At 64.6% G+C, this 55,759-nt stretch carries 56 protein-coding genes and 1 tRNA gene (2 of these 57 running past the window's edge); 21 read left to right on the forward strand and 36 right to left on the reverse strand.

The annotated features are described in order from the left end of the window. Together leuS and QMG83_RS09440 are read right to left on the reverse strand one after the other, a co-directional pair. Positions 1–1,736: the 5' portion of a leucine--tRNA ligase gene (gene leuS, locus QMG83_RS09435; RefSeq protein WP_283505112.1), read on the reverse strand. 856 nt of this gene lie to the left of the window's left edge; only the first 1,736 of its 2,592 coding nucleotides appear in the window; it begins with the start codon at positions 1,734–1,736; the stop codon falls past the left edge of the window. Between the two features lie 83 nt (positions 1,737–1,819). Continuing rightward, the gene (locus QMG83_RS09440) at positions 1,820–3,178 is read right to left on the reverse strand and encodes an anthranilate synthase component I family protein (RefSeq protein ID WP_283505113.1); all 1,359 of its coding nucleotides are present in this window, start codon (positions 3,176–3,178) and stop codon (positions 1,820–1,822) included. An 11-nt stretch (positions 3,179–3,189) separates the two neighbouring features. On the opposite strand from QMG83_RS09440, the gene QMG83_RS09445 reads away from it, so the two are divergent. After that, positions 3,190–3,945, forward strand: coding sequence for an aminotransferase class IV (locus QMG83_RS09445; RefSeq protein WP_283505114.1), 756 nt, complete (start codon positions 3,190–3,192; stop codon positions 3,943–3,945). 57 nt (positions 3,946–4,002) lie between these two features. After that, the gene (locus tag QMG83_RS09450; protein WP_283505550.1) at positions 4,003–4,677 is read left to right on the forward strand and encodes a DedA family protein; all 675 of its coding nucleotides are present in this window, start codon (positions 4,003–4,005) and stop codon (positions 4,675–4,677) included. Positions 4,678–4,743: 66 nt separating this feature from the next. On the opposite strand, the gene QMG83_RS09455 is transcribed toward QMG83_RS09450, so the two are convergent. From QMG83_RS09455 to QMG83_RS09475, 5 genes are all read right to left on the reverse strand, one after another. Continuing rightward, positions 4,744–5,664 (reverse strand): ABC transporter substrate-binding protein, encoded by a 921-nt coding sequence (locus QMG83_RS09455; RefSeq protein ID WP_283505115.1) that lies wholly within the window; start codon positions 5,662–5,664, stop codon positions 4,744–4,746. Between the two features lie 4 nt (positions 5,665–5,668). After that, positions 5,669–6,415, reverse strand: coding sequence for an ABC transporter permease (locus tag QMG83_RS09460; protein ID WP_283505116.1), 747 nt, complete (start codon positions 6,413–6,415; stop codon positions 5,669–5,671). After that, positions 6,412–7,098, reverse strand: a complete 687-nt coding sequence (locus QMG83_RS09465) for an ABC transporter permease (RefSeq protein ID WP_283505117.1) — start codon at positions 7,096–7,098, stop codon at positions 6,412–6,414. Before QMG83_RS09465 ends, QMG83_RS09460 begins: the two co-directional genes overlap by 4 nt. Then, positions 7,095–7,919, reverse strand: coding sequence for an ABC transporter ATP-binding protein (locus QMG83_RS09470; protein ID WP_283505118.1), 825 nt, complete (start codon positions 7,917–7,919; stop codon positions 7,095–7,097). Before QMG83_RS09470 ends, QMG83_RS09465 begins: the two co-directional genes overlap by 4 nt. Before the next feature lie 145 nt (positions 7,920–8,064). Next, positions 8,065–8,709 (reverse strand): TetR/AcrR family transcriptional regulator, encoded by a 645-nt coding sequence (locus tag QMG83_RS09475; protein ID WP_283505119.1) that lies wholly within the window; start codon positions 8,707–8,709, stop codon positions 8,065–8,067. Positions 8,710–8,832: 123 nt separating this feature from the next. Between QMG83_RS09475 and QMG83_RS09480 the strand changes: the two genes are divergently transcribed. Together QMG83_RS09480 and QMG83_RS09485 are read left to right on the forward strand one after the other, a co-directional pair. Further along, on the forward strand, positions 8,833–9,564 hold the full coding sequence (locus tag QMG83_RS09480) for an SOS response-associated peptidase (protein WP_283505120.1): 732 nt from the start codon (positions 8,833–8,835) through the stop codon (positions 9,562–9,564). 40 nt (positions 9,565–9,604) lie between these two features. Next, positions 9,605–10,669, forward strand: coding sequence for an App1 family protein phosphatidate phosphatase (locus QMG83_RS09485; RefSeq protein ID WP_283505121.1), 1,065 nt, complete (start codon positions 9,605–9,607; stop codon positions 10,667–10,669). Here the strand turns inward: QMG83_RS09485 and QMG83_RS09490 are convergent. Beyond that, positions 10,666–11,418 carry a dienelactone hydrolase family protein gene (locus QMG83_RS09490; RefSeq protein ID WP_283505122.1) on the reverse strand — a complete coding sequence of 251 codons (753 nt, stop codon included), beginning with the start codon at positions 11,416–11,418 and terminating at the stop codon, positions 10,666–10,668. The genes QMG83_RS09485 and QMG83_RS09490 overlap by 4 nt on opposite strands. 66 nt (positions 11,419–11,484) lie before the next feature. Between QMG83_RS09490 and QMG83_RS09495 the strand changes: the two genes are divergently transcribed. Together QMG83_RS09495 and QMG83_RS09500 are read left to right on the forward strand one after the other, a co-directional pair. Continuing rightward, positions 11,485–13,287: a glycoside hydrolase family 15 protein gene (locus QMG83_RS09495; RefSeq protein WP_283505123.1), complete on the forward strand. Its 1,803-nt coding sequence runs from the start codon at positions 11,485–11,487 to the stop codon at positions 13,285–13,287. 282 nt (positions 13,288–13,569) lie between these two features. Next, positions 13,570–14,520, forward strand: a complete 951-nt coding sequence (locus QMG83_RS09500; RefSeq protein WP_283505124.1) for an alpha/beta fold hydrolase — start codon at positions 13,570–13,572, stop codon at positions 14,518–14,520. Here QMG83_RS09500 and QMG83_RS09505 read toward each other — a convergent pair. Together QMG83_RS09505 and QMG83_RS09510 are read right to left on the reverse strand one after the other, a co-directional pair. Continuing rightward, positions 14,510–15,709, reverse strand: a complete 1,200-nt coding sequence (locus QMG83_RS09505; protein WP_283505125.1) for a glycoside hydrolase family 3 N-terminal domain-containing protein — start codon at positions 15,707–15,709, stop codon at positions 14,510–14,512. The genes QMG83_RS09500 and QMG83_RS09505 overlap by 11 nt on opposite strands. A 5-nt stretch (positions 15,710–15,714) precedes the next feature. Continuing rightward, positions 15,715–16,212 (reverse strand): hypothetical protein, encoded by a 498-nt coding sequence (locus QMG83_RS09510; RefSeq protein ID WP_283505126.1) that lies wholly within the window; start codon positions 16,210–16,212, stop codon positions 15,715–15,717. Between the two features lie 60 nt (positions 16,213–16,272). Between QMG83_RS09510 and QMG83_RS09515 the strand changes: the two genes are divergently transcribed. Further along, positions 16,273–17,103, forward strand: coding sequence for a UbiA family prenyltransferase (locus QMG83_RS09515; RefSeq protein ID WP_283505127.1), 831 nt, complete (start codon positions 16,273–16,275; stop codon positions 17,101–17,103). Here QMG83_RS09515 and QMG83_RS09520 read toward each other — a convergent pair. Then, positions 17,100–18,500, reverse strand: coding sequence for an MFS transporter (locus tag QMG83_RS09520; RefSeq protein WP_349357751.1), 1,401 nt, complete (start codon positions 18,498–18,500; stop codon positions 17,100–17,102). The genes QMG83_RS09515 and QMG83_RS09520 overlap by 4 nt on opposite strands. Before the next feature lie 88 nt (positions 18,501–18,588). On the opposite strand from QMG83_RS09520, the gene QMG83_RS09525 reads away from it, so the two are divergent. Beyond that, a complete protein-coding gene (locus QMG83_RS09525; protein WP_283505128.1) occupies positions 18,589–19,821 on the forward strand; it encodes an FAD-binding protein in 1,233 nt (410 codons plus the stop codon). Here the strand turns inward: QMG83_RS09525 and QMG83_RS09530 are convergent. After that, positions 19,818–22,361: a DEAD/DEAH box helicase gene (locus tag QMG83_RS09530; RefSeq protein ID WP_283505129.1), complete on the reverse strand. Its 2,544-nt coding sequence runs from the start codon at positions 22,359–22,361 to the stop codon at positions 19,818–19,820. The genes QMG83_RS09525 and QMG83_RS09530 overlap by 4 nt on opposite strands. 300 nt (positions 22,362–22,661) lie before the next feature. Beyond that, positions 22,662–23,594: a nucleoside hydrolase gene (locus tag QMG83_RS09535; protein WP_283505130.1), complete on the reverse strand. Its 933-nt coding sequence runs from the start codon at positions 23,592–23,594 to the stop codon at positions 22,662–22,664. Here QMG83_RS09535 and QMG83_RS09540 point away from each other — a divergent pair. Together QMG83_RS09540 and QMG83_RS09545 are read left to right on the forward strand one after the other, a co-directional pair. Further along, positions 23,593–25,128, forward strand: coding sequence for an SDR family NAD(P)-dependent oxidoreductase (locus QMG83_RS09540; protein WP_502949021.1), 1,536 nt, complete (start codon positions 23,593–23,595; stop codon positions 25,126–25,128). The genes QMG83_RS09535 and QMG83_RS09540 overlap by 2 nt on opposite strands. Then, positions 25,122–25,322, forward strand: coding sequence for a putative acetyltransferase (locus tag QMG83_RS09545; protein WP_283505132.1), 201 nt, complete (start codon positions 25,122–25,124; stop codon positions 25,320–25,322). The genes QMG83_RS09540 and QMG83_RS09545 overlap by 7 nt, the downstream gene beginning before the upstream one ends. Here QMG83_RS09545 and QMG83_RS09550 read toward each other — a convergent pair. Beyond that, the gene (locus QMG83_RS09550; RefSeq protein ID WP_283505133.1) at positions 25,319–26,095 is read right to left on the reverse strand and encodes a DUF1353 domain-containing protein; all 777 of its coding nucleotides are present in this window, start codon (positions 26,093–26,095) and stop codon (positions 25,319–25,321) included. The genes QMG83_RS09545 and QMG83_RS09550 overlap by 4 nt on opposite strands. A gap of 141 nt (positions 26,096–26,236) precedes the next feature. Here QMG83_RS09550 and QMG83_RS09555 point away from each other — a divergent pair, with 141 nt between their 5' ends. Next, positions 26,237–26,806, forward strand: coding sequence for a TetR/AcrR family transcriptional regulator (locus tag QMG83_RS09555; protein ID WP_283505134.1), 570 nt, complete (start codon positions 26,237–26,239; stop codon positions 26,804–26,806). 55 nt (positions 26,807–26,861) lie between these two features. On the opposite strand, the gene QMG83_RS09560 is transcribed toward QMG83_RS09555, so the two are convergent. The 3 genes from QMG83_RS09560 to QMG83_RS09570 are packed head-to-tail and all read right to left on the reverse strand — an operon-like array spanning position 26,862 to position 30,063. Continuing rightward, on the reverse strand, positions 26,862–28,550 hold the full coding sequence (locus tag QMG83_RS09560; protein ID WP_283505135.1) for an FAD-binding oxidoreductase: 1,689 nt from the start codon (positions 28,548–28,550) through the stop codon (positions 26,862–26,864). Further along, on the reverse strand, positions 28,547–29,230 hold the full coding sequence (locus tag QMG83_RS09565; RefSeq protein WP_283505136.1) for a lysophospholipid acyltransferase family protein: 684 nt from the start codon (positions 29,228–29,230) through the stop codon (positions 28,547–28,549). Before QMG83_RS09565 ends, QMG83_RS09560 begins: the two co-directional genes overlap by 4 nt. Positions 29,231–29,238: 8 nt before the next feature. Then, positions 29,239–30,063, reverse strand: a complete 825-nt coding sequence (locus QMG83_RS09570; RefSeq protein WP_283505137.1) for an SDR family NAD(P)-dependent oxidoreductase — start codon at positions 30,061–30,063, stop codon at positions 29,239–29,241. Between the two features lie 83 nt (positions 30,064–30,146). Here QMG83_RS09570 and QMG83_RS09575 point away from each other — a divergent pair, with 83 nt between their 5' ends. The 4 genes from QMG83_RS09575 (at position 30,147) to QMG83_RS09590 (ending at position 34,919) form a co-directional block, all read left to right on the forward strand. Next, positions 30,147–30,965 carry a hypothetical protein gene (locus QMG83_RS09575; protein WP_283505138.1) on the forward strand — a complete coding sequence of 273 codons (819 nt, stop codon included), beginning with the start codon at positions 30,147–30,149 and terminating at the stop codon, positions 30,963–30,965. 143 nt (positions 30,966–31,108) lie between these two features. Then, a complete protein-coding gene (locus QMG83_RS09580) occupies positions 31,109–33,421 on the forward strand; it encodes an SDR family oxidoreductase (protein ID WP_283505552.1) in 2,313 nt (770 codons plus the stop codon). An 18-nt stretch (positions 33,422–33,439) separates the two neighbouring features. Next, the gene (locus tag QMG83_RS09585; protein WP_283505139.1) at positions 33,440–34,240 is read left to right on the forward strand and encodes a ferritin-like domain-containing protein; all 801 of its coding nucleotides are present in this window, start codon (positions 33,440–33,442) and stop codon (positions 34,238–34,240) included. A gap of 115 nt (positions 34,241–34,355) precedes the next feature. Continuing rightward, positions 34,356–34,919 carry a sigma-70 family RNA polymerase sigma factor gene (locus QMG83_RS09590; protein ID WP_283505140.1) on the forward strand — a complete coding sequence of 188 codons (564 nt, stop codon included), beginning with the start codon at positions 34,356–34,358 and terminating at the stop codon, positions 34,917–34,919. Positions 34,920–34,921: 2 nt separating this feature from the next. Here QMG83_RS09590 and QMG83_RS09595 read toward each other — a convergent pair whose 3' ends face one another. Continuing rightward, the gene (locus tag QMG83_RS09595) at positions 34,922–36,244 is read right to left on the reverse strand and encodes a DUF2130 domain-containing protein (protein ID WP_283505141.1); all 1,323 of its coding nucleotides are present in this window, start codon (positions 36,242–36,244) and stop codon (positions 34,922–34,924) included. Between the two features lie 188 nt (positions 36,245–36,432). On the opposite strand from QMG83_RS09595, the gene QMG83_RS09600 reads away from it, so the two are divergent. Together QMG83_RS09600 and QMG83_RS09605 are read left to right on the forward strand one after the other, a co-directional pair. After that, positions 36,433–36,744 (forward strand): hypothetical protein, encoded by a 312-nt coding sequence (locus QMG83_RS09600; protein WP_283505142.1) that lies wholly within the window; start codon positions 36,433–36,435, stop codon positions 36,742–36,744. Positions 36,745–36,811: 67 nt separating this feature from the next. Beyond that, entirely contained in the window at positions 36,812–37,207 is a 396-nt protein-coding gene (locus QMG83_RS09605; RefSeq protein ID WP_283505143.1) for an HsmA family protein, read from the forward strand. Positions 37,208–37,383: 176 nt separating this feature from the next. Here the strand turns inward: QMG83_RS09605 and QMG83_RS09610 are convergent. From QMG83_RS09610 to QMG83_RS09675, 14 genes are all read right to left on the reverse strand, one after another. After that, a tRNA-Ala gene (locus QMG83_RS09610) sits at positions 37,384–37,460 on the reverse strand. Positions 37,461–37,574: 114 nt separating this feature from the next. Beyond that, on the reverse strand, positions 37,575–38,411 hold the full coding sequence (locus QMG83_RS09615) for a MetQ/NlpA family ABC transporter substrate-binding protein (protein ID WP_283505144.1): 837 nt from the start codon (positions 38,409–38,411) through the stop codon (positions 37,575–37,577). A 46-nt stretch (positions 38,412–38,457) separates the two neighbouring features. Then, positions 38,458–39,225, reverse strand: coding sequence for a methionine ABC transporter permease (locus QMG83_RS09620; protein ID WP_283505145.1), 768 nt, complete (start codon positions 39,223–39,225; stop codon positions 38,458–38,460). Then, complete coding sequence (locus QMG83_RS09625) at positions 39,222–40,205, reverse strand: methionine ABC transporter ATP-binding protein (RefSeq protein ID WP_283505146.1); 984 nt, start codon at positions 40,203–40,205, stop codon at positions 39,222–39,224. Before QMG83_RS09625 ends, QMG83_RS09620 begins: the two co-directional genes overlap by 4 nt. Positions 40,206–40,312: 107 nt before the next feature. Further along, positions 40,313–40,690, reverse strand: coding sequence for a ribosome silencing factor (gene rsfS, locus QMG83_RS09630; RefSeq protein ID WP_283505147.1), 378 nt, complete (start codon positions 40,688–40,690; stop codon positions 40,313–40,315). A 39-nt stretch (positions 40,691–40,729) separates the two neighbouring features. Beyond that, entirely contained in the window at positions 40,730–42,586 is a 1,857-nt protein-coding gene (locus QMG83_RS09635; RefSeq protein ID WP_283505148.1) for a hypothetical protein, read from the reverse strand. Next, a complete protein-coding gene (gene nadD, locus QMG83_RS09640) occupies positions 42,583–43,200 on the reverse strand; it encodes a nicotinate-nucleotide adenylyltransferase (protein WP_283505553.1) in 618 nt (205 codons plus the stop codon). The genes QMG83_RS09635 and nadD overlap by 4 nt, the downstream gene beginning before the upstream one ends. Positions 43,201–43,233: 33 nt before the next feature. After that, on the reverse strand, positions 43,234–43,437 hold the full coding sequence (locus QMG83_RS09645) for a hypothetical protein (RefSeq protein ID WP_283505149.1): 204 nt from the start codon (positions 43,435–43,437) through the stop codon (positions 43,234–43,236). A 29-nt stretch (positions 43,438–43,466) separates the two neighbouring features. Further along, on the reverse strand, positions 43,467–44,729 hold the full coding sequence (locus QMG83_RS09650; RefSeq protein WP_283505150.1) for a glutamate-5-semialdehyde dehydrogenase: 1,263 nt from the start codon (positions 44,727–44,729) through the stop codon (positions 43,467–43,469). A gap of 211 nt (positions 44,730–44,940) precedes the next feature. Then, on the reverse strand, positions 44,941–45,729 hold the full coding sequence (proB, locus tag QMG83_RS09655) for a glutamate 5-kinase (RefSeq protein ID WP_283505151.1): 789 nt from the start codon (positions 45,727–45,729) through the stop codon (positions 44,941–44,943). Beyond that, entirely contained in the window at positions 45,722–47,305 is a 1,584-nt protein-coding gene (gene obgE / locus QMG83_RS09660) for a GTPase ObgE (RefSeq protein WP_283505152.1), read from the reverse strand. The genes proB and obgE overlap by 8 nt, the downstream gene beginning before the upstream one ends. 121 nt (positions 47,306–47,426) lie before the next feature. Continuing rightward, positions 47,427–47,681 (reverse strand): 50S ribosomal protein L27, encoded by a 255-nt coding sequence (gene rpmA, locus QMG83_RS09665; RefSeq protein WP_283505153.1) that lies wholly within the window; start codon positions 47,679–47,681, stop codon positions 47,427–47,429. A gap of 11 nt (positions 47,682–47,692) precedes the next feature. Further along, complete coding sequence (rplU, locus tag QMG83_RS09670; protein ID WP_199280023.1) at positions 47,693–48,001, reverse strand: 50S ribosomal protein L21; 309 nt, start codon at positions 47,999–48,001, stop codon at positions 47,693–47,695. Positions 48,002–48,194: 193 nt separating this feature from the next. Further along, positions 48,195–48,755 carry a hypothetical protein gene (locus QMG83_RS09675; protein WP_283505154.1) on the reverse strand — a complete coding sequence of 187 codons (561 nt, stop codon included), beginning with the start codon at positions 48,753–48,755 and terminating at the stop codon, positions 48,195–48,197. A 29-nt stretch (positions 48,756–48,784) separates the two neighbouring features. Between QMG83_RS09675 and QMG83_RS09680 the strand changes: the two genes are divergently transcribed. Further along, the gene (locus QMG83_RS09680; RefSeq protein WP_283505155.1) at positions 48,785–49,048 is read left to right on the forward strand and encodes a DUF4031 domain-containing protein; all 264 of its coding nucleotides are present in this window, start codon (positions 48,785–48,787) and stop codon (positions 49,046–49,048) included. 3 nt (positions 49,049–49,051) lie between these two features. Here the strand turns inward: QMG83_RS09680 and QMG83_RS15465 are convergent, their stop codons facing one another. After that, entirely contained in the window at positions 49,052–49,225 is a 174-nt protein-coding gene (locus tag QMG83_RS15465; protein ID WP_502949022.1) for a DUF8730 family Cys-rich protein, read from the reverse strand. 60 nt (positions 49,226–49,285) lie between these two features. Between QMG83_RS15465 and QMG83_RS09685 the strand changes: the two genes are divergently transcribed. Beyond that, positions 49,286–50,938: an FAD-dependent oxidoreductase gene (locus QMG83_RS09685; RefSeq protein ID WP_283505157.1), complete on the forward strand. Its 1,653-nt coding sequence runs from the start codon at positions 49,286–49,288 to the stop codon at positions 50,936–50,938. Continuing rightward, positions 50,935–51,234, forward strand: coding sequence for a metal-sensitive transcriptional regulator (locus QMG83_RS09690; protein WP_283505158.1), 300 nt, complete (start codon positions 50,935–50,937; stop codon positions 51,232–51,234). The genes QMG83_RS09685 and QMG83_RS09690 overlap by 4 nt, the downstream gene beginning before the upstream one ends. A 62-nt stretch (positions 51,235–51,296) precedes the next feature. Here QMG83_RS09690 and QMG83_RS09695 read toward each other — a convergent pair whose 3' ends face one another. Next, positions 51,297–53,888 carry a ribonuclease E/G gene (locus QMG83_RS09695; RefSeq protein ID WP_283505159.1) on the reverse strand — a complete coding sequence of 864 codons (2,592 nt, stop codon included), beginning with the start codon at positions 53,886–53,888 and terminating at the stop codon, positions 51,297–51,299. A gap of 384 nt (positions 53,889–54,272) precedes the next feature. On the opposite strand from QMG83_RS09695, the gene QMG83_RS09700 reads away from it, so the two are divergent. After that, on the forward strand, positions 54,273–54,866 hold the full coding sequence (locus QMG83_RS09700; RefSeq protein ID WP_283505160.1) for a vitamin K epoxide reductase family protein: 594 nt from the start codon (positions 54,273–54,275) through the stop codon (positions 54,864–54,866). 70 nt (positions 54,867–54,936) lie between these two features. Here the strand turns inward: QMG83_RS09700 and ndk are convergent, their stop codons facing one another. Further along, complete coding sequence (ndk, locus tag QMG83_RS09705) at positions 54,937–55,350, reverse strand: nucleoside-diphosphate kinase (RefSeq protein WP_283505161.1); 414 nt, start codon at positions 55,348–55,350, stop codon at positions 54,937–54,939. Between the two features lie 33 nt (positions 55,351–55,383). Continuing rightward, a protein-coding gene (locus QMG83_RS09710) for a DUF4233 domain-containing protein (protein WP_283505162.1) crosses the window boundary here: on the reverse strand, positions 55,384–55,759 show its 3' portion. It continues 14 nt past the right edge of the window; only the last 376 of its 390 coding nucleotides appear in the window; the start codon falls outside the window, past its right edge — the gene reads right to left on this strand; it ends in the stop codon at positions 55,384–55,386.

Here is a 55,759-nt window from a genome sequence, read left to right on the forward strand (position 1 = left end):
ACGTACTGGTCGACCGGTGCCCATTTTTCGGCCTCCGCGATGTCGAAAGCCTTGTCCGGGTCGTTCGCAGACAGGAACCGCAGGAAGTACCACGAGCTGTCAACGAAGGTGTCCATCGTGTCGGCGTCGCGCAGTGCCGGGCGGCCGTCGCGCGGGTCTGGCACGGTGATCCAGTCTTCCGCTGCGGCGAGCGGTGACTGGCCCTTCGGCTTGAGGTCGAGCCCATCGGTCGGCGGCAGCACCACTGGCAGCTGGTCGAACGGCACGGCCATGAGCTCACCGTCGTCGCCGTGGATGATCGGGATGGGCGTGCCCCAGAAGCGCTGGCGTGAGATCAGCCAGTCGCGCAACCTGTAGGTCTTCGCGGCGCGGCCGGTGCCAGCCTTTTCGAGCTGCTCGATGATCTTCTTGATCGCGTTGCTCTTGCTCAGGCCGTCGAGGGGGCCGGAATTGATCATGCGCCCGTCGCCGACAAGCGCCTTCCCGGTGGCGGTGGGGTCGAGCGGCGGAAGGTCATCCGGCAGGATCGCCATGCCGTTCTCGTCGAGCTCGAGCACGGGGATCGCGCCGGTCATGGGAGCGTTGACGTCAAGCACGACCCGCACGGGCAGGTCGAACTTGATGGCGAAGTCGAGGTCGCGCTGGTCATGCGCCGGCACCGACATGACGGCGCCGTGGCCGTAGTCAGCCAACACGTAGTCAGCCGTCCAGATCGGGATGCGCTCGCCCGTGGCCGGGTTGATCGCGAAACGCTCGAGCGGGATGCCCGTCTTCTCGCGGGTCGCATCCTGACGCTCGATCTCGGTGTTCTTCTGCGCCTGCGCCAGGTAGGCCTTGAATGCTGCCTGCACCTCGGGGGTTGAGCCTGCGGCGAGTTCGGCCGCCAGATCGGAGTCGGGGGCGACGACCATGAACGTCACGCCGTGGAGGGTGTCGGGGCGGGTCGTGAAGACCGTGAGTTTGCCGTCCCTGCCCTCGATCTCGAAGTCGACGTCGGCGCCGATGGATCGTCCGATCCAATTGCGCTGCATCGACAGCACCTTTGAGGGCCACGAGCCCTCGAGCTGGTTCAGGTCATCGAGCAGCCGGTCGGCGTAGTCGGTGATCTTGAAGTACCACTGCGTCAGCTTCTTCTTGACGACGACGGCACCGGAGCGCTCTGACGTGCCATCCGGAAGCACCTGCTCGTTGGCGAGAACGGTCTGGTCTTTCGGGTCCCAGTTCACCCAGCTCTCTTTGCGGTAGGCGAGACCCTTCTCGTAGAGCTTCAGGAACAGCCACTGGGTCCACTTGTAGTACTCGGGGTCGCTGGTGTGCAGCACCCGGCTCCAGTCGAACGAGACACCGTAGCGGCGCATGCTCGCCTTCTGCTGCGCGATGTTGTCGTAGGTCCAGCCGACGGGGTCGATGCCGCGCTCGATTGCCGCGTTCTCCGCGGGCAGGCCGAACGAGTCCCAGCCGATCGGGTGCAGGACGTTGAATCCACGCTGGCGCCAGTATCGGGCCGCGATGTCGCCGAAGGCGTACGCCTCGGCGTGGCCCATGTGCAGGTCGCCCGACGGGTACGGGAACATGTCGAGGATGTACTTGCGCGGCCGCTTGTCGGCCGGGTCATCCGTCGCAAATGGCTTGAGTTTGTCCCAGACCGGCTGCCATTTGGCCTCGATGGCCGCAATGTTGTAGCCGTGGGTGTCGTCACGCTCGTCGCGGTGGTCCGTGTCGCGGGGCTCAGTCACTTGCTTCTCACTTCATTTTGGGGCTGGGTGACGATCGCCGTTGATCGCGGGCGGTCGCGGCAGCGCGAACGACCCGGTCAAGGTTACCCGTTGTGAGTCGAAGCGTCGGGTTCGAGCGCGGGAGACGCCACCCCGAGCGCCGTCAACAACGCTGCTGCCTTCAGTTTTGTCTCGGCCAACTCTTCCTTGGGGATGGACAGCGCAGTGATTCCACCGCCGGTGCCGATCGTCGAACCCTCGCTGTCGATGACGATTGACCGGATGACCATCGCCAGGTCGACCGCCCCGTCGAAGCCGATGTAGCCGAAGGCGCCAGCGTAGATTCCGCGCGGGCGCTGTTCGAGTCGATCGAGGATTCTCGTCGCCGAAAGTTTCGGGGCTCCCGTCATCGACCCGGCCGGAAAGCAGGCCGCGATCGCGTCGATGCTGGTCAGCCCTTCCGCGAGCTCACCGCTGACGGTGCTCACGAGCTGGTGCACCTGCGCATAGCTTTCCACGTCGAGCAGCCGATCGACGCCGACACTTCCCGAGATTGAGACCCTGCCGATGTCGTTGCGCATCAGGTCGACGATCATGACGTTCTCCGCGCGTTCCTTCACGCTGTCTTTCAGTTCGGCGCGAAGCCGCCAGTCGCGTGCCTCGGTGGTGCCCCGCGGCCGGGTTCCCTTGATCGGGCTGGTGGTCACGAGGCCCGCCGGCGACACCGTCAAAAATTGTTCGGGGCTGGCACTCAACAGCGACACCGCGCCCGCCCGCAGCAGGGCACCGTGGTGGGTGGGGCTCGATTCGCGCAGCGCGAGGTAGGTCGCGACGGGGTCTGGGGTGACGTCGACGCTGACTTCGGTGGTGAGGCACAGCAGGTACGCGTCGCCATCGACGATCGCCTTCTGGCTGGCCGCGATCATGTCGAGGTATTCCTCGTCGGTGTGCGCCCACGTCGTCACCGGCTGGGTCCGCTCGACCGGAGCGGATGCCCCGGTCGGCCTCGGCCCGGCCGCCAGTGCGGCGAGCGCGTCGTCACGCCACGCCTGGATGTCATCGAGCGCCATCGCCGTGACCACCCCAGTCGAGTGGTCGAACGCCAGCGCACGCTCGATCCTCAGCCACGCGGCATCCGGATACCGCGATACACGATCCGCCGGCGTTCCCATCGTCTCTGCGCGCACCTCGTACCCGAGCCACCCGACCCAGCCGAGCGCGAAGCCGGGGGGCGCCTCGGACGTGTCGAGTTGCTCAGCCGCCAGCGCGTCACGAAGCCAGTCGAGAACCGCACCATCAAATTCGGTCACGACCGTCGAGGCCACGCCAAGATAGCTCATCCCGGTGGTGGCACCCGGACCGCTGTCGAGCCAGAATGCGGCCTCCGAATCGCCGCACAGAGCCAGGTAGGCGGCGGCAGGATCGACCCACTTTCCAAGGGGAGCACACAGCACGCGGGGCATAACCTAAGACTATGAGTGTCGCGTCGATCTTCCTGTGGAATGACGGCGAGCTTCACGCGCTCGGCGGCGAATGTGACATGACCGATTCCACGAACGTGGCCGCGGACTCCTGGCTCGTCAGCAATGGACGGGCGCTCGGCATTGGCCTGCACCGCGAGCGATTCCTGCACACCGCCCCCGACGCTGAAGAATTCTGGGATGCCGCGATCGCTGCGATTCCGTCACAGGGCGATTGGTTTCCCCGGGTCGAGAAGCACTCAGACGGCCGGTTGCTGTTTCGACTGCGCCCGGCCCCCGAGCGTCAGCGCTCCGCCGTGCTGGCGACGTGGACCGGCCCAGACCCCCGCACCCAGCCGACCGTGAAGGGGCCCGATCTGGCGGCGATGCTGCGCATCCGCACCGCGGTGCAGCCGCTGGGTGCCACCGAGGCCGTCATCCTCTCCGAGGACGGCTATGTCGTCGAGGGCGCGTATTCCGGACTGCTGTGGTGGCGCGGCGACATCCTGTGCGGGCCTCCCGCAGATCTGCCGCGCATCAACAGCGTCACCACCCGAAGCGCGCTCACCCTCGCCGCCGCGCTGGGGCTCGACACTCACGAGGAAGCCGTGACCCCCCTCGAGCTCGACGGTACCGAGTTGTGGGCGCTGAGCGCCCTGCACGGCATCAGGATCGCCACGGGATGGGTCGACGGCCCCGAACTCGCCGAGAAACCGGGACGCCTGGCCACCTGGCGGGCTCGACTCGACGCGCTACGCAGGGCCATCTAGCTCATGCTTGAGGTCGTTTCGGCTGCCACCAACCCCATCGAGGGGTTCGGAGACCTGCTGAACGGCTGGGTGATGTGGATTCTCTCGGTCGTCCAGTCGGTGGACCCCGTGCTTCGCGTCATCCTCGCGGGCATCGGGATCCTGCTGGAGACCTCGATTTTCATCGGCCTCATCATTCCGGGCGACACGATCGTGGTGGTCGCCGCCACAGCCACGGGCGGGCCGGTGGAGTATTTCGCGCTCGCGATCGCCGTGATCATCGGGGCGCTCTGCGGCGAAAGCATCGGGTTCCTGCTCGGTCGCTTCTTCGGCCCCCGGATCAGAGCATCCTGGCTCGGGCGTCGACTCGGCGAAGGCAATTGGGTGCGAGCCGAGAACTACATCGACCGTCGGGGCGGCATCGCCGTCTTCATCTCGAGGTTCCTGCCCGTGCTGCACGCCCTCGTGCCGCTCACCGTCGGCATGAGCACCATGAGCTACCGCAAATTCCTGGCCTGGACTTTTCCGGCGTCGACGATCTGGAGCTTCGCCTATGTCTCAGTCGGCACGTTCGCGGCCGACAGCTTCACCGCCCTGATCAACCGGCTGCATTACGCGGGCTACCTGTTCGTCGGCATCGTCGTGCTCTTCTCGATCCTCGTCGTCGTCATCAAGAAGGTCGTCGAACGCAACGAGGCCAGGCATATGGCCATGCCGGGTGACGGTGACGCGAACACGATTGAAGACGACTGATCAAGCGTCACTGGGTACGAAAACGGGGGCGGATGCCGCAGCATCCGCCCCCGTTTTGTCGTGGTGTTACTTCAGGAGGTTGTTGTCGGTCAGCCACTTCGTCGCGATGTCGGCAGACGACTTCTGGTCGACGGTCGACTCGACGTTCAGAGCCACCAGGCCTTCCGCGGTTAGCTTGGCCTGCACCGCGTTGATGACATCCGCGATCGAATCCGCGATGTCGGCATTTACCAGCGGCACGACATTCGAGGCGAGGAAGAGACCTTCGGGGTCATCGAGCGTCACAAGATCCTCTGTCTGGATGCGGGGATCCGCACTGTAGACGTTGGCAATGTTGACGGTGCCAGCAACCAGGTCTTCGACAGTGGTGTCACCCGTGGCGGAGAAGCCCACGGTTGCACCGTAGGTCGAAAGTAGCCCGGCCGGACCATACGGACGCTCCTCGAGCTCGGCGTTGCCGCCGAGGGTGAGAGCCGTGGAGACGTTCTTCAGGTCGGCGAGGCTCTTCAGGTTGTTGTCTGCGGCAAACTTCGCCGTCACGTTGTACGAGTCCTCGTCGGTCGCTGACGCCTGGTCGAGCACCGTGAGGCCATCGGGCAGCGCGCCAGCAAGGGCGGCATAGACGTCGTCGGAGGTCGTCGCCGTGGTCTCGGCGTCGTAGAACTGGAGGAGGTTGCCCGTGTATTCGGGGAAGAGGTCGACGTCGCCGTTTTCGAGGGACGGGAGGTAGGCGTCACGCTGACCGATATTGAACTGTCGGTCAACGGTGAATCCGGCGTTCTCGAGGGCCTGAGCGTAGATCTCGGCGATGATCTCGTTGGAGTAGTAGGCCTGCGATCCGACGGTGATGGTCTCGCTGTCACCGGTTGAATCCGATCCTGTGCCGGAGTCCAATGGATCACCCGATGCGCACCCTGACAGGGCCAATGCCACCCCGACCGCGACCGCGCCAATGGCGAGCCGGCCCTTGTTCTTAGCTGTGAACATTTCTTTATCCTTTTCCTTCTTGGAGGGAAGATCCCACCACCGCGCGGCGTCGGGATGACGTCGTGCGGATGTCCTGAGTGAGCCCCGCGGTGACACCACGCGGGACAACGAATCGCTGCAACAGGGCGAAGAGTCCGTCGAGGGCGAGCGCCAGCGCCACGATGACGATCGCGGACCCGAGAATCATGTCGTACCTGCTGAGGGGAATGCCCTGGATGATGTACGTGCCGAGGCCACCGAGCGTGACGTAGGCCGCCAAAACGACGGTCGCGACGATCTGCAGCGCACCCGCACGAATTCCTCCGATGAGCAGTGGCAGCCCGAGTGGCACCTCAACCTGCAACAGGATCTGCCACTCCGTCATTCCCACCGCGCGCGCCGCATCGATGGTTCTGCGATCGATCGCCTCCAACCCGGCATAGGCCCCGGCCAGGATCGACGGAATCCCGAGCAGCACGAAGGCGACTGTCGCGGCGAGCGGCTTCTGGGTGACGCCCATCACGAGCACCAGCAGCAGGATCAGACCAAAGGATGGCACGGCCCTCGCCGCGCCGGAGATGGCGATAGCGGCGTTACGCCCCTTGCCCGTGTGTCCAATGTAGAAGCCCAGCGGAACGGCGATCAGGCTCGCGATAAGTACGGAGATGAACGTGTAGTACAGGTGCAGGCCGATGGCCGCGGGTAGTGGCGACGACCCGGTGAGGCGGTCCGGCGAGAAGATCCAGGCGAAGGCTTCGGCGAGGAGGTTCATTCTGGGCTCCCCCCTGCGGCGGCGAGCTGCTTGACCTCGGCTCGCATTGGTGTGCGGGGTGCCCACGGCATGAGTGCGCGGCCCGCGCGGGCCAGCAGGAAGTCGATCAGCAGCGCGATGACGACCACCATCACCAGGCCAGAAAGAATCTCTGGCACGATCCTGCGCTGCAGGCCGTTGGTGAAGAGGTAGCCGAGGCTCTGCACGCCGATGAGGATGCCGACGGTCGCGAGGCTGATGGTGCTGACGGCCGTGACCCTCAATCCGGCGAGGATGACCGGCCCGGCAAGGGGAAGCTCCACGGTCCAGAATCGACGCCATGAGCCATAGCCCATGGCCGTGGCCGCCTGCCGCACCGCCGGGTCGACCGATTGCAGCGCGTCTGCGATGGCTCTCGCCATGATGGCCACCGCATAGATGGTCAGGGCGATGGTCAGGTTCAGCGGGCTGAGAAAGCTCGTGCCGAAAATCGTCGGCAAAATCGGCAACAGTGCCAGCGACGGGATCGTGTAGAGCAGACCGGCGAGCGTGAGCAGCAGCCCGCGGGTGAGCTTGAACCGATACGCCAGGTATCCGAGCGGCAGCGCGATGATCAGCCCGATGATGATCGGCGGGATGCTGAGCTTCAGGTGCTCAAGTGTCAGCTGGGCGATGAGGTCGAGGTTGTCGACGACCCAGTTCACTCCCCCGGTCCGCCTGTCAGGACGCCCTGCGGCCTGCCCTCACTATCCACGAGGATCGAGCCGTGCTCGGTCTTGTGGATCGTCAGGGAGCGCTTGCCCTTGTCGGCTCCGATGAAGCTCGCGACGAAATCATTCGCCGGATTGGCCATAATTTCGCGCGGGCTGCCGATCTGGGCGATCTTTGCGCCCTTTTCCAGAATCACCACCTGGTCGCCCAGAAGGAAAGCCTCGTCGATGTCGTGGGTGACGAACACGACGGTCTTGTCGAGATCGCGCTGGAGCCGACTCGTTTCCTGCTGCAGCTCGGCCCGAACGATGGGATCCACCGCGCCGAACGGTTCATCCATGAGCAAAATGTTGGGGTTCGCGGCGAGCCCGCGTGCGACCCCCACCCGCTGCTGCTGTCCGCCAGAGAGCTGGTTGGGGTAGCGGTTCGCCACCGACCTGTCGAGGCCCACGGTGTCGAGCAGTTCGAGGGCGTCTTCGCGGGCTTTCCGACGAGGAACGCCGTTGAGCGTGGGTACCGTCGCAACGTTGTCGATGACCTTGAAGTGCGGCAGCAATCCGGAGTTCTGCATGACGTACCCGATGCTGCGCCTCAGCGCCACCGGGTCTCGATCAAGGATGCTGTCGCCGTCGATCTCGATGACGCCCGCGGTGGGGTCGACCATGCGATTGATCATCCGCAACAGCGTGGTCTTGCCGCTGCCCGACGAGCCCACCAGCACCGTCGTCTTGCGTGAGGGTATGACGAGATTGAAGTCGTCTACCGCGACGGTTCCATCGGGGAAACGTTTGGAGACTCCACGAAATTCGATCATCGACGGGGCTCATTCCTCGTGCGGCAGCACGGATCGACACTTGCCAGTACGTCCAGCTAACAGTACGCGGAGCCCTCGACATATTCGATCGTCGAAATGTTACGACCCCTTGACAACCCGCCAGGGGGCGGTGATCCTGCCGGCGCTATGCCTTCATGTGTGGCTCGAGGATTCCGACGGCGAGGTCGTGAGCGGCCTTGAGGAACGCCGGATCACCCTGCGGGTCGCGCGCGAAAGCCCTCGTTGACAGGGCATCCGAGACCTCTATCGCAGTCTCGAAGGCGAACCGCACCTCAGGGCCGTCGGCAAAGCCGAACCGAGACTGGATGTTGTCAAGCAGTCGGTTGGCAATGATCGAGTTGAACGTGTGCTCGTTCGCGGCTGGGCGCAGGTCGAGAACGTCACCGTATCGCAGCCCCCGGAACGACGGCTCGGACCGATACGCCTCGATGAATGCGTCGAAAGCTGCCGAGGTTGCATCCCCCCAGGTGGCGTGACGTTCGTCCGAAATTTCTTCGCTCACCCTCGCGAGAATGCGCGTCATGTTGCGCGCGGCGAGCGCCTGCAACAGTGCGATGCGGTCGGGGAAGTAGCGATAAACCGTTCCGATGGAGGCACCGGCGCGTTCCGCGACCATGGCGGTGGTGAGTCTCTCGAATCCGATCTCGTCGACGACGACAGCGGCGGCGTCGAGCAGAGCGGTCAACCGGGCGGTACTGCGGGCCTGTACCGGCTCGTTGCGCAGCCCACTCACGTGATCCTCGGCGTTGTGGATCTCCTGTGCTTGCACAGCTTTCCTCATCTCTTCTGCAAAAAGTGTACTGCGCGCCCCGACGCGCCTTTCGGTTATACCGCAAGTTTCTATGAATTCCCGGGCCCCACACGGCGATAGCAGCGCTGGCACAATGGATTCATGTGCGGAAGATTCGTGGTTGCCGGAGCAACAGCAGACCTCGTCGAGATGTTCGACATAGATCTGGTCGCCCCAGGTCTTCCTGAGCCGTCGTTCAACATCGCCCCCACAGACCGGGTGAGCATCGTGATTGACACCATCGGCAAAGGCGCCGCGCCCGACGACGAACCCGTGCGCAGGATCGAAGCCGCGCGATGGGGACTTGTCCCGGTCTGGTCGAAAGACCCAAAGTCCGGCGCGAGTGCGATCAACGCCCGCATCGAAACCGCCGCCGAGAAATCGACCTTTGCCACCGCCGTCAAGAAGCGCCGGGCCGTCATCCCCGCGACCGGCTATTACGAGTGGAAGACGATCGACGGCGTCAAGACCCCGCACTTCATCCACCTGCCCGAAGGCGAGCTGATGGTCTTCGCCGGTCTCTACGAGTGGTGGCGCGACCCGGCCGCCGCTGACGACTCACCAGACAAGTGGATGCTGTCGACCTCGATCCTCACCCGGGATGCCACCGGTGAGCTGGCCGGCATCCATGACAGGATGCCCGTCTTTCTCTCCCCCGGGCTGCTGGACGAGTGGCTGGATCCGCACACGGAAGGATCCGAGGAGCTGCTGGACGAGATCTCGGCCGGGGGCGCCGAGGTGGCCGAGTTCGCCGAATTCCATGAGGTGGACAGGGCCGTCGGCAACGTTCGAAGCTCGGGGCCGTCGCTGATCGAACCGGTCAACGCCGCCTGAGCGCGACGGCTGGCCCGTCGCGCGAGATTAGGCTGGAGTCATGGCATCCCCAGCGACGACGCCCGCTTCGGACCCGGCGGGGCAGATTCTGCACCGCGCAGCCCGCGTCGAAGACACGTTCCATCGCTGGCGCGAACGCCGCGGACGCAAAAGAGGGCTCGTCACCACCATCGTTCCGTATGCCGGGTACGGCACAACCGAATGGGCTCGCATTCTGTGCCGCGTCGTGCTCGCCCGGCCGACAGAGGCGGCAAAACAGCGCGCCGACAAGGTTCGCGGCTGGCGCAGCTTTTTCAGCATCCCCGTCGAAGACATCGATGTGACGGTCGTTGTGGGCGGAGTCGAGCACGCCGTTCGGCCCACCCGCGGTGGAATCGTCGACGTGCGCCTCGACGCCCGACTGCCCCTGGGCTGGCAGGAGGTAACTCTCGATGCCGCAGACACCGAGTCGGTGACCGCGCCCGTCTTCGTGCTCGACCCGCGCGCGAGGTTCGGAATCATCTCCGACATTGACGACACCGTCATGGTCACAGCGCTCCCCCGACCCTTTCTCGCTGCCTGGAACACCTTCGTGCTCGACGAGCACGCGCGAACGCCCGTCGCGGGTATGGCAGTGCTCTACGACCGGCTGGCACGCATGCGGCCGGCCCCGCCGGTGATCTACCTCTCCACAGGGGCGTGGAATGTGGCTCCGACGCTCACTCGCTTCCTCAGCAGGAACCTCTATCCGGCCGGGCCGATCCTGCTGACCGACTGGGGGCCGACCCACGATCGTTGGTTCCGCAGCGGCCAGGACCACAAACGCTCCAGCCTCGCCAGACTCGCCGAGGAGTTCCCCAGCGTGAAATGGTTGCTCATCGGCGACGATGGCCAGCACGACGAAGGGCTGTACGGCGAGTTCGCCGCGGCGCATCCGGACAACGTCGCCGGGGTCGCGATCCGGCAGCTGTCGACAGGCGAAGCGGTGCTCGCTGGCGGACGCAGCACGGCGGCCGAGCGCGAACTCAACTCCAACGCGCGCTGGTTCTACGCTCAGGATGGCGCCGGACTCGCGGCCGAGCTATCCGCGGCCGGCCTGCTGGTGGATGCGCCCAAGGACTTCTAAGACTTCAGCGACTGCAGGTGCTCGCGAAAGAACGAGTCGATGCGCGCCCAGGCGTCAGCCGCGGCATCCGGTGCCGGCTTCATGTTGATCACGCGGGCAAGTGGTCGGAACAGAGCGGGACCGGTTGCTGCCGAATTCATGAAAGCGTGACCAACGCCCGGATACTCCTTGAGGTCGTGGATGACACCGTGGCGGGTGAGGGTCTTCTCGAGGGCCGCGGTGGCCCCCTTCAGGCTGGCATCCTTCGCACCGTAGCTTCCGACGACGGGACATGCCTGGCTGAGGGCGTCATCGGGATCACGCGGCAGCATGCCGTAATTGCTGGCGGCGGCGTCGAACCCCGACGACGAGGCCGTCATGAGCGCAAAGCCGCCGCCCATGCAAAACCCGAGCACGCCGACGGTGCCGAGCGCGTCGGGTCTGGCGAGAATCCACTGCCGCGCCGCCTCGATGTCTGCATACGCGCGACCGGTGCCGCTGCGCATCGCCCTCATCGTCGCAACGAGGCACCGTCGCGCCCCACCGTCGCTGTACAGGTCGGGCATGACGGCCAGATACCCGAGGGATGCCAGGTGGGCCACCTGCTTGCGCATCTCGCTCTCAACACCGAAGGCTTCGTGGACGACCACCACCGCCGGCCACGGTCCGACGCCCGCCGGTACGCCCAGCACCGCCTTGAGGACCGGGCTGGCGCCATCCGGCTTCTGGTCGATGACAATATCGGTGACGATTGCGGGGCCGCGAGACATAGTCAAGTGAACCACTGCCCGAGCGGTGCGCGCTGATAAAACTGTGCCCAGTGCCATGATGGAAAGATGCCCCTGGCCATTGAGGACTATGCAGTCATCGGAGACACCCACACCGCCGCGCTCGTGGGCCGCGACGGCAGCATCGACTGGCTCTGCTTTCCGCGCTACGACTCCCCCTCCGTCTTCGGCGCGCTGCTCGGCGACGAGAACCACGGGCGATGGCTGATAGCCCCATACGCGACGATCCACGGACATCACGGAGTCACGGCAACACGGCGCTACATCAAAAACACGTTCACCCTCGTTACCCGGTGGGTCACCCCCACGGGCGAGGTGCAGGTGACCGACCTGATGCCCGTCGGAAATCGTCGCGCCGACATTGTGAGGAGGGTCAAAGGAATCAGCGGGTCGGTCGTGATGCATGTCGACCTGAGGTTCAGGTTCGACTACGCCAACGCCATCCCGTGGATTCGGCAGACCCCCGACATGGGGCACCACGAGCTTCTCGCCGTCGCCGGCCCCGATGCGATAGTCATTCGCGGCCCGAAGCTGCACGCGGAAGACCACAATCACGCCGCGCAGTTCACCGTCAATGCGGGGGAAACCGTCGACCAGACCCTGACGTGGTATCCCTCACACCGAGAGCCACCCACCGCCATGAGAGTCACCAGACGGATCAAGGAGACGAACGCGTGGTGGCAAAAATGGACCTCGGGAGGATCCACTTCCACGGAATTCCCCGACGCGGTGCGCCGGTCGCTGCTTGTGCTGCGAGCGCTCACCCACGAAGACACCGGCGGCATCGTGGCCGCGGCGACCACCAGCCTTCCGGAAAGCTTTGGCGGCTCTCGCAACTGGGACTACCGCTACGTCTGGCTTCGCGACGCGTCGCTCACTCTGCACGTGCTGCTCGATCACGGCTTCGTGGGAGAGGCCGACACGTGGCGCAACTGGCTGCTGCGGGCAATCGCCGGCGACCCAGCGGATGTGCAAATCATGTACGGGCTGGCTGGTGAACGGCGGCTGCCCGAGTGGGAGGTTCCGAGCCTGCCCGGTTATCAGGGCGCCGAACCCGTGCGGGTGGGAAACGGGGCATTCACCCAGTATCAGGGCGACGTCTTCGGCGAGGTAATGGTCGCGCTGCAGGCGGCCAGACGGCTCGGAAATGACGAACCCGACTTCTCCTGGCCCGTTCAGCGAGCGCTGATGAGTTACGTCGAAGAAAACTGGCAACGCCCGGATCACGGCATCTGGGAAATCCGCGGTCCCGAGCGCAACTTCACACACGCGCGAGTAATGCTGTGGGCTGCGCTCGATTGCGCGATCTCCGCCGTGAACGACTTCGGGCTCAGCGGCCCCGTGCAGCGTTGGCAGAAGCTGCGAGAACAGATCAGGGACGAAATAGAGTCGAATGGTTTCGACAAGAAGCGCAACACCTACACGCAGTTTTACGGCAGCGCGGGGGTGGATGCCTCCCTGCTGCAGCTTGCGCAGGTCGGCTACATCGCCGCCGACGATCCGCGCATGCTCGGCACCGTTGCCGCGATCGAGGCCGAACTGCTCGAAGGTGGATTGCTGCTGAGGTATCGCAGTGAGACCGGCGTTGACGGGCTGCCCGCCGGCGAGCATCCGTTCCTCGCATGTTCGTTCTGGCTGGTTGAGCAATATGCCATGTCGAATCGTCTCGACGATGCCAGGGCACTGATGACACGGCTCGTATCGTTCTCCAACGATGTGGGACTTCTCAGCGAGGAATACGACGTGGGCAACATGCGACAGGCGGGCAACACTCCCCAGGCGCTGACCCACCTCACCCTCGTGCGAGCGGCTGATGCAATCGCCAGAGCCACGAAGCGAGACACGCCGTAGCGTCGAACTTGACGCTGCGCCAGCGCACTGATACTTTTTGATCGCTGGCCGGTGTGTCCTCCCTTTGGAGGACATCGCAAGCTCAGATCCGAACCCGACGGATCTGGTTCCTGACCCCCCCTCATGGAACACAGCACATGCTCGACCCGTGCTCGTGATCCTCGTTGGCGCAGTGGCATTTGGTGGTTCGCTTACCCGCCCACCAGCTGCCCCGCCGACGAGGATCGAGCGCTGGGCGGCCACAATTCCCGTCGCGAAAGCCCGGCGCTACGAAGTACCACCATGCTTCCCGTTCGCACTTCTCTCCCGACCGCGGGCCGCTATGCCCCGCACCCTCTGGTCGACGATGAGGCGGTCTTCCGCCTTGAGCGCACTGCCGTCCGGGGAGAGCCAGGTGTCATAGTCGCGCGGCACCTGCCCGAGCGGGAGTCAGAGCAGGCAACCCTGTTCCTGCACGGTGCCGCCGGTTCCTGGAGCACGTGGACCCCCCTGCTGCTCGCTGCCCTCGACACCGGTGACGCGCTGCCCGATCCGGTGCTCTTAGACCTGCCGGGCTGGGGTGCCGGCACCCTCAACGAGACGTCGGATGCCACATCAATCGACGCCGTCTGTGAGCTGATACGTGCCGCCGCGCTCCACCTCGGTTACACGCGATGGCACATCGTGGGCCATTCGATGGGAGGGTTCATCGCCATGCACATGGCGGCGCGCTGGCCCGAGGAAGTGCTCTCGGTGGTGTCGGTGTCTGGCACGACCTGGTCGGTCATCGACAGCGTCAGGCACCCGGTGCGAAACTTCCGCGCCGTTCCCGGGTTCGTCATGCTTTGGCGCGTCATGGCGGTGCTCTCTGCCCTCGGAACCGCCGGCCTGGCGCTCGTGCGAGGCATGCGTGACGTGGGCCTCCTGCGTGCCGCGGCGTTTCCCCTGTTTCGGCGACCGTTCCGCATCGACGCGAGCGTGATCGATGCCCTGTCGCGCGAGGTTCGGCCTCGAGCATTCCTAGCCGCGGTGTCCATGACCCGGGATTACGGCCCCAACGGCGTTTGGGCATCCATCGCCTGCCCGGTCACGGCACTCAAGGGCGATCGGGATGTCTTCGTGCGGGACTCCGACCTGGAGCGGCTCACACGGCTGCTTCCGGCGTCGCGCACCCAGGTGATCGCCGACTGTGGCCACTTCGCGAACGTCGAGAGGCCGGACGCGGTGCTCGCCGCGATCATCGCTACTCGATGATCGCCTGGCACTCCGCGAGGCAGCGCACGAATCGGCCGGTTTCGCCCGACAGCGTACGGCGAGTCACGAGCAGCTTGTGGGCGGCCGAGTCGATAGTCGCGGCCGGAATGGTCCCGGCATCCACGGCCGCATGCACGGCCGCGACAACGGCGGGGATATCGACCTGCTGCACGTACAGGAGCATCGTGTTGCCGGCTTCGACCGCCATCACCGCGTTCTGCGCCTGATCCGCATATTCGGGCCGGCCCGAATTTTCGAGCATGTTCATATCGTCGGTGATGGTGATGCCATCGAAGCCGAGCTCGTCGCTCAGAATCTCGTGCCAACGCGATGACAAGGTCGCAGGAACCGCGTCGACGGCATCGAACTGGAGATGGCCGAACATCACCAGCTCGGCGCCAGCGTCGACCCCGGCCTGGAAGGGGGACGCATGCTCGTCCTGCCACTGCTGAAGCGACAACCCGGTCTGCGGCACACTCGAGTGCGAGTCACCGGGCGCTGCACCGTGGCCCGGGAAGTGCTTGAGCGTCGACAGCACCTCGCCACGCTCACCGGCGACGGCCGCCGCCACCCGTGCCCCGGCATCCTGAGCGTTCGACCCCAGCGAACGGTCGAAGAGAAACGATCCGGGGTCGCCCACCACGTCGGCAACGATGCCGAAGTTCACAGAAATTCCCGAAGACTCGAGCAGTGCGCCGCGCGCCGCGAAGGCCCTCTCGGCCTCCGCCGGCGGCAGGTTGCGCAATTCGATGGCGGATGGCGCAGTGTCTGACTGGATGCGGCGCACAATTCCGCCCTCCTGGTCGATCGCCAGAAGCAGGGGCAATCCGTCCTCGCCCGCCATCACGGAGGTCATTGCCGCGAGAGCTTCGGGCCCCTCCGGGATGTTGTCGCCCATCAGGATGAGCCCGCCAAGACCGTTGCCGGCGGCGTACTGTGCGTTACCCGCGCCGTCGAGGCCACCCTGGTGCGCCATGATCATCGACTCGATCTTCTCGTCGAGAGTCATGGTGCTGAGTCGATCATCCGCGTATTGCTGTATCGGGTCGACGGGAGGAGGTGTCGGTCTCGGCGTCGACACGGGCGCTGGAGTTGGGTCTGGCGATGCCGAGCATCCGGCGAATAGCGGGGTGACCAGCAGCAACGCCGCCGAGACACCCAGGGCACGCCATCGCGAGGCTCGCATCATGGCTCTTACCCTGTGGCGCTTGAGCCGAGCCAGCTGAGGGAGGCGAACTGCTCGGGGGTGAGCCCATAGTCTTCGGTGGAATGCGCGATGATGGCCCTGATCTCGGGCACCGACGAACCCTCCCGCACGATGACGGCGACGCCGGCCGGGTTGCCGAGCGACTTCGCGAAGTGGATGGCAGCGATCGAGCCATCGTCACTGGCCCCTGCGACGTACCACCGGCTCGTGATGAGCTTCAGCAGGCCGGCGCCCCGCCAGACGAACGCTTCCCCGTCGAACGTGTCGCGACCGAGAATGTGCTTGAGCGCACCTGCTCGCTTGCCCCGGCCTTCCGTGTAGCCCATGTCGTCAGACAGCACGAGCGGGTCGCGAGACAGCACACCGTATTCGAAGCGCGGTTCGTTCCGCTCCCCTGACAGCCACATGGGGAAATTTGTCGCGGCAACGATCCATGATCCTGGAAGCAGGTCGGCCATGGCCTGTTCATCGAGTGGCGCGCGCATCACACCAAACTACCTCGCGCGGCGACGGTCGGCTCCCACGTGGACGAATACGATGACAGGATGCTACGCACAGCGAGCGCGCTGGCGCGATCAACGCACCCGGGACCAACCGTCGCGGTCACCGCGATTACCGTCATCCTCGGCGCCGGAGTGGGCCTCTCGCCGGGCCAACTGCTCGTCCTCGGCCTCGCGTTCCTGCTCGGGCAGGCGTCGGTGGGATTGTCGAACGATTGGATCGACGCCGACCGCGACCGAGCCGTCGCCCGCACCGACAAGCCCGTCGCGGCGGGGCAGCTCGATGACGCCGTCGCCCGCAACGCCGCAATAATCGCCGCGATCGCCGCCGTTGCTCTCACCCTGCTGCTCGGCCCCGCAGCAACCGTCGCCCACGCAGCCTTCATCGGGTCAGCCTGGGCCTACAACGTCGGGTTGAAGTCGACATGGTTGTCTGCGCTGCCGTACGTGGTGAGCTTCGGACTGCTGCCGCTCATCGTCACGCTGGCTCGGAGCGAACCGGCCCTCGCGTCGCCGTGGGCTCTGATCGCCGGGTCCCTCTTGGGGGTGTCTGCGCACTTCGCCAACGTGCTTCCCGACCTCGACGACGACAGGGCCACCGGAGTACGGGGGCTGCCCCACCGCCTGGGCCGCAGAACGAGCGGGTTTGTCATTGCGGGATCTCTGGCTGCGGCATCCACCAGCATTGTGGTGGGGCCGGGGCCAGGGCCAGCGTTCCTCTACGTCGGGTTGGCGCTCAGTGTCGCGTTGGCGGCGCTGTGCGCGGTGCTGCTCGCGCGCGCCGAACCCACCAGGCTCATCTTCCGGCTGATCATCGCCGGTGCCCTGGTCAACGTGCTGCTGCTGGCGCTGTCTGGCGAGCGGCTGCTGGCTTAGGCGTTGGAGGCGTCGCGCTCGGCCTTGGTCGGATTGCGAATGCCGAAGAACGAGGCGATCCCACCCAGGAAGAGCAGCACGGCCGTAACCACGAGAACGCGGTGGAAGCTTTCGACGTCGAGCTCCCCAGCGACGATCACACCGACCATGGCGATGGCGACGAGCCCTGCCACTCGGGCGACGGCGTTGTTGGTGGCCGAACCGATGCCGGCCTGTTGCGCGGGAATCGAGCCGAGGATCGCCGAGGTCAGCGGCGCCACCGTCACCGAAACGCCGAGCGCGAAGACCAGGATTCCGGGCAGCACGTTCCACCAGTAGTCCACGGTTTCGCCCATGGTGAGCAGCAGCAAATAGCCGATCCCCGCCAGGATCGGGCCGACCGTCATGAACAGGCGCGGCCCGTACTTTCCGCTGAGCGAACCGAACAACCCGGAGAGGAAGACGTTGCCGAGCGATACCGGCAGGAACGCGAGCGCTGCGATCGTGGCCGGGTAACCCGCGACCTGCTGCAGGAAAATCACCACGATGAATCCACCGATGGACAGAGCCGCGTAGATGAACAGCGTGGCGAGGTTTCCCCACGCGAAGTTTCGGCTGCGGAAGATCCCGAGCGGCAACATCGGCGACTTCGCGCGCGATTCCCACCACAGGAAGGCGGCGAACGAGAGCACGCCAAGCCCGGCCGGCAGGAAGATCCTCGGATCGCCCCAGCCGAAGTTGGCCTGCTCGATGAGGGCGAAGACGGGCCCGCCGAGCCCGAGTATCCCCAGCCCTGCCCCGATGAAGTCGACCCTGATTCCTTCGGCCCTGACATCCTTGTGCTTCAACACGACGAGCAGCACGAGCGTGATGGCGATCGGAAGCACGTTGATGGCGAAGACGAGGCGCCACGAGAGGTAGTCGACGAAGAGCCCGCCGATGAGTGGCCCGGCCAGGAACGATGCGCTGGTCCAGGCCGTCCAGGTGCCGATCGCCTTCGCCTGCGCGGCACCCCGGAAGGTCGAGATGATGAGCGCCAGCGAACTCGGCACCAGCAACGCGCCCGCGATGCCCTGCAGCGCCCGCAGCACGATGACCAGTTCGGCAGTTGGCGCGATCACGATGAGCACCGAGGCCACCCCGAAAGCGATGAGGCCGGTTCTGAGCACGACGACTCGGCCAAACACGTCTGACAGAGACCCCGCGAGCAGGATGAGCGAACCGAGGGTGATCAGGTAGGCGTCGACCACCCATTGCTGGGTGCTCAGCCCTCCCCCAAGCTCCTCGCTGATCTTCGGCAGCGCGACGTTGATCACCGACCCGTCGAGAAACGCAACGAACGAGGCGAGGATGGCGATGATCAGGATGAGGCGCTGTTCGCGGGTCATCGACTGTCGAGTGGCGGTGGCTGATGTCACTGCTTTATTCAACACCCCGAAGCAACGTTTACCCGGCATCTGGGTCGGCGAGCATTGCACCGGTGTGCGGGGGCGGCACAATGGACGAGTGAACATCGGAACCAACTGGGCCAAGTACCACACCTATCGCGCCAGCACCCTGCACGAGCCCCGCACCATCGAGGAACTTCAGGATGTCGTCTCGACCGCTCCGAAGATTCGCGCACTGGGCAGCCGGCATTCCTTCAACGATCTGGCTGACTCCGCCGAGCTGGTCAGTCTCGCGGCGCTCGATCCGGCGATCGTCATCGATGATGAGTCCGAGACCGTGTCGTTTTCGGCGGGACTTCGCTACGGCGAACTCGGTGTGGTTTTGCAGGAGGCGGGCTGGGCGCTGCGCAATCTCGCCTCGCTCCCCCACATTTCGGTCGCTGGCGCCATCGCCACCAGCACCCACGGCTCAGGCGTAAACAACGGCACCCTCGCCCGCGCTGTCACCGCGCTCGAGATCGTCACGGCGTCCGGTGAACTACGCGCCATCGGTCCCGTCGACCCCGAGTTCGACGGGGCGGTCGTCTCGCTCGGCGCGCTCGGGATCGTCTCGAGGATCACCCTCGACATCGAGCCGACCTACGAGGTGAGACAGGATGTGTTCTCCGGTCTCAGCTGGAATTCGCTCATCGACAACTACGACGGAATCGTGTCACGCGCGTATAGCGCCAGCATCTTCACCAACTGGGTGGATGACGCGGTGGGCGACGTGTGGCTGAAATCCCGCATCACCGACCGCAAGCCGCCACAGGAGCTTTATGGCGCGGCGAAAGCGGCGACCGATGTGCACCCTCTCCCCGGCGTATCGGCCAGCAGCACCACGCCTCAGAGTGGAGTTGCAGGGCCCTGGATCGACAGGCTGCCCCACTTCAGAATGGACTTCACGCCCAGCAACGGCGAAGAGCTTCAGAGCGAGTACATCGTGCCGCGCCAGCATGCTGTCGCGGCCATCCTCGCCGTTCGGGCGCTCGGCGAACGCATCGCGCCCCACCTGCAGATCACCGAACTGCGCACGATGGCGGCAGACTCGCTGTGGCTCAGCGGGGCGTACGAGACCGACGCCGTCGGCATCCACTTCACCTGGAAGTTCGAGCCCGCGGAGGTGCTGGCGCTATTGCCGCTGATCGAAGACACTCTCGCGCCGTTCGACGCACGACCGCACTGGGGCAAGCTGTTCCACACGGTTCGCCGGGAGCTGTACCCCAGGCTGCCCGATTTCGTGGCGCTGGCCGACGAGCTCGACCCGAGCGGCAAATTCCGCAACGACTACCTCGAGCGAAACGTCTTCTAGCCGATCATCCCGATCGAGGTCACTCGCACCACGGCGAGGCCCTGCTCGGCAGACTCCGCCAGGTCGATGGTCGCGCTGATACCCCAGTCGTGATCGCCGGCCGGGTCGTCGAAGATCTGCCTGACGGTCCACTGCTGGGCGCCCTCCGTGATCATGATCATCGCGGGGCCGCGCGCGTTGCCGCCGAAGCCGAGGGTGTCGTGCTCGTCGAAGTACGCATCCATCGCGTCGGCCCAGGCATCTGCCGCGAAACCGGATGCCGCATCCAGTTCGCCCAGTTCCTCCCAGTTCTCGAGCGCCGCCAGTTGCACGCGGCGGAACATCTCGTTACGAACGAGCACGCGAAAGGCTCGCGGATTCGCGAGCACGCTGGGCGGAGCCGGGGGCACGACCGGCGCTGTGGGGTCGGCGGACGGGTTGATCATCGCCTCCCACTCGTCGAGCAGGCTCGAGTCGACCTGCCGCACGAGCTCGCCCAGCCACTCGATGACGTCGAGCAGCTCCTCGGTCTTGGCCTCATCCGGGATCGTCTGGCGGGCCGCGCGATACGCGTCGGAGAGGTAACGCAGCACGAGACCCTCGCGAGGGGCGAGCTGGTAGAAGCCGGTGAAGTCGGCGAAGGTCATCGCGCGCTCGTACATGTCACGCACTACGGACTTCGGGCTGAGCGCGAAGTCTCCGATCCACGGCTGGGTCGCGGAATACTGCTCGAAGGAGGCATCCAGCAACTCTTCGAGGGGCTTGGGCCAAGTGACCTGCTCGAGCAGCTCCATGCGCTGGTCGTACTCGATGCCCTCGGCTTTCATCGCCGCGACGGCCTCCCCGCGTGCCATGAATTGTTGCTGCTGCAGCACGGGTCGCGGGTCGTCGAGCGTCGATTCGAGAATGGAGATCATGTCGAGGGGGTAGGTCGGAGACTCGGGGTCGAGCAGCTCGAAGACAGCGAGAGCGAACGGTGAGAGCGGCTGGTTCAGGGCGAAGTTCGGCTGCAGGTCGACGGTCAGCCTGATCTCGATATTCTCGTCGAGCGTTTCGACGAGTTCTCCGTCATACATCGCCATGACCGGCACGGTGATCTGCTCGACCACACCAGCGGCGCGCAGGGTGCGGTAGATCGCCAGCGCCTGACGCGCCAGAGCGAGCTTGCCGTTCCACGTCTCGTGACTTCCGAAAATCAGGTCGCGCATGTTGCCGAAGGCATCGCCCCCGCGGCCGACCACATTCAGGATCATCGAGTGGCTGACTTTCATGTGGCTGGTCAGCAGTTCCGGCTCTGCCGCGATGAGCCGCTCGAAACTCGGCTGCCCCCACGAGACGAAGCCTTCTGGCGCCTTCTTGCGCACGATCTTGCGCACCTTCTTCGGGTCGTCCCCCGCCTTCGCGACCAGACGCGCGTTCTCGGCCTCGTGGTCCGGGGCTTCGGCGACGACGGTGCCGGCGGTGTCGTACCCCGCACGCCCGGCCCGACCCGCGATCTGGTGGAATTCGCGGGCGCTCAGCTGGCGCATCCGGGTGCCGTCGTATTTGGTGAGGGCCGTCAACAGCACCGTGCGAATGGGCACGTTGATGCCCACCCCGAGGGTGTCGGTTCCGCAGATCACGCGCAGCAGGCCGCGCTGGGCGAGTTGCTCGACCAGGCGGCGATATTTGGGCAGCATGCCGGCGTGATGCACCCCGATACCGGATCGGATGAGGCGGCTCAGGGTCTGCCCGAAGCGCGTGGTGAAGCGGAATCCGCCGATCGCCTCCGCGATCTCGTCGCGCTGCTCCCGGCTGATGACCTTGATGCTCGTCATCGCCTGAGCTCGCTCGAGCGCTGAGGCCTGCGAGAAGTGCACGATGTAGATGGGCGACTGCGCGGTGGACAGAAGCTCCTCCACGGTCTCATGCACGGGAGTCATGACGTAGGAGTAGTGCAGCGGCACGGGTCGGTCGACGCCGGTGATCAGGGCGGTCTCGCGACCGGTGCGCTTCGTGAGGTCGTCGGCGATCGGCCGCATGTCGCCGAGGGTCGCAGACATCAGGATGAACTGCACGCGCGGGAGGGTCAGCAGCGGCACCTGCCACGCCCAGCCGCGGTCGGGGTCAGCGTAGAAATGGAACTCGTCCATCACGACCTGGTCGACCTCGGCGTCAGCACCCTGCCGGAGCGCGATGTTCGCGAGGATCTCGGCCGTGCAGCAGATGATCGGGGCATCCGGGTTAACGCTGGAATCCCCCGTGACCATGCCCACGTTCTCTGCGCCGAAGATGTCGACGAGCGCGAAGAACTTCTCGCTCACCAGCGCCTTGATCGGGGCCGTGTAGAACGTGCGTTTGCCCTGCGCGAGCGCCGTGAAATGCGCGGCGATGGCGACGAGCGACTTTCCGGTTCCCGTCGGGGTGCTCAGGATGATGTTGGCGCCGGAGACGATCTCGATGAGAGCCTCGTCCTGCGCGGGATACAACGGCAGCCCGCGGCCCTCGGCCCATCCCGCGAACGCTGTGTACGCGGCATCCGGTTCGAATGGTCTCGGCGCGAGGTCGAGGAGTGATGCCATGCCTCCACCGTAACTTGCGCAGGGCGCTGCCAGCCGCCGTCAGGGCGCGCGGCTGCCTGGCCCCGCTCCCCGTGGCCCCTCTCCTCGAACTGCGGCATATCGCGGCATCCTGCGGGCCGGCCGGACGATATGGCGCAGTTCGCGCTCGATTCTCCACCGCGGCGGGCGCCGCGCGTCTGCGACGGTCGGCGCCGGCCGCGTCGAACTGCGGCATATCGTGGGCGCGGGCAGGCCGCCTCCGCGATCTGGCGCAGTTCGTGGGATGAACGGATGCGTGGTGGCGGCGCGCGCCCGCGGCCCTCAGGCGGTGTGCTCGGCCGCAACCCGGGCGTACACGGTCTCGACGTAGGCCCAGAATCCGTTGACGTCGAGTTCGGTGGCGACCAGCGCGTTGGGCCTCGGCGCGTCAAAATCGACGACGGTCATGCCGGTCGTGAACTCGCCGGTCGTCTCGATATCGACCCTCGCCAGCCGGGTCTGGAACAGGTCGGGACGGGCCACATACGCGACGGCGCACACATCGTGGACGGCCTGGCCGTCCCAATCGGGCACATTGGGGTTGAAATAGAACGTCGCCAGCGGCACGATCAACTCGTCGGCGAGGGCGCCGAGTTTCTTCAGCCGGTCGATCACAATCGAGTTCGCCTGAGCCTGAAGCGTGAGGTCGAGACCGATCATGGTGACCCGCCAGTCGGCGTCGAACACGATCCTGGCAGCCTCCGGGTCTGCCCAGATGTTGAACTCCGCGGCGGCGGTGGCGTTGCCCCTCGTGTACGAGCCGCCCATGATCGTGAACGACGCGGCCCAGCGGGCGATCGCCGGCTCCTTCTCCAGGGCGAGCGCGATGTTGGTGAGGGGCCCGGTCGCCACCAGATGGATCGCGCTCGGGGTCGCCCGAAGAGTCTCGATGATGAAGTCGACCGCGTGGATGCCCGAGACCTTCAGTGTCGCGTCGGGAAGCGTCACGCGGCCGAGGCCACTGTCCCCGTGCACATGGGCGGCGTCGCGGAGCTTGCGCGTGAGCGGCTCGGCCGCGCCTGCGGAGACGGGAACCGACGGAAACTTCAGGTATTCGCGCAACTGGAGAGCGTTCCTGGTGGTGTTCTGCAACTTCACGTTGCCACCAACGGTGGTGACACCGACGAGTTCGATGTCGGGATCCCCGTGGGCCAGCAGCAGCGCGAGCGCATCGTCGAGCCCTGGATCACAGTCGATAAGCATCTTGTACGGCATGGTTCGAGGCTACTGCTTCGCCACACCCCGCGGCCCGGCGCCGTCAACCGAAGCCGTAGAATCTCGTGTGACCTTCGAGACTTCAGAACCCAGCGGCATCGACCCCGCCGACCTCGACGTCGTGCTCAAAGTGCTCTCGCAGATGGCCGAGGTTGACGAAGAACATCCCGACTTCATCACGGTGCGCCGGGCGACGGCAAAGATGTTCAAGGCCGTCAAGAAAGAGCGTCGACTCGAGAAGCGTGCCGTCATCGCCGACGCCGACCGCAGCGTGATCGCCGCAACGGCCACGGGTGCGCCGGATCGCATCGACGACGAGACCCGGGGCATCCCGATCAGCACGGCCACTACCGCGCCGACCGCGGGCACCCTCATCAAGGCGCGCGCCTGCTACATCTGCAAGAAGCCGTACACGGTCGTTGACGCGTTCTACCACCAGCTCTGCCCGGACTGCGCCGCAATGAGCCACGCCAAGCGCGATGCTCGCACCGACCTCACCGGCAAGCGGGCGCTGCTCACCGGCGGCCGCGCGAAAATCGGCATGTACATCGCGCTTCGGCTGCTGCGCGACGGCGCCCACACGACCATCACCACGCGCTTCCCCCGCGACGCGGTGCGCAGGTTCACGAGCCTGCCCGACTCGTCAGAGTGGATCCACCGGCTCAAGGTGGTCGGCATCGACCTTCGCGACCCGGCGCAGGTGATCGGTCTGGCTGAGGATGTCGCGGCCGCCGGCCCCCTCGACATCCTGATCAACAACGCCACCCAGACCGTGCGCCGCTCCCCCGGCGCGTACCAGCCGCTGGTGGATGCCGAGCTGGCGCCGCTGCCGGGCGGACCGCTTCCCGAGCTGGTCACCTTCGGGCACACCAACGACCAGCATCCGCAGGCCCTCGCGCGCTCCGTGTCGGCCCACCCGATCCTCGCGGCCGCGGCGGCCAGGGCCGACGAGCTCACTGAGCAGGCGATGGCCCCAGGCTCGAGTTCGCTCGAGCGGCTCGCAGCAGGGACCGCGATCGACGCCGGCGGGTTGCTTCCGGACCTGCACGAGGTCAATTCCTGGACTCAGCATGTCAACGAGGTCGACCCTCTCGAGATGCTTGAGGTGCAACTGGCGAACACCACCGCCCCGTTCATCCTGATCTCGAAGCTCAGGCCGTCGATGGCCGCAAGCGAAGCTCACCGCAAGTACGTGGTGAATGTCAGCGCGATGGAGGGTGTGTTTGGGCGCGGGTACAAGGGACCGGGGCATCCACACACCAACATGGCCAAGGCAGCCGTGAACATGCTCACCCGCACCAGCGCGCGCGAGATGTTCGAGAGCGACCGGATTCTCATGACGAGTGTCGACACCGGTTGGATCACGGACGAACGTCCCCACCCGACGAAGGTGCGACTGGCCGAGGAGGGTTTTCACGCCCCGCTCGACCTCGTCGACGGAGCGGCCCGCGTCTACGACCCGATCGTGCGCGGCGAGGCCGGCGACGACCTGTTCGGCATCTTCCTCAAAGACTACGCACCCGGATCGTGGTAGCGATTCCGACCCCCGGCATGCGGGTTGTCGTGCGCTACCGGCTACCCACCGGGCAGGCAACCGATGCGCTCGGGATGCTCGTCAGCGCCGATGAGACAACACTCGTCGTCGACGGCAAGCGTGGGCTCGAGCGCATTGACGTGAGCTCGATCATCGCCGCGAAAGAGGTACCGCCGGCGCCCACACCGCGCTAGCTGGCGACTCTCTGGATGTTCTTCACGTCGGTCGGTCCGACGACGGGCGAGCCCTTGTGCTTGGGCAGGTCGATGATCGCCCAGACGAGGTTTTCGATCGCGAAATAGGGCAGGTACGCCGCAAGCTGCAACACGGCAACCGGGAGCATGAGGGCTCCCGCGTAGCTCGCCCACACCAGTAGCGCCCAATGCCGGCCCGTGACGGCGCTCGTCGCCAACGGCAGTGCGATCAACGCGGCTGCCGCGGGCGTGCCGGTGAGCGCGAGGACCGTGCCGACGACCACGAGAGCGATGCCGAGGATCCCGAGCGCCAACATGCCGATGAGCCGGGCGATCGAGTGCTTCTGGTAGCGCTCGAACGAGACGAAGGTCCACATCAGCCAGGCACGGAACGGCGCCACCCCGAGTTCACGAAGTCCGAGGCGGAACAACCGATCCACGCGTTCCCGCTCGGCAAGAGCCTCCACCTCGGGAACGTCGAGCTGCCGAATCCTCCAGCACTCGCTGTCGTGCACAATCGCGGGCGCGGTCTGCCTGCCATACGACGCGATGAGGCTCCAGAAAATGACGGGGACCGACGCGAGGTCCGTGCGATTACCCGGTTCCGGCTGCAGGTCGGGAACGTGCGCCTCCGCCCACGTGACCACCTCCGGCGAGATGCCAGCCTCGTAATAACCGATGCGTTCGCGAAGCTGGAACGTTGGTGCGTACAGCGGAACCTGGCCCAGTTCGACGGTTCTGAGCAGCCCTCCCGCACTATCGATAAATGGCATGTCGCTCCCTCATCGCTGGTATCTCTGCAGTCGCACGTACCTCGCAGGGTACCGCTGTGGTTGTCCGGGCGCACCCGGCCATTCGGGCCTGCCGCCCTATCATGGGGGTGTTGGCCACGAGACGATCTGAGGTGATGGCGTATGACCGGAACCTCACCGGTTCGTGCGCCGCGGCATCCAGAGGTCGACGGCCGCATTTTTGACGCGGCGCTCGACATTCTTCGCAAGCGTGGTCCGCTGGCGGTGAGCATCGAGTCGGTCGCGGCGGCGTCCGGTGTGGCGAAGACGACTATCTACCGACGCTTTGAGAACCGGGAATCCCTCCTCACCGCCGCTATCAACACAGCCGCAACGGCTGTCGTGTTTCCTCCCGGACTCACCGCCAAAGATTCGCTGCGCTGGGTTCTTCGGCATGCCAGCGACACCATCGAGAATGTCGTTGGCAGGGGCACGGTCGCGGCCGTCATCATGAACGAAGATCCCCACTTCACCCAGTTGCTGCTGGGGATGATCCGCGGCTCGACCGCGGCGCTACGGGATGACCTCCGCGAACGGGCCATCGCCGGCGAAATCAACCGCGAGGTCGACATCGAACTGGCCATGAGCATCCTGCTCGGCGTCGTCGTCGCAGAACTCATCCGGGGCCGCACGACCGACGAAGCGTGGGTCGACTCAGTTCTTGTCCTGCTCTGGCCCGCTTTCGCGGTGTGAAGGAGAGGCAAGAGCCAACGGCCGGCGCGCTCGCAGGCAGACCGGCCGTTGATGGTCAGCTCGGGATGATCTTGCCCGGGTTGAAGTTCTTGTTGGGGTCGGCGCTGTCGAACAGGCCCGCCATGATCTTCACGCCCTCAGCAGAGATGTCCTCGGTGATCCAGGGTGAGTGCTCCAGCCCCACACCGTGGTGGTGCGAGATCGTGGCGTGATTGTCGACGAAGGCCTGCTGAATGGCGTTCTTGACGAGGTTGTATTCCGCGATCGGATCGTCGCCGAAGGTGAACGCGAACGTGAAGTACAGGCACGCTCCCGAGTGATACGAGTGCGACATGTGGCTCATGATCCAGCCATCGTTGCCGAGCTGCTTGTAGGCACCGTGGGCAGCCGCGTAGACCGCTTCGTGCACACCCACGAGCTTCGACCACGGTGCAGCCGTCTCGGAAACATCGCCAGCAGCTCCCATGTCGAGCAGGAAGTCGCGCAGGTACGGGGTGTCGAACTTCTTCTGGTCGTACAGGATGCCGGGGCCGGTGCCAACGCCCATTCCGCCGTGCTTCTTGACGATGTCGTCGACGAGCGACTTCTGGTGCTTGGCATGTGAGACGCTGCCCTCGAAACCGATGAAAGACAGGCAGATGTCGTCGAGGTTCCAGCCCTTGGCCTTCATGATGCCTGGCAACGCTGACTCCGCCATGAACTTCGAGACGCCCTTGCGGTCTTTCGAGGTGGCCAGAGAGAACGAGGTTTCGCGCGAATCAGAGATTCTCGTGATCGAGGGCGCGGCATCCGACTCGCTGATCGCCTGCATGGTGGCGATGCCCGTCTTCCAGTTGGGGAAGAAGTAGGCGTAGACGTCACGTTTGGCCGGGATGCGGTGAACCTGCACGGTCACCTCGGTGATCACACCGAGCCTGCCCTCGCTTCCGAGGATCATCTCGCGCACGCTGGGACCGCTCGACGTCGACGGGAGCGGGCGCAGCACGAGCACGCCACCGGGGCGCACCACGCGCATTCCGCGGGCGATGTCGGCGATGTCGCCGTACTTGTCTGACTGCATTCCGGATGACCGGGTCGCGACCCAGCCGCCGACCGTCGAGTGCGTGAAGCTGTCGGGGAAGTGACCGATGGTCCACCCCTGCTGGTTCAACTGTTCTTCGAGGTCGGGGCCCTGCGATCCGGCCTGGATGCGCGCGAGTCCGGAATCGGTGTCGATGTCGATGACCCTGCGCAGACGCCCGAGGTCGAGCGACACGATCGTGCGGGTCTCGCCGGGAATCGGCTCAAGGGTGCCGGCGATGTTGCTGCCGCCGCCGAACGGGATGATCACCGCGTTAGCTGCGACCGCGGCATCCACCACCGCCTGGATTTCGGCCTCGTCAGCCGGGTAGATCACGACGTCGGGGCTGCGGAGGATGGCGTTGCCGCGAACCCGGATCAGGTCTCGGATGCTCTTGCCGTAGGTGTGCACGACGCGGGCCATGTCGTCGGTGGTGACGTTGTCGGATCCCACAATCGCGGTCAGCGCCTCGGTGAACTCGGCCGTGGCATTGCTCGCTGGAACATTCAGATCCTCGAACGATGGCTCACTGGCACGCTCGGCCGTATCGAGATCAAGCCCGACGGCGAACTTGACGAACGGTGCGAACCCTGGCTTGTCTTCGTGGTGGAACCCCACACCGTCGACTCCCCAACCCCACCACTTCATGTGGCGCACTGAGCTTCGGTCTGCAGCCTCGTTCATCTATTTCCCTTCTGAGAGCGCACCGGCATCGGTTGCACAGTTTCATGCAGGCGACGAACCTCGCCTGAGAGTCGCAGGGAGAACTGCTCGGCAGTCTCTCCCGGTTCGGGCAGCATCGGAGCGCCAAACACAATGGTTACAGGATGCCGACCGCGAAGGGGCCAGTTGACCCCACGCGGCATTGCCGCGCTCGCGCCGACGAGCGCTATCGGCAGGCACGGCACCTTGGTCGCGATGGCAAGGGCGGCGGCGCCCGGCTTGAAAGAGCCCATCTCGCCGTATTTCGAGCGGCCACCCTCCGGAAAAATCAGCAGGGGCACGCCGCGTTCGAGCAACGCCCGTGACGACCCCGATCGTTTGCCCTCGGAGTTGCGCTCAATCGCGAAGGCATTGAAAAAGAGTGTGGTCAGCCATTTGCGCCACTGCACGTCGAAGAAGTAGTCGGCCGCGGCGCCGGCGGCGATGTAGCGCGAGAGCCGTCTCGGGAGGCCGCCGATGACCAGCGGCGCATCCAGATGGCTCGAATGATTCGCGATGGCGATGTACGGCGCATCGAGACCTTTGATGGCCGCCTCGCCCACGATCGTCACCCGCACCAGTCGCCAGACCACCGGTTTGAGAATTCCACGCTGCGCGACGAAGCGAACTCCAGCAACACCGGAGGAGGTGAAGCGATCCATCGACGAACTCACTGGTTTTCGGCCTTCATGTCGTTATGTTCGGAGCCCTCACCCTGATGGGGTGCGTCAGATCGGCTTGAAGAAATTTTCGACGACACCCAGTGAATCGACGCCCGGGGAGCATGTCGGGCAAACCAGGAGAGCAGTCGGTAGCGAACAGTCGGTATGGAGATCACCTTGCGACGATCAACGTCGCGAAGGGCGGCCGCTACGAGACGATCGGCGTCGATCCACATTGCTTCGGGAATCGAACTTGTGCGGATGCCGGCACGGCTGTGGAACTCGGTCTCAACCCATCCGGGCATGAGCGATGTCGCGGTGACCCCGGTCCCACGGAGTTCAACGGCCAGGCCCTCACTGTACGAGTTGACCCACGCCTTGATGGCGGAATACGACCCCATGGTGATCAGTCCCGCGACGCTGCCGACGTTGAGGATGTTGCCGTGTCCGCGAGACCGCATAGAGCGTCCCGCCGCTGCACCGAGAATCAGCACAGCCCGACACATAACGTCCATGGCATATTCATGGGACGACGTGTCAGCGTCGAGCAATTTCGTGTGCACGCCGAAGCCGGCGTTGTTGACGAGGAAGTCGATCGGTCGCGATTCGTCGAGCAACCGCTCCGCCACGCGCGCCACATCGGCGCGCACGGCGAGGTCGGCGCTGAGCGTCTCGACGGTGATGCCTGAACGGGCATGTAACTCAGCCGCGACGGTGGCAAGCCGTGCTTCGTTGCGGGCAACAAGGACGATGTCGAAGCCTCTGGCGGCCAGTTGTCGGGCGAATGCGGCACCGATGCCGGATGTGCCGCCCGTGATGAGAGCCGTTGCCATGCCCAATACATTACGCTACGGGTCCCGTAGCGACTGGCTAGTACACTTGACGGGATTGGTCCCGCGCTTTGGAGGTAGTTCGCATGCCGGAACGTAAAGAGGCTCCCGCGGATGGGGAGGTCGACATGATGCACTTCCCGGCTCCCGAATTTGATGTTCGCGAGTATGCGCGGAGTGCTGCGGCCAGCCACCGGGACGAGCTCGGGCTCGATCACTACAAGACCAATCCCCTGACCGCCGAAACTCTCCGCCTGCTCAGGTATCTGCAGATCATCGAGCGTGCCACGATGACCCACCTACGCGGAGTGCTCGTCACTGCCACTCACAAAGACGCTCGCATCACCGCATTCCTCACCACCTGGGCGTTCGAAAAATACTGGATTGCTGACGCGTTCGAGCAGATCGGTCTCGCACACCAGCCAGAGGGAACCGACGTCGACCGCGCGCCATTCATCACCCCTCCGGAACGCACCATCCGCGAAGCGATCTACGCCAACATCGTCGGGCTTCCCATGATCGCCGTGCACATGACGCTCGGCACGATCGACACCTGGTTGAGCCAGGCAGCGTATCGACGACTCATCGCCCTCGAGCCACACCCACAACTGACGAAGACGATCGAGCGGTTCCTTGAGTTGAAGGAGCGCCAGCTGGCCTTCTTCGAGCCGCAGTCACGGTACCGCCTGACCGAATCGGCTCAGGCTCGAAAAATCACGAAGCGTCGGCTGACAAAGACCCCGTGGCCGATCGGCGCGATGGCGGAACCGCCGCACGAAACCGAATTCTTTTTCCAGCGGCTCTTCGGATCCGCTCGAGAACTCGTCAGCGAGATCGACTCTCGTATTGACTCCCTCCCCGGCCAGTCCGGGCTATCACTAATCGGAAAGGCCGCCAGGCTGTGACTGACACACCCAAGACGACCGCACGTTCATCCACGCCTGCGGCAAAGAAGCCTGCGGTCAAGACACCCAAGTCCTCGGCAGCGGCCAAGGTTCCTGCTGCCCGCAAGCCGCGCGCGACCCCCGCGACAACGGCGCCTGCGGGAGTGCTCACCAATGAGCACGTCTTCATCACCGGTGGCACTGGCTTCGTGGGCCAGGCATTGCTCGAACGACTGTTGTCGTCGCATCCTGACACTCGCATGACCGTGCTGGTGCGAGGAAAAGGCAGCCTGTCCGGGCAGGCACGCCTCGCGGGCCTGCTGCGCAAGCCTGTGTTCAAAAACTGGATCGAATCCGTCGGCGAGGAAGAGGCACATCGCCAGTTCGCCAGCCGTGTGACAGCGCACGAGGGCAGCCTCGGCGCTGTGGGAACCCTTCCGGATGACATCGACGTCGTCATCCACAGCGCATCGACGGTGTCATTCGACCCGCCGATCGACGAAGCCTTCGACACCAACGTCGGTGGCGCGCACGGTGTGTATGGCGCTTTGCTCGCGAGCAAGAGCACCCCACACGTTGTGCACATCTCGACGGCCTACGTCGGCGGAATTCGCAAGGGCATCGCCCCCGAGGCATCCCTCACGCACAACGTCGACTGGCGCGCCGAGTACGAGGCAGCGAAGTCCGCCCGAATCCGCGTCGAACTGGAGTCTCGCCAGCCCGAAGCCCTGCGTGCCCAGCTCAACGCCGCCAAAGCCCGCCACGGCAAGACCGGCCCCCAGGCCGTCGCAGGGTTCGCCGAAGCCGCCCGCACAGCGTGGGTTCGCGAACGTCTCGTCGATTACGGCCGCACTCGCGCCGAAAGCCTCGGCTGGACAGACGTTTACACCCTCACGAAGGCCTTCGCCGAGCGCGCCGCCGAGGAGCTGTGGGCCCAGTCCGGCCACCGCCTGTCGATCGTTCGCCCGTCGATCATCGAGAGCTCACTGCACCACCCGTTCCCGGGCTGGATCGACGGCTACAAGGTCGCCGACCCCCTGATCATCGCCTACGGTCGCGGCCAGCTGCCCGACTTCCCCGGCCTGCCCGACTCGATTCTCGACGTCATCCCGGTCGACTTCGTCGTCAATGCCGCACTGGCCGTGGCCGCGCGCGACGCCAAGCCGAACGAGCCGAAGTATTACCACGTGAGCTCAGGTGCGAGTAATCCGCTTCCGTTCCACCGCATGTACGAGAACGTGAACCGATACTTCACCGACAACCCGCTACCGGACGGCACGGGCCACATCACCGTTCCGCTGTGGAGATTCCCCGGCGGTGTTCGCGTCGAGAACGCCCTCGCTCGCAAAGAGAAGCAGGCAGCGTCGGCCGAGCGGCTCATCGAACATCTGCCCACCACTCCCCGCACCCGCACGTGGCTCGATACCGTCACCAAGGGCAAGCACGGCCTGCAGAAGCTTCGCGCGTTCACGGAGCTGTACCGCGCGTATGTGCAGACCGAGATCATCTTCGACGACACCAATACCCGCGCACTGTTCCTCTCCCTCCCGGAAGAGGTTCAGAAGACCGAGGGATTCGACGTCACCGAGATCGACTGGGAGGACTACTTCCAGAAGGTGCACTTCCCGGCCGTCACGACGCTCACCCGCGCGTTCGGCAAGCGTCCGGCGGCTAAGGAGCGCGCCACGCGCGCCCTGCCGCACCGCACCGACGTTGTGGCCATCTTCGACCTCGAAGGCACAGTCCTGGAGTCGAACCTGGTCAAGCAGTACCTCCAGCTGTGGTCGGGAAGCGTGCCGCGCAAGCGGGTCGCCCACGACCTCGCCAACTTCGCGTTCTCCCTGCCGAAGTACCTCAAGGCTGAGCGCCGCGACCGCGGTGAATTCATCCGCACCTTCATGCGTCGCTACAAGGGCTTCAAGGTCAGCGAGATTCAGGGCCTGGTCAGCGGAAGCTTCGGTCGCGCGATGTTGAGGCGAGCCTTGCCGGATGCCCTCAAGCGGGTGCAGGCACACCGCGACGCCGGACACCGCACGGTCCTCGTCACGGGCACCATCGACCTCATGGTCGAGCCATTCCTGCCGTACTTCGACGAGGTCGTCGCCGGAAGCATGCATGAGCGCGACGGAGTGCTCACCGGATTCCTCGCCGACCCGCCCCTCGTCGACGAGGCCCGCGCCGCATGGTTGCGTCACTACGCCGCGAAGAACGGCTTCGACCTCGAGCACTCCTACGGCTACGGCGACAGTCACGCCGACCTCGTGTGGCTGCAGCTTCTGGGCAACCCGAGCGTCGTGAATCCCGACATCAGCCTGTATCGGCACGCGATGGAGAAGCACTGGAACGTGCTCGACTGGAAACGTGGTCCCGCGACATCCAAGCCGATCCTGCCTATGCCTACGAACAACACAGCAGCACCCGAAGCGGCTGCATCCCACGCACAGAACAGCACGGAAGGAGTCGGGTCGGCCTCCTAGGCCAGCCCGCGGCATCCCATGGCATTTGATATCGACAAATACACCTCAACCTCGAAGAAGGTTGTCTGGGGCGACCTCGACTTCGACCAGTTCAAGTCCAACCCGCTTCCCGAGAGCACGCTTCGCAGCCTCAGGTACATGGCCGATATCGAGTACCACACGGTGTGCTACCTGCGTGATCTGCTCGTCACGCCCTCCCACAAGGAGGCGGACGTCAGCGCGTTCATGACCATGTGGAACCGTGAGGAGTTCTGGCACGGCGAGGCCCTGTCGGCGGTGCTGGCCGCCCACGGCGTCACGCTCGACTTCGACCAGCTCAAGGCGACCAGGCTCAAGCTGGGCTGGAAGGATCGCCTCGACCCGATCAAACAGTCGCTGCTCGGCAACATCGTGGGTAAAGACTTCATCGCCGTGCACATGATCTGGGGGGCCGCCAACGAGTGGTCGGCTGTGGCCGCCTACAACCGGATGGCAGAGCTCGAGCAGCACCCCGTGCTGGCAGAGCTGCTGCGCCGCATCGCCAAGCAGGAGGCCCGCCACGTCGCGTTCTACGCCACCCAGGCGAGGGAGCGTCTCGGCAAGAGCAAGAAGGCCCAGGTGCTCGCGCGCTTCGCGCTGAAGAATGCGTGGGGTCCCGTCGGCTCGAGCGTGATGGAGCCAGCAGAGGTCACCCACGTGATGGGTCACATCTTCGCCGGCCCCGAGGGCTTGCGTGAAATTCGCAAACTGGACGAGCACATCTCTCGCATGCCAGGCCTCGAGGGCCTGACTATTGTCGAGAATTCGCTCCGCAACAAGTACGGCTACATCGCGGCCTGATATTTTTTCGCGTTTGGCGTCATAACTGCGCCGATCGGCAGTCTCTTCTTACAAGCAGCTACCCATTGCTTGTGCTCGGTTACCCGTCGAGCACGGTTGAGACGAATGGATAAAGATGTCTACCACCGCGATTGTCACCGAAATTGAGACCCGACTCCTGCAGAATGCGGGCAAGGGAGACGCTGCAGCCTTCAACGATCTTTTCAGCCGGATGAACTCGCGAGTGCTCGGTCTCGTCGTTCGAGTCCTCCGTGATCGCTCGCAGGCTGAGGAGGTCACCCAGGAGGTGTTCCTCGAGATCTGGCAGCAGGCCGGCCAGTTCGACGCGTCACGGGGCAGCGCCGTCGGGTGGATGCTGCGCAAGGCGCACAGCCGCGCGGTCGACCGGGTTCGGGCGGCCGAGTCGAGCACCGTGCGCGACTGGCAGCTGGGCATCCGCGATCTCATCGAGACCCAGGATGAGACTGAGGATGTCGTCTCGCTGCGCATCCAGAGCGTGAGGATCGCCCAGGCGATGCACTGCCTGCCGGAGCTTCAGCGCGAGGCGATCGATCTCACCCACCTGCAGGGTCTGACTCAGACGGCTGCGGCCGAGTTGCTCGCCGTGCCGCTGGGAACCGTCAAGACCCGCGTTCGCACCGGCCTGGCCCGTCTGCGCAAGGAGCTTGAGGCGGCCTAGCCTCAGTCCACGTCTGCATACACGTCGCTGCCGATGTCGGCGAACTTCTCCGCCATGGTCGGGTTTCCTCGTGTGAGTGACTTGATGGTGAGGGTGTCTGCCTTGTCGTTGGCCAACCGGAGGTTGTTGGCGGACTTCAGAAGGTTCTCTTTGGTCTTCTCAAGGTCTTTGATCGCCTCGTCGATTCGTTTGATCGCCTCCTGAAACTGGTCTGACGCCAGAGTGTAGTTTCGGGAAAAGCCTTCTTTGAACGTCTGGAGCTTGCCCTCGAACTTCGTGATGTCGACGTTCTGCTCGCGGACGCGGGCCAACTCCGTCTTCACCTGCATCGTGCTGAACGCCGCGTTGCGCAGGAGCGTGATGATCGGGATGAAGAACTGGGGCCGCACCACGTACATCTTCGGGTAGCGGTGCGAGACGTCGACGATTCCGCCGTTGTAGAGCTCGCTATCCGGCTCGAGCAGCGACACGAGCACGGCGTACTCGCAGCCCTTCTCGGAGCGGTCTTTGTCGAGTTCCCTCAGGAAGTCCTCGTTCTTCTTCTTCGAGGCCGTCGCGTCATTCTCGTTCTTCATCTCGAACATCACGGAGATGATTTCTACCTTGTGGCTGTCATGCTCCCGGAAGATGAAGTCGCCCTTGCTGCCGAGATTCGCGTCGTTGTCCTTCTCGAAATACGCGCCGGGGAAGGCCGCAGCACGGATCCGGTTGAATTCCATCTCACAGTGCTGTTCGAGCGATTCGCCGACCATTTTCGTCGACAGCCGCGCCTTGAAATCTTTGTACGACGAGATGGTGTCGTTGAGCAGCTTGACCTCGGTGCCGTGCTGCTCGCGCAGCGTGGATTCGAGCAGCTTCTGCTCCGTCTCCTTTGCCTGGAGGCTTCGTGACAGGTCGTCGCGTTCTTTCTCGACGACGCTCACAGCCTCGGTGATCTCCAGTTTCTTTGCGATGGTGCTCGCGTCGAGTTTGGCCCTGAGCGTCTGGATCTCGGTGTCTTTCGCCGCAGAGGTCTTCTGCAGCTCGTTAGCGAGCTTCGCCTCGGCCAGCTCGACGGCAGACCGCTTCTCTTGCTGCGCCTGCTGGAGCTTCGCCTTCAGCTCCTGGAGCTCGGCTTCCTTCGTCGCGGCCGCCTTCTGCAACTCGCTGGCAACCTTCGTCTCGGCGAGCTCGACAGCATTGCGCTTGTCTTGCTCGGCAAGTTCCAGCCGCTCGTGCATCTCCTGCTGGAATTCGCTGTCGCGAACCTGTTTCACGATGTCTGCGTAGCCGGCCTCGTCGACCTTGAATGCCTTACCGCAGTGTGGACACGTGATCTCGTGCACGACGTAACCCTCCCCAGCCCTGTTCGATCATGAGCTTGTGCCCACGATCGACTAGTGCCTAACACGACCGTAACCGGCTCTACCGACATGCCGGTCGGGGATCGCCGAGGCATCCCGTCACCCTCTTTAGATTCGAACAAACCTTCGAATGAGAATACGATGGTGCCGATCGGGATGGAGGCAGCGGGATGGGCACGAACAAGCGCTATGCCACCGCGATCGACAAGCGCATGTCGGAGCAGGTCACGGAGTTGGCAATGCGCGATCAGCCTCACGGCCTCACCGACGAGGAACTCAGCCTGGACACGCTCGAACTCACCCGCGTGCCTGTCGCCATACCCGTCACCGCCTGGGTGCGTTTCGGCCCAGGCAACGTTCCCGTGCATGTTGCCGGAGAGCTGGTGGCATACACCGCAACCGCAGTCGCGGTGAGGTGGCGCGGCCCCAACGGCGTGCAGAGGTGCTGGGTCTGGGCCTCAGCGGTAAACCGAGTTCAGTGAGGCACGCACGCCGCAGTTGGGACTTCGGTCCTTGTCGCCGTTGCCGCTCCCGTGAAACGCTCAATTTGTGCTGATTGTCGCAATCGTTCTGATCACCGCCGCCCTCATCTTTTACACAATTGGCGTGTGGGCGGAACGCATCCGCAAAGACCTACGCCCCTGGCACGCGGTGTTCTTCGGGTTTGGCCTCATCAGCGACATCACCGCGACGCTGATGATGACCCGGATCGCTGCTGCCAGCACCAACAGCGACACGGGATTCGCCGCAGCACTCGGCGCGGTCATGGCCGTCACCGGCACCGTCGCCATTCTGCTCATGGCCGTCCACCTCGTTTGGGCGGTGGTCGTGCTCGTCAGGAACCGCGAGAACGAACGCCACAACTTCCACCGGTTCTCTATTGTCGTCTGGGCCATCTGGCTCATCCCGTACCTCGCCGGAGCGATCGGCGCCAACATCCGCTAGGGAAACGAAAAAGCCCCGGAACCATTAGGATTCCGGGGCTTTTTTGTGGATCCAAGGGGATTCGACGCCCCACCGGTGTCGCCACCACGTCGCGGTTCTCAAAACACTTGGATCCACAAATGAAAACGCCGCTGATTAACCAAAGAACGCCGCCCATCACTGGGCGGCGTTCTCATTGGTGGATCCAAGGGGATTCGAACCCCTGACCCCCTGCATGCCATGCAGGTGCGCTACCGGGCTGCGCCATGGACCCAAGCCTTCCCGCACGCGAGAAGACAACTTGACAAGGATACTACATAGGAGACGGGTGGTTGAACCGCAGCGGGATGTCGCCACGGTTCAACCACCGATCACTGTTTGGTGCGTGCTAGGAAACCGGTACGACGAGCCCGCCCCAGGTGTCCTGCTCGAACTGGGCAACCTCGGGCGAGGTGAGCAGCTCGTACAGCTTCTGGATGCGCGCGTCACCCTTCAGCTCGGGACGCGTCGCGAGGATGTTGAAGTACGGGCTGGAGTCACCCTCGATCAGGATGGCCTGGTCGGACGTGAGGCCGGCGGGCAGTGCGAACGAGATCGTGACGAACGCGGCATCCACATCGGGAAGCGCCTGCGGCAGAGTGGCGTTCTCGATCTCGACGAACTCGAACTTCTTGGGGTTGTCGGTGATGTCGTTCAGCGTGGTGGCGCCGTCGGCAATCGAGATCAGCCCTTCATCAGCGAGCAGACCAAGGGCACGGCCCTCGTTGGTCGGGTCGTTCGGGACGGCGATCTTCGCCCCGCTCTTCAGGTCGCTGAGGCTCGTTACCTTGTCGCTGTAGAAGGCGGCGCTCGGCAGGTAGGCCTCGCCAATGCTGATCAGGTCGCTACCCGTCGAGTCGTTGTAGTTCGCCAGGAAGGTCGCGTTTTGGAACAGATTCGCGTCGATCGACCCGTCGCTCAGCCCGATGTTGGGGGTGTTGTAGTCGGTGAACTCCTGGAACACGATCTCGAGGCCGGCGTCTGCAGCCAGGTTGTCCTGCACGAACTTCAGGATGTCGCCCGCCGGAGTCGCCAGCGCACCAACGGTGATCACGCCGAGGCTGCCATCGGCGGCCGCGGTCGAGTCGGCAGCGGGGGTCGAGGCGCAGCCGGACAGGCCGAGGGCAACGACGGCAGCGGAGGCGGCAATCGCGAGGCGTGCGCGTCGGGGGAAAGTGAATCGCATGGTGTGTCTCTCTCTTGGGTGTGGCTGTGGTGCGCAGACCGGTGAATCAGGCGCGCGTGCGGATGCTGCGGAAAAGTGAACGGTTGGTGGCATCCACTCTCGAAATATCGACGGACCGCCGGGCAAACCGGCGAGCGAAGTAGGTGGCGACGGCCTGCAGAATCATCACGATCACGAAGGTGATGATGATGACGGCGGTCATATGGATGACGCTGTACCTCTGGTAGCCGTAGCGGATGGCGACGTCACCCAGCCCGCCGCCAGCAACGGTTCCCACCATCGCCGAGAAGTTGATGATCGAGGTGACGGTGGTCGACAGGCCCAGGATGATGGACGACAGCGCCTCCGGCACCTGCACCTTCGAGACGACATGCCATCGGGTGGCGCCGAGCGAATCCGCCGCCTCGATCAGGCCAGAGTCGACCTCCTTGATCGAAATTTCGACCATGCGCGCGAAGAACGGGATCGCGACGACCGACAACGGCACAATCGCCGCGGTCGAGCCGATGAAGGTGCCGACCACGAGTCGCGTGAACGGGATGAGCGCCACCATAAGGATGATGAACGGCACGGAGCGACCGAGGTTGACGATGAAGTCGAGCACGCGGTTGATCACAACGCCGACGGCCCGCGAGCCGAACGGTCGCTCGAACACTCCCCCAGCCTCGGTTCCGACCAGGATGACGCCGATCGGGAGCCCGACGATGACGGTGACGAGCAGCGCAACGCCGACCATGTAGAGGGTCTGGCCGGTACCGGCGAGCAGCACCTGGAACAGTCCCTCCCAGAAGCCCGGAGCATTCGGATCGATCATTCGACGACCTCCACGAGCAGGTCCCGCGAACGAAGGTCGGCGATCGCCGCCGCATTCGCCTCGGGCGAGCCTGGCAGCTCAAGTCGGGTGCGACCGGCCTGGCTGCCGCCAATCGTCTCGATGACGGCGCCGAGGATGCTGACGTCGAGCCCGTGCGTCCTCGCGAGCTGCGAGATCACGGGTCGGTCTGCCGTGCCGCCGCTGAACGTGATGTCGATGACCGTGCCGCCGGAGCGTGGCGCAACCGGGCCGAGCGGGAAGAGGTCGCGTGCCAGCCGCGAACCAGGCCGCGAGATGAGGTCGACGAGTCTGCCGGTCTCGACGATGCGTCCCTGCTCGAGAAGTGCGGCCGAGCTGCAGATCGTCTTGACGACGTCCATCTCGTGGGTGATGAGAAGGACGGTCAGGCCAAGCTCCGCGTTGATGGTCTTCACCAGTTCGAGGATGGAGCGCGTGGTTTCAGGATCGAGCGCTGAGGTCGCCTCGTCGGAGAGCAACACATCGGGCTTCGATGCCAGCGCACGCGCGATGCCAACGCGCTGCTTTTGGCCGCCAGACAATTGCGACGGGTACGAGCCCGACTTGTCCGAGAGGCCCACGAGATCGAGAATTTCGGATGATCGCCGTGAGCGCTCCTTCGAGTCGACCCCCGCGATTTCGAGCCCCAGCTCGACGTTGCCGCGCACGGTGCGGCTCGACAGCAGGTTGAAGTGCTGGAAGATCATGCCGATACTGCGACGGGCGGCGCGCAGCTCTGACACGGAAAGGTCGGTGAGCGTGCGGCCCGCAACATGGACCGAGCCCGAGTCCGGGCGCTCCAGCATGTTGACCGTGCGGATCAGCGTGCTCTTGCCTGCGCCGCTCTGCCCGACGACTCCGAAAATCTCGCCAGCCGCGACATCCAGGCTCACATCATCGAGCGCGCGCACCGGATTGTCGGCGCGCCCAAAAGACCTGCTGACGTGCTGGAGTTGAATCATCCCTGTTCCCGGGTCGTGTGTGAAAGTCACACGACAGCGGGCGACGAAGTATCAAGTCTCGCCGAAAGCGCTGTGCGGGGCGAACTCGTTACAGAATGTTGCGGCGACTACTCCGCGGTGTTCGCCGTGGGCAGTTCGAGCGGGATCGCCGGGCAGTCTTTCCACAGTCGCTCGAGCGAGTAGTACAGGCGGTCTTCCTCATGAAAGACATGCACGATGACGTCGCCGAAGTCGAGCAGGATCCAGCGCCCCTCGGCGCGACCCTCCCGGCGAAGAGTCTTGGCACCGGCTTCGAGCATCTTGTCTTCGATTTCGCCGGCGATAGCCTGCACGTTGCGCTCATTGCGCCCCGTCACGAGCAGGAAGATGTCGGTGAGTGGAAGGGGGCCGGAAACGTCGAGAGCGACGAGGTCTTCGCCCTGTTTCGCGTCTGCGGCGAGAGCCGCGACGTTGAGAAGTTCGCGGGCGCGCGAAGTGGCAGTCACATGATCCTTAGTGGGAGATGAATAAGCAAGGGAGGAAAATCAAAAAACGTTGAAGGCGAACGCCGCCACCAACAGGCCGGCGACGACAACGGCAAGCGACGACGCCGCAATGAGGAGTCCGGTGAGGGCTTTCGTGCCCTTGGGCTTCTGGGTATGAGTAACACCATTCGCAGAAGTGTGGGTGCTCACCGCACGGATGGCGCGCACCGGCGACGAGTCTGTAGAAATGATCTCAGCATCGCCGAGGTCGAACAGCGCGTCCATGCTATCGCCGTCGAACCGATCGGACTGTCCGGTCGATGACAACGTGCGAGGCAGGTCGATCGAGCCGGTGATCATGATCTCGCCGGTGCCGGTGAGCGGCCCACGAATGTCTGCACCATCCGGGACGGACGGCAAAACCAGCGCATTAGTGGTGAGGATGCCGCTGCCGATGGTGCGACTGATGTTGCCCTCGGACGGGGCATCTTCGTCGACCTCGCCCTGTGCAGACCAGTGGCCCATGGGCGGAGTCCAGCTCGACTCAGACGCGGGTGACGCGGCAGGCTTCGGTTCGACCTCTGAGACGAGGCTGTCGACAGACTCCTTGGTCATGGAGTCGAAGTCGGCGCTGGCATCCGTCACCGCAGCGCTTGCCTCCGCCGGAGCTTCCGCTGGAGCCAGTGGATCGACCAGATCGGCGGGCGCTGTGGCATCGTCGTCGGCCGGGGGGACGTATGGGGGCGGAAGGAGGTTTGTCGCAGCCGCCTGCGGCAGCGCGGGAGGAACCTGGAACAGAGCGTCAAAGGGACTCAGGGCAGGCGCCGCGAAAGCAACCTCGTCAACTGCAGCTGCGTCGTCTGCAGCTGCCTCTTCGCTGCTACCGACGGCGACGGTCGGCTCGACCAGTGTCGGAGGAGCCTCGGTGCTTTCGGCTACCGGCTCGTCGGCGTCGGCGCTGTCAACGACGGCAGGCTCACTGTCAACCGCGAGCTCCTTGTCGTTGTCATCGTCGAAGTCTGTCTCGACGAACACTGCCGCTGCGGCTCCGGTGAGCGAGCCATCTGGCCCGAACTCCGGCAACTGCGGTGCTGGCTGCGACGCAGCAGCACGCTGCGCCTCCAGTGCGCGCAGCTCACGACGGGTCATGGTGTGCTCGGGGAACGGGAGCTCCCCTGGTTCCGACGCGGCTTCGTCGCGCACGGGCTCTGGCTCCGGAGTTGCCTCGGGCGCTGGCTCGTCGGGTGCGGCGAACGCCATCGCCGAGGCGGGAGAAACCGATGGCACGATCGTGTCTTGCAGGGCCGACTCGGGAACAAAGAACTGCGGGCGTGACGTCACAACAGGCGCATCACTCATCGATGGTGGCCTGAACGACGACACCGTAGCGGCATCGTCAACCGCGTCGGCTCCCTCGCGGGCGGGCTGGGCTGCGGGTTGTGGCATCCATTGAGCACCGGGCTGTGGAGCAGAGCGCCGACCCTCAGGGCTGAAGTCGCGCACGCGGTATGCGGGGCGGTCAACCTGCTGGATGGCCTGCGTGGGAGGCAGATCGTCAGACTGCTCGCTCGCTGCCGCAGGGTCAGTTTCTGCCTTCTCGGCAACGCGAGGCGCACGATTCGTGAAAGTCGGCCCGTCGTAGCTGGGAACGGGAATTCTTTGCGGGAGGCGAATTTCGACGGTCTCCGTTACAGCGGCCGGCGAGCCTGCTGGCGCCGCAGCGCGACGACCACGGGGAGCTGCAGACACTGGGGCAGCCGTGCTGGCATCGGTCTGCGATGAGTCGCCGTCGACGGAGTAGACCTGGGGACCATCGGGTTGCTCGTCTGTGAACTCCGCCTGGCCTGGGCCTTCCTGGCGCTCGCTCTGGCGAGCCGCGCGCCGAGATTGCGGCTGCGATTCGTGGAAAGTCGTCATGAAATACTCCGATACAAATGGTGCTTGGCGATGTACTGAACCACACCATCCGGAACCAAATACCAGACCGGGAAGCCCCCGCTTACCCGGTTTCGGCAATCCGTTGATGAGATAGCCAGCGCAGGCACTTCCAACGAGCTTACGCCTTGCTCTGGTAAACCGCTAATAGTCAGCGGATGACCAGGCCGTGATACAGCCACGAAATGTGCGAGTGACCACACCTCTTCTACATCTTTCCATTCCAGAATCTGTGCAACAGCGTCTGCGCCGGTGATGAAGAAGAGGTCTGCGTCCGGTCGCGCCTTGCGAATATCGCGCAGCGTATCGATCGTGTAGGTCGGCCCGGAGCGATCGATATCGACCCTGCTTACCGTAAACCGTGGATTCGCGGCCGTCGCGATGACCGTCATGAGGTAGCGGTGTTCACCCTCAGTTACCGTCTTCTTCATCCACGGTTTTCCCGTGGGTGCGAAGATGACCTCATCGAGGTCGAACTGCTGCTGCACTTCACTCGCAGCAACGAGGTGGCCGTTGTGGATGGGATCAAAAGTGCCGCCCATAACGCCGACGCGCGCCCGTCGAGGAGCTTCAGAATCGAGGCCTGATTCGCCCATCGAAGCTGGTTCGGCCATTGAAGCTCGAGAGCCCTAGTGTCCGGCGCCGTGCGTGTCGCTGGACTTGCTGGGGCCCTGGCCCTGGCGGTTCGCTACATCGCGAAAGCTCCACACCACGAATCCGAGAGCCACGAAGATCGCGACCGCAACGCCAGCGAAAGCCAGCGGGGGCATGAGAAGTGGTGCGAGTTCATGGAGTTCCTCGGTGCTAGCAGCGAGGGTGACGAGCAGCGACATTTTTCTCCATTCGGGGGTGCTGTTAAATACTAGCTGCGAACGTGACCGGAACCGCGCACGACCCACTTTGTACTGGTGAGTTCCGGCAATCCCATGGGGCCTCTCGCGTGAAGCTTCTGGGTCGAGATGCCCACCTCAGCACCGAAGCCGAACTCGCCACCATCGGTGAAGCGCGTCGAGGCGTTCACCATGACGACCGCGGAATCCACTTCGGCAAGAAACCGTTCGGCCCTCGCAACATCGTTGGTGAGAATCGATTCGGTGTGATGAGTCGAGTACGTGCGAATGTGGTCGATCGCCTGGTCAAGGTCGTCGACCACGCGCACAGCGAGATCGAGGCTCATGTATTCGGTAGCCCAGTCGTCAGCCGTGGCCGCGACGGCATCCGGAAACAGCGCCAGCGTGCGCTCGTCAGCATGGATCGTCACACCGGATGCCCGCAGCCTCGCGAGCACCGGCGGAAGCAGTGTTGCCGCGGAACCCTGGTGCACAAGCAGCGTTTCGAGAGCGTTGCAGACGCTCGGGCGTTGCACCTTCGAATTGTGGACGATCTCGACGGCCTGATCCAGGTCGGCGGATTCATCGAGGAAGATGTGGACGATCCCGGCTCCGGTCTCGATGACGGGAACTGTCGACTCAGCGACGACGGTGTTGATGAGGTTGGCGCTGCCCCGAGGGATCAGAACGTCGACGAAACCGCGGGCGCGCATGAGTTGCTGCGCGCCATCGCGCCCGAACTCGTCGATGGTCTGCACGGCCTCGACAGGGAGCCCTGACGCGAGAAGCGCGGACTGGATCACCTCGACGAGCACCCTGTTCGTGTCTTCGGCAGCTGAGCCACCTCTCAGCACCACCGCGTTGCCGCTCTTGAGCGTCAGGGCAGCGATGTCGATCGTCACGTTTGGGCGCGCTTCGTAAATCGCGCCGACTACGCCGAAGGGCACGCGGATCTGGGTGAGTTTGAGGCCGTTCTCCAGCGTCGATCCGCGCACGACATCGCCTACCGGGTCAGGCAGCGCGACGATCTGCTGCACGGCGTCCGCGAGCGACGCCAGACGTTTGTCGTCGAGGCGGAGGCGATCCTGCAGTCCCTCGGTCATGCCGTTTTCCCGCCCGCGGGCGACATCCAGCTCGTTCGCCTCGAGGATGCGTGCCGAGTTGCTCACCACCGCGTCGGCGATGAGGGTGAGCGCAGCATTCTTCTGGCTTGTCGTTGCCACGGCGAGAGCGCGCGCGGCATCGCGGGCGGCTTCGAGCTTGTCAGCGAGCAGGGGTGTGAGGGTCTCGGCCATGGCTGAAGTTTATCCGCGCCGTGACGCACGCTCACGCCGGGGCGGCTCCCGCGCCGTCCCGAGAGCCAGCACCGTTGGAAATTCAGGAAACTGGCGCGACCGCTCGGCGAGATCCGCGCCCCCGTCCCAGCGACGCTGCGGACGGATGCGGATTTCCTGAATTTCCGAAGGTTGGGGCGGGCGGGCGCGCGGATGCGGGCGCGCCGGGGTGCTAGGACGCCGGGTCGAACCAGGTGCCGAGGTCGACACCGATGAGTGCGTCCGAGACGCTTCCCGTGGAGGCGAGCAGCACGGGGATTCCCGCTGTTGCTGCCAGCTTGGCTGCCGCAACCTTGGTTCCAGCGCCGCCGGTTCCGACCCCGGCCGAACCGATGTCGCCGAACGTCACCCCGGCGAGGTCGTCCGCGAAGTCGACGTGGTCGATCTTGAGGGCACCGGGCTCGCCGGGCGGCCGGGTGTACAACGCGTCGATGTCGCTCAACAGCACAAGCACGTCGGCCTGAACCAGAATTGACACGAGCGCCGCGAGCCGGTCGTTGTCGCCAAACCGGATCTCGTGCGTGGCGACGGTGTCGTTCTCGTTGACGATCGGCAGGATGCGCAACCCCAGCAGCCTCTCCATGGCACGCTGCGCATTGCTGCGGTGAGTGGGGTTCTCCATGTCGCCCGCCGTCAGCAGAATCTGCCCGGCAACCACCGAGTAGCGCGACAGGCTTTCCTGGTAGCGGTAGATGAGCACGTTCTGCCCGACCGCCGCGGCGGCCTGCTGGGTCGCGAGGTCGGTGGGCCTGCCATCCAGCTTCAGGTACGGGATGCCCGTGGCGATCGCCCCGGACGACACCAGTATTACTTCGCAGCCTCGAGCGTGCGCCGCCGCGAGGGCGTCGACGAGTGGCGCGATCTGGCCCACGTTCGGCCCGCTGACCGACGACGAGCCCACCTTCACGACTATGCGTCGTGCTGTGGCCAGGTCGGCCCGGGACCGGACGGTACTAGTCACTGAACTGCTCGGACTCGTCGGAGCCGTCATCAGACGAATCCTTTTTCGCGCCGCGATCCTTGTCGATGGCGAAACCTTCGTCGTCGACCCAGATGCCGGCGGTGCGCTCGGCCTGGAGTTCGGCGCGGGCGGCGCTCTTGGCATCCATGCGCTCGAGGTAGGTCTGGCGGCGCTTGCGGTTGGTCTCTCGCTTGTTGTCGTCGAGCCTCGAGTCGGTGCCGCGCGGGCTGGTGATGAGTTCGGCGGTTGACGACAGCGTCGGCTCCCAGTCGAATACCACTCCCCCGCCGGCGCCGATCATGACGGTCGAGCCGGGCACGGCACCCGCCTTGAAGAGGTCGTCTTCGACGCCCAGTTTCGCGAGACGGTCTGCGAGGAATCCCACGGCTTCTTCGTTGGCGAAGTCGGTCTGTGCCACCCAGCGCTCGGGCTTGGCACCGATGACCCTGTAGACGTTGCCGAACGTTCCGCCCTCAACCTTGACGACGAAGTCTTTCTCGTTGACGGCACGCGGACGAATGATGATGCGCTGCTTCGTGGGTTCGAGAACCCGTGCAGCACGATCCGCTTCGACGAGCGCAGCCAGTGCGAACGACAGTTCCCGCAGTCCGGCACGCGACACAGCGGATACCTCGAACACGCGATAGCCGCGCCCCTCGAGCTCAGCGGTGACGAAGTCGGCCAGTTCGCGCCCCTCGGGCACGTCGATCTTGTTGAGTGCGATGAGCTGCTCGCGTTCAAGCAGGGGCAGCTGGCCCTCGGGCACAGGATAGGCGGCAAGTTCGGCGAGGATGATGTCGAGGTCGCTGATCGGGTCACGACCGGGCTCGAGTGTTGCGCAGTCGAGAACGTGCAGCAGTGCGGTGCAGCGCTCAACGTGACGCAGGAACTCCAGTCCGAGGCCCTTGCCCTCGCTGGCGCCCTCGATGAGGCCGGGGACGTCTGCGATTGTGTAGCGCGTCTCACCAGACTCGACGACGCCGAGGTTCGGGTGAAGGGTTGTGAACGGGTAGTCGGCGATCTTCGGCTTGGCCGCGCTCATGGCGGCAACCAGGCTCGACTTGCCCGCTGACGGGTAACCGACGAGCGCGACATCCGCGACAGTCTTCAGCTCGAGGAAGACATCGCCTTCGAACCCGGGCGTACCAAGAAGGGCAAATCCGGGCGCCTTGCGCTTGGTGGTGGCGAGCGCCGCGTTTCCGAGGCCACCCTGCCCGCCCTGAGCGACGACCAGCCGAAGGCCGGGCGCGTCCATGTCGAGAAGCTGGTTACCCTCGGCGTCTTTTACGACGGTGCCGACGGGAACCATCAGCAGCATCTCTTCGCCGGATGTTCCGCTCTTGTGGTCGCCCTGTCCAGGCTGGCCGTGATCTGATCTGCGGTGTGGCGCGCGGTGGAAGCCCAACAGCGTCGTTGTGCCGGAATCGCTCAGAAGCACGATGTCGCCACCGTCGCCGCCGTTGCCACCGTCCGGGCCAGCCAGAGGCTTGAACTTCTCACGCTTTACCGAAACACAACCGTTGCCGCCGTGCCCCGCCCGAAGGTGGAGGGTGACCTGGTCGACGAATGACGCCATGGCACTCTCCGTTCTTTGTTAACGAATGATGGCGAGCCGAAGCCCGCCATCATGGTGAAACCTGGGCCCCCGCTGGGCAGTCCGGGCCGTTCAGAGAACAGATCGGCGGGTCAGAAGGGGATTAATCTGCTGTGACGATGTTGATGACCTTGCGGCCACCCTTTGCGCCGAACTCGACCGCGCCTGCGGCCAGTGCGAACAGCGTGTCGTCTCCGCCACGGCCAACGTTGGCGCCGGGGTGGAAGTGGGTTCCGCGCTGGCGGACGATGATCTCGCCTGCGCCGACAACCTGGCCGCCGAAGCGCTTGACGCCGAGGCGCTGTGCGTTCGAGTCGCGACCGTTACGAGTGGAGCTTGCGCCCTTTTTGTGTGCCATTAGTCGACTCCCTACGCGATGCTGGTGATCTTGATACGAGTCTGCTCCTGGCGGTGGCCCTGGCGCTTCTTGTATCCGGTCTTGTTCTTGAACTTCTGGATGACGATCTTGGGGCCACGGAGGTCGTTGAGCACCTCGGCGACGACCTTGACCTTGGCCAGGTCCTTCGCACCGTGGGTGATCTTCTCACCGTCGACAAGCAGCACGGGTACGAGCTCGACGTTGCCGTTCTCGTCACCCTTGATGCGGTCGAGAACGACGATCGTGCCGACCTCTACCTTTTCCTGGCGCCCACCGGCGCGCACAACTGCGTAAACCACTTGGTTTCCCTACCTATTTTGTCGAACCGACCGGATATCCGGTGCGCTCGAACGAATCAATGCAATGAATCAAAACTGTTGGAAGCTGTTGGTGTTCAAAGCGGGCTTGGCCCAGCAGACACCAAGGGTCAACAGTACCCGACAGTGTCGGAGCGGTCAAACCCAATACGCCCCGAAAGGCGTGTCCCCAACACTACAGGTCGATCATGCCCTCGAGTGGCCGCCTAGGAGGGTGATTCTTACGCCAAATCCATAGCAGGATTCCCGCCAGAACCCCCAGGGGCAGTCGCATGACAAACCCGCTGATTGCCTCGGCCAGCGCAACCAGCAGGCCCCGCCCCGCCCCACCGCCGTCGAACTGCGGAAAGGGAAACGAGTTTCCGAAGAAGGAGGTTCCCAGGGTGAACGCGCCCACGATCACGAGCACGGCGCTGACGATAAACACGAGGGTCGATGCGATACCCGTTGCCAGTATCGCGCGCGTGATCACGTGCGGCACTCTCAGCTCTTCAGCGATCGGCGCCACGAGCCAGAGGCTGAGAAAGAATCCGATCCCGAAGGGAACGGCCTGCACGAGCACGTAACCAAACGACAGCAGGTATTGGGTCGGCTGCATCTGCCCGCCAACGGCCAGAAAAACTGTCGCGGCCTGCACGATGCCCTGCGCGACAAGCATCATCGCGACGGCTATGCCGGTGACACCGGAGACGAAAGCGCCGTGTCTGCTCAGCATCTGCTTCACGGTGATCGCCATGGCCCCCATGCTAGCCGTAGAATTTTTGGATGACAGTGTTGATCGATCAGGCGATCTGGCCAGCGCACGACACGGTCTGGGCCCACATTGTGAGCGACACGTCTCTGGATGAGTTGCACGAGTTCGCAGCATCCGCTGGACTCCCCCGCCGCGCCTTCGACCTCGACCATTACGACGTTCCGGCGCGGATGTGGACCGAACTCGTCGCTCGGGGGGCCGAACCGGTCAGCGTGCGGGAGTTCGTGCGCAGGTTGGAGAGCAGCGGCCTGCGGGTGCGCCAGCGGGACCGCTAGCGACTAGCTGCGGTTGAAGATTCGCGACAGCAGGCTCGGCTTCGCTGTCGACTTCTCGCCCTCGTGACCGCGGCAGCGATTATTGCTCGGCACTGACCGCATCACCTGATCGACGTGTTGCCCACATCCAGCCCAGGTCGTTTTCCCGCACTTCTTACACGTGACAGCTCTACACATTTAATTCTCCTTCGCTCGTTGGGACATTGATTACTATACCCCCCGGGGTATAGTGGGTTCATGCAGACTTCCCAGAAAACACTCATCATCGGTGGCGTCGCTGGCGGTATGGCCGCCGCAACGCGGCTGCGTCGGCTCGACGAGAACGCTGAGATCGTCGTCTTCGAGGCCGGCCCGTACGTGTCGTTCGCGAACTGCGGTTTGCCGTATTACGTAGGCGGTGTCATCACCGACCGCGACAAGCTCATCTCTCACTCTCCGGAGACGTTCAACGACAGATTCCAGATCGACGTCAAGCTTCACCACGAAGCCACGGCCATCGATGCTGCCGCCAAGACCGTAACGGTGCACGATCACTCATCCGGCAAGGACAGCACTCACGGCTACGACACCCTCATCATCGCCGCGGGCGCCACGGCGAATTTGCCTGCCGCTGTGGCCTCACCCAGAACCCACACGCTGCGCACGATCGATGACATGGATCGCATCCACGCGATTCTGGATGAGCCAGGCACCTCCTCGGTCGTGATCGTTGGTGGTGGCTTCATCGGTCTCGAGGCGGCAGAGAACATCCGTCATCGCGGATTTGCCACCACCGTCATTCAGCGCGGAGCCCAGGTGTTCCCCACTCTCGACCCCGAGATGGTTGCGCCTCTCGCCGCCGAGCTCGCCGAGCACGGCGTCACCATCCACACCGGAACCCAGGTTCGCTCGGTCGACAACGACATCGTGACCCTGATCGACGGCACACGCATCCAGGCCGATCTGATCATCGACTCCACCGGCGTCGCCCCGAGCGTGACCGTCGCGGCGTCCGCAGGGTTGCGCATCGGCGAGAGCGGCGGTGTTTGGGTCGACGTCAGGCACCGCACAACCGATCCATCGATCTACGCCGTCGGCGATGTGGCCGAGAAGACCGACCTCATCTCGGGTACGGCGACACTCGTCGCACTCGCGGGACTGGCGAACCGTCACGGGCGCGCGGTGGCGGACGCGATAGCTGGCACTGCCGAAGACACCGTGCCCGCCCTCGGCACCTCGATTATCGGTGTGTTCGGAGTCACGGCCGCCTCCACTGGCTGGACCGAGACGCGGCTTGTCGCCAGCGGTCGCCCACACCGCGTCATCCACGTGCATCCTGCCTCGCATGCCACCTACTACCCCGGAGGCTCCCCCCTCGCGATCAAGCTCCTGGTCGATCCTGCGACCGACCTGATTCTCGGCGCCCAGGTCGTCGGCAGGGACGGAGTCGACAAGCGCATCGATGTGCTCGCCGTCGCCATCAGCGCTGGCATCACAGCCTCGCAACTGAAGAACCTGGAACTCGCTTATGCACCGCAGTACGCGTCGGCCAAGGATCCGGTGAACATCGCGGGCTACGTCGCCGAGAACACGGCCTCCGGGCTGGTACCCACCGTGCAGTGGCATGAGGTGGATGCACTGGCCGAGGCCGGAGCGACCATCCTTGACGTGCGTACCGCCGCCGAATTTGAGCGCGGGCAAATTCCCGGAGCGATCAACGTGCCGCTTGATGAGATCCGGGACCGGGTCGCCGAAATCCCGCCAGGCAACGTCATCGTGCACTGCCAGGTGGGCCAGCGCGGAAACACCGCAACGCGCATCCTGACCCAGTCCGGGCACAGCGTGACCAATCTCGACGGCGGCTACCTCACCTGGGCAGCCGGAACCACAACGACAGGACGACTCAGATGACCGACATCACCACCGGCGCTGCCCAGAACGACATGGGAGCGGAACGTGCAGCTCAGCAGAAGAAGGCCGTGAACCGGCTGCGCCGGGCTCAGGGGCAACTCACGGCCGTTATCGCTGCCGTCGAACGCGGCGATGAGTGCCGTGACGTCGTCACCCAACTCGCGGCCGTCTCGAAGGCACTCGATCGGGCCGGTTTCAGCATCGTGGCGTCGGCGATGCGCAACTGCATTGCCGACCCCGACAGCGAAACCATCACGCCGGACGAGCTGGAAAAGATCTTCCTCACGCTCGCCTGAACCGCGTCGGTTAACTGCCGAACGCCGGGCATCCTCGCGGACGACCCGGCGTTCGGAACGAGCTAAGCCTTGTTGTCGTCCGTCGTGATGATCGGCGACGATACGCGGCGCGACACGCGTGAGCGTCCCTGGCCGGGCTGCTTGGGCGCGGGAAGCGCATCCAGGACTGAGTCGAGGATCTGCTCGGCGTCATGGGTCGAGATCTTTCGAGGCGCCCGAGAGTTCTTCTTCACGGGGATATCGAGGATCGCAACAGCCGCTTCAGCGGCAGCAACCGAAACCTCTTCAACCTTCGACGGAGCCTCAGCGGCCTCCGGCTGCGCGGGCGCGGCCTGCTGAACCGGAATCTCGGTGGTGTGGGTCACAGTGCTCGCCGCTACCCTCGCGAGAGCATTCCGAACATCCTCCGTGATGGCATGCGTGCCAGCACTGCCCATTCCGTTCTTGACCGAGGTGGATGGGGAAGACTGGCCGCCGCCGTTTCCGCCTCCGTTGCCGCCGTTGTTGTTGTTGCCACCACCGTTGCCGCCTCCGCTGTTGCGGTTGCGACCTCGACGGCTGTTGCCGTCGGCTGCGGGCTGAGCCGTCTGCTGCTGCTGACGGTTCTTGGTGACGGGGTCGTGGTGCACAACGACACCGCGTCCGGAGCAGACCTCACAGGGCTCACTGAACGTCTCGAGAAGTCCGAGTCCCAGCTTCTTCCTGGTCATCTGCACCAGACCGAGGCTGGTGACCTCAGCCACCTGATGCTTCGTCCGGTCGCGGCTGAGGCACTCGACGAGACGACGCAACACGAGGTCGCGGTTCGACTCGAGCACCATGTCGATGAAGTCGACGACGATGATGCCACCGATGTCTCGCAGCCTGAGCTGGCGAACGATCTCCTCGGCCGCCTCGATGTTGTTCTTGGTGACGGTCTCTTCGAGGTTTCCACCCGAGCCGACGAACTTGCCGGTGTTGACGTCAACGACCGTCATGGCCTCGGTGCGGTCGATGACGAGCGAGCCACCCGACGGCAGCCACACCTTGCGGTCGAGGGCTTTCTCGATCTGCTCGGTGATGCGGAACTTGTCGAAGGAGTCGACGTTCGTGTCGTCATAGCTCTCGACGCGTTCGGAGAGGTCGGGAGCAACCGCGTTCAGGTAGCCCTCGATCGTGCCCTTCGCGTCGAGGCCATCGACAACAAGCTTCTGGAAGTCCTCGTTGAAGACGTCACGAACGATCTTGATCAACAGGTCTGGCTCAGAGTGCAGCAGCGCCGGAGCCTGCTGTGTCTCGACCTGGCGGCTGATCTCGGCCCACTGGCTCGTGAGGCGCTGTACGTCGAGGGTGAGCTGCTCTTCTGTCGCGCCTTCGGCCGCCGTGCGCACGATCACGCCGACGTTCTCGGGAAGCACCTCTTTCAGGATCTTCTTGAGGCGCGCGCGCTCGGTGTCTGGCAGCTTGCGGCTGATGCCGCTCATCGAACCGTTGGGTACGTAGACCAGGTAGCGACCCGGGAGGCTCACCTGGCTGGTCAGACGGGCACCCTTGTGTCCAACCGGGTCTTTGGTGACCTGCACCAGAACCCGGTCACCGGGCTTGAGTGCGAGCTCAATGCGGCGAGCCTGGGTCTTGCCTTCGCCCGACTCGAGCGCAGCGGCATCCCAGTCGACCTCGCCTGAGTACAGCACGGCGTTGCGGCCGCGACCGATGTCGACGAACGCAGCCTCCATGCTCGGCAGCACGTTCTGCACGCGGCCGAGGTAGACGTTGCCGATGAGGCTGGCGTCTGCGGCCTTGGCCACATAGTGCTCGACGAGCACGTTGTCTTCGAGCACAGCGATCTGGATGCGGTCGAACTTCGAACGCACGACCATCATGCGGTCTACGCTCTCGCGGCGGGCGAGGAATTCGCTTTCGGTGACCACGGGGCGGCGGCGGCCGGCGTCGCGACCATCGCGACGGCGCTGCTTCTTCGCCTCGAGTCGCGTCGAGCCCTTGATGCGTGTGGGCTCGTTGCTGACGACCGGCTCGGGGCGCGGCTGGCGCACACGCACGACGGTGTTGGGCGCCTCATCGCCGGGACGGGCTTCCTCACCCGGGCGACGACGTGAGCGGCGGCGAACTGTGCCGGCCTCATCGGGGTTGTCCTGGTTGTTCTGGTCACCGCGGGTGTTGCCACCGTCGCGGCTGTTCTCGCGGCCCTGGTCGCGTGCGTTCTTCTCACGTGGTTCACGATCGGCACGGGCGTTGCTCTCGCGGCCGGGGGCGCGCTCGGGCATCGGGGGAAGGTCCGGTGCCTGGAACAGCAGGGACGTGCTCGGGCGCGCTGGGGCCTTCTTCGCTGGCGCTGTCGTGGCAACAGGGGCGTCGGCATCAGCCGCGGCTGGAGCCTGTGCGGCCTTGCGTGGGGGGTTGCGCTTCACCGGCGGCTGGTCGGAGGCTGGCTTCTCGGCGGCATCCTGCTGCGTGACCTGAGGCTTTTCGGCGGGCGCTGCGTCGGCCTTCGGCTCGGCAACCACTCGTGGAGCCTGGCTTTGCGCAGCCGGCGCCGCGGGAGTTTCGTCCGGCGTCGGGACCGCAGCCGCAGCATCCCGTGCTGCCTTGCGGCCACCGAACAGGCGACTTCTCTTCTTCGGACCGTCTGCGTTGTTGTCGTGTGTATTCACCATTGCTGGCGTACTCCTAGCCCGGGTGGGCGACCGCGCCGCTCACCGGGTACTCTCTCGTGCGCTATCCCCGCATGTGTGCGGAGGACTGCTGCTAATTCTTCAGGTCATGCAGCGGGCCTGCCCCCGGGAGGGCTGCTCGCGCTGCATCAATGCTTTTGTCACTAAGACATTTGTCAAACTCAAGCTTGTTGTCACTATTGAACGGAACTTGCTATCCGCCTCGGTCAGTTCGTCGCATACCTAGCGTTGGACTGCATTCCTGGCCCGGTTTCATGCCCGGTAAATCTGTATTAGGTGCCACGTCGAGCGCGGCTCGGGTGACTTGTCTCGATTATCGCATGCATTCTCAGTTAGAGGCTATTTGGCGCATGGGATAATCCGAACATGACTCAGGCACTGGCCACTCGCCGCTCGCTTCCCCTGGCCATCGTGCTCATCGTCACCGGGGTGATCGGGTGGCTCGCATCGCTCGCGCTGTTGCTCGACAAGCTTGCCGTGCTGGTGAATCCGGAGGTCGACCTCGACTGCAACCTCAGCGTGATCGTGCAGTGCGGCAAGAACCTGGACTCATGGCAGGGTGCGATCCTCGGCTTCCCCAACCCGATCCTGGGAGTGGCGGGCTTCGTCGCCCCCATCGCGGTCGGGGTGGCGCTGCTTGCCGGAGCGGGCTTCGCACGATGGTTCTGGATCGCCCTGAACGTCGGGGTACTGGGGGCATTCGGTCTCTGCCTCTGGCTGGCGTATCAGAGCATCTTCGCCCTCAGCACGCTGTGCCCGTGGTGCATGATCGTCTGGTCGGCCACCATCCCGCTGTTCTGGACGCTGACACTCTTCAATGCCCGGGCGGGCATATTCGGTGCGAGGATGTCGCGGGCCGGGGCCGCGCTGTACACCTGGGTCCCGGCGATCACTGTCGCCAGCTACCTCGTGATCGCGATCGTCGCCCAGCTGAGACTCGACGTACTGGCCACGCTGTAACGCTGCGGAATCTACCGCCGGATCGTGGGCCGACGACGCCCGGCGCAGGCCGGACGCCGCAGCAGCGGGGTTAGAACCAGAGTGCGAGCTCGCGAGTTGCCGACTCAGGCGAGTCGCTGCCGTGAACAAGGTTCTGCTGCACCTTCAGTCCCCAGTCGCGGCCCAGGTCGCCGCGGATGGTGCCGGGAGCGGCAGTGGTCGGGTCGGTCGTTCCTGCCAACACGCGGAAACCCTCGATGCACCGGTTGCCCGTGATGCGCAGCGCGACGACAGGGCCACTCATCATGAACTCGACGAGGGGCTCGTAGAACGGCTTGCCCTGGTGCTCTTCGTAGTGCTGGGCGAGCAGGTCGAGGTCAGCCTCGACAAGCTTGATGTCGACGAGCTGGTAGCCCTTGGCCTCGATACGGCGCAGAATCTCGCCGGTCAGGTTGCGGGCGACACCGTCGGGCTTGACGAGTACGAGTGATTCTTCAACAGACATGGGGTCTCCTTGGGTTGTGGGTGCGATGGTCGATCAGGTGGATGTCGGATTCTCGAGTGCGGCGCGCTGCTGGTCGATCTGGCGACCCTTGACGAAGCAGTAGATCCAGATCGCGACAAAGGCGAGCGCCACAAAATACATGGCGGTCAGAACGATTCCGGTGGCGATGAGCACAGCCTGCAAAGCCCACCCGACCCAGATTCCCCAGGGGTAGCGAAGCAGACGTCCGGCGACAATGAGCGCGACGATCAGCACGCCACCGCCCACGAATGCGGGAACCGGAGGCAGCGCCTTGAGTCCGAATACCGTCAGCGTGACGAAGAAAAGCAGCACGGCCTCGAGCACGAGCACGATGCTGAGCAGCGTCTCGGTCGTCGAACGCACGCGCCTCACGCGCGGTGCGGGTGGG

The sequence above is a fragment of the Salinibacterium sp. G-O1 genome (assembly GCF_030063305.1).
GTDB lineage: Bacteria > Actinomycetota > Actinomycetes > Actinomycetales > Microbacteriaceae > Rhodoglobus.

Coding starts and splice junctions, on each gene's coding strand:
- QMG83_RS09440 (WP_283505113.1), bottom strand. CDS start 3,178: ATGCCCCGCGTGCTGTGTGCTCCCCTTGGAAAGTGGGTCGATCCTGCC.
- QMG83_RS09445 (WP_283505114.1), top strand. CDS start 3,190: ATGAGTGTCGCGTCGATCTTCCTGTGGAATGACGGCGAGCTTCACGCG.
- QMG83_RS09455 (WP_283505115.1), bottom strand. CDS start 5,664: ATGTTCACAGCTAAGAACAAGGGCCGGCTCGCCATTGGCGCGGTCGCG.
- QMG83_RS09460 (WP_283505116.1), bottom strand. CDS start 6,415: ATGAACCTCCTCGCCGAAGCCTTCGCCTGGATCTTCTCGCCGGACCGC.
- QMG83_RS09470 (WP_283505118.1), bottom strand. CDS start 7,919: ATGATCGAATTTCGTGGAGTCTCCAAACGTTTCCCCGATGGAACCGTC.
- QMG83_RS09480 (WP_283505120.1), top strand. CDS start 8,833: ATGTGCGGAAGATTCGTGGTTGCCGGAGCAACAGCAGACCTCGTCGAG.
- QMG83_RS09485 (WP_283505121.1), top strand. CDS start 9,605: ATGGCATCCCCAGCGACGACGCCCGCTTCGGACCCGGCGGGGCAGATT.
- QMG83_RS09490 (WP_283505122.1), bottom strand. CDS start 11,418: ATGTCTCGCGGCCCCGCAATCGTCACCGATATTGTCATCGACCAGAAG.
- QMG83_RS09495 (WP_283505123.1), top strand. CDS start 11,485: ATGCCCCTGGCCATTGAGGACTATGCAGTCATCGGAGACACCCACACC.
- QMG83_RS09500 (WP_283505124.1), top strand. CDS start 13,570: ATGCTTCCCGTTCGCACTTCTCTCCCGACCGCGGGCCGCTATGCCCCG.
- QMG83_RS09505 (WP_283505125.1), bottom strand. CDS start 15,709: ATGATGCGAGCCTCGCGATGGCGTGCCCTGGGTGTCTCGGCGGCGTTG.
- QMG83_RS09510 (WP_283505126.1), bottom strand. CDS start 16,212: ATGCGCGCGCCACTCGATGAACAGGCCATGGCCGACCTGCTTCCAGGA.
- QMG83_RS09515 (WP_283505127.1), top strand. CDS start 16,273: ATGCTACGCACAGCGAGCGCGCTGGCGCGATCAACGCACCCGGGACCA.
- QMG83_RS09530 (WP_283505129.1), bottom strand. CDS start 22,361: ATGGCATCACTCCTCGACCTCGCGCCGAGACCATTCGAACCGGATGCC.
- QMG83_RS09540 (WP_502949021.1), top strand. CDS start 23,593: ATGGTTCGAGGCTACTGCTTCGCCACACCCCGCGGCCCGGCGCCGTCA.
- QMG83_RS09535 (WP_283505130.1), bottom strand. CDS start 23,594: ATGCCGTACAAGATGCTTATCGACTGTGATCCAGGGCTCGACGATGCG.
- QMG83_RS09550 (WP_283505133.1), bottom strand. CDS start 26,095: ATGCCATTTATCGATAGTGCGGGAGGGCTGCTCAGAACCGTCGAACTG.
- QMG83_RS09555 (WP_283505134.1), top strand. CDS start 26,237: ATGACCGGAACCTCACCGGTTCGTGCGCCGCGGCATCCAGAGGTCGAC.
- QMG83_RS09560 (WP_283505135.1), bottom strand. CDS start 28,550: ATGAACGAGGCTGCAGACCGAAGCTCAGTGCGCCACATGAAGTGGTGG.
- QMG83_RS09565 (WP_283505136.1), bottom strand. CDS start 29,230: ATGGATCGCTTCACCTCCTCCGGTGTTGCTGGAGTTCGCTTCGTCGCG.
- QMG83_RS09570 (WP_283505137.1), bottom strand. CDS start 30,063: ATGGCAACGGCTCTCATCACGGGCGGCACATCCGGCATCGGTGCCGCA.
- QMG83_RS09575 (WP_283505138.1), top strand. CDS start 30,147: ATGCCGGAACGTAAAGAGGCTCCCGCGGATGGGGAGGTCGACATGATG.
- QMG83_RS09585 (WP_283505139.1), top strand. CDS start 33,440: ATGGCATTTGATATCGACAAATACACCTCAACCTCGAAGAAGGTTGTC.
- QMG83_RS09590 (WP_283505140.1), top strand. CDS start 34,356: ATGTCTACCACCGCGATTGTCACCGAAATTGAGACCCGACTCCTGCAG.
- QMG83_RS09600 (WP_283505142.1), top strand. CDS start 36,433: ATGGGCACGAACAAGCGCTATGCCACCGCGATCGACAAGCGCATGTCG.
- QMG83_RS09615 (WP_283505144.1), bottom strand. CDS start 38,411: ATGCGATTCACTTTCCCCCGACGCGCACGCCTCGCGATTGCCGCCTCC.
- QMG83_RS09620 (WP_283505145.1), bottom strand. CDS start 39,225: ATGATCGATCCGAATGCTCCGGGCTTCTGGGAGGGACTGTTCCAGGTG.
- QMG83_RS09625 (WP_283505146.1), bottom strand. CDS start 40,205: ATGATTCAACTCCAGCACGTCAGCAGGTCTTTTGGGCGCGCCGACAAT.
- QMG83_RS09635 (WP_283505148.1), bottom strand. CDS start 42,586: ATGACGACTTTCCACGAATCGCAGCCGCAATCTCGGCGCGCGGCTCGC.
- nadD (WP_283505553.1), bottom strand. CDS start 43,200: ATGGGCGAATCAGGCCTCGATTCTGAAGCTCCTCGACGGGCGCGCGTC.
- QMG83_RS09645 (WP_283505149.1), bottom strand. CDS start 43,437: ATGTCGCTGCTCGTCACCCTCGCTGCTAGCACCGAGGAACTCCATGAA.
- QMG83_RS09650 (WP_283505150.1), bottom strand. CDS start 44,729: ATGGCCGAGACCCTCACACCCCTGCTCGCTGACAAGCTCGAAGCCGCC.
- obgE (WP_283505152.1), bottom strand. CDS start 47,305: ATGGCGTCATTCGTCGACCAGGTCACCCTCCACCTTCGGGCGGGGCAC.
- rpmA (WP_283505153.1), bottom strand. CDS start 47,681: ATGGCACACAAAAAGGGCGCAAGCTCCACTCGTAACGGTCGCGACTCG.
- QMG83_RS09675 (WP_283505154.1), bottom strand. CDS start 48,755: ATGGCGATCACCGTGAAGCAGATGCTGAGCAGACACGGCGCTTTCGTC.
- QMG83_RS09680 (WP_283505155.1), top strand. CDS start 48,785: ATGACAGTGTTGATCGATCAGGCGATCTGGCCAGCGCACGACACGGTC.
- QMG83_RS15465 (WP_502949022.1), bottom strand. CDS start 49,225: ATGTGTAGAGCTGTCACGTGTAAGAAGTGCGGGAAAACGACCTGGGCT.
- QMG83_RS09685 (WP_283505157.1), top strand. CDS start 49,286: ATGCAGACTTCCCAGAAAACACTCATCATCGGTGGCGTCGCTGGCGGT.
- QMG83_RS09690 (WP_283505158.1), top strand. CDS start 50,935: ATGACCGACATCACCACCGGCGCTGCCCAGAACGACATGGGAGCGGAA.
- QMG83_RS09695 (WP_283505159.1), bottom strand. CDS start 53,888: ATGGTGAATACACACGACAACAACGCAGACGGTCCGAAGAAGAGAAGT.
- QMG83_RS09700 (WP_283505160.1), top strand. CDS start 54,273: ATGACTCAGGCACTGGCCACTCGCCGCTCGCTTCCCCTGGCCATCGTG.
- ndk (WP_283505161.1), bottom strand. CDS start 55,350: ATGTCTGTTGAAGAATCACTCGTACTCGTCAAGCCCGACGGTGTCGCC.